This window comes from Kitasatospora sp. NPDC057015 (assembly GCF_042673745.1).
GTDB lineage: Bacteria > Actinomycetota > Actinomycetes > Streptomycetales > Streptomycetaceae > Kitasatospora.
The window spans coordinates 1-47,054 of record NZ_JBHUSG010000044.1; the positions used below are offsets into that span (position 1 = coordinate 1).

42 protein-coding genes are annotated in these 47,054 nt (G+C 73.4%); 26 read left to right on the forward strand and 16 right to left on the reverse strand.

What is annotated here, in order from left to right:
• Positions 1-280: 280 nt before the first annotated feature.
• On the reverse strand, positions 281-745 hold the full coding sequence (locus ACFTWP_RS31450) for an SsgA family sporulation/cell division regulator (RefSeq protein WP_380268354.1): 465 nt from the start codon (positions 743-745) through the stop codon (positions 281-283).
• Between the two features lie 335 nt (positions 746-1,080).
• Here ACFTWP_RS31450 and ACFTWP_RS31455 point away from each other — a divergent pair, with 335 nt between their 5' ends.
• Positions 1,081-1,863, forward strand: coding sequence for an alpha/beta hydrolase (locus tag ACFTWP_RS31455; protein WP_380268355.1), 783 nt, complete (start codon positions 1,081-1,083; stop codon positions 1,861-1,863).
• Positions 1,864-1,909: 46 nt separating this feature from the next.
• On the opposite strand, the gene ACFTWP_RS31460 is transcribed toward ACFTWP_RS31455, so the two are convergent.
• Positions 1,910-2,398 carry a TetR/AcrR family transcriptional regulator gene (locus ACFTWP_RS31460; protein ID WP_380268430.1) on the reverse strand — a complete coding sequence of 163 codons (489 nt, stop codon included), beginning with the start codon at positions 2,396-2,398 and terminating at the stop codon, positions 1,910-1,912.
• A 447-nt stretch (positions 2,399-2,845) separates the two neighbouring features.
• The gene (locus ACFTWP_RS31465; protein WP_380268356.1) at positions 2,846-3,907 is read right to left on the reverse strand and encodes an alpha/beta fold hydrolase; all 1,062 of its coding nucleotides are present in this window, start codon (positions 3,905-3,907) and stop codon (positions 2,846-2,848) included.
• Between the two features lie 445 nt (positions 3,908-4,352).
• On the opposite strand from ACFTWP_RS31465, the gene ACFTWP_RS31470 reads away from it, so the two are divergent.
• Both ACFTWP_RS31470 and ACFTWP_RS31475 read left to right on the forward strand, forming a co-directional pair.
• The gene (locus ACFTWP_RS31470; protein WP_380268357.1) at positions 4,353-4,826 is read left to right on the forward strand and encodes an SsgA family sporulation/cell division regulator; all 474 of its coding nucleotides are present in this window, start codon (positions 4,353-4,355) and stop codon (positions 4,824-4,826) included.
• Between the two features lie 366 nt (positions 4,827-5,192).
• Positions 5,193-5,315 carry a hypothetical protein gene (locus tag ACFTWP_RS31475; RefSeq protein WP_380268358.1) on the forward strand — a complete coding sequence of 41 codons (123 nt, stop codon included), beginning with the start codon at positions 5,193-5,195 and terminating at the stop codon, positions 5,313-5,315.
• Positions 5,316-5,371: 56 nt separating this feature from the next.
• On the opposite strand, the gene ACFTWP_RS31480 is transcribed toward ACFTWP_RS31475, so the two are convergent.
• Both ACFTWP_RS31480 and ACFTWP_RS31485 read right to left on the reverse strand, forming a co-directional pair.
• On the reverse strand, positions 5,372-6,268 hold the full coding sequence (locus tag ACFTWP_RS31480; protein WP_380268359.1) for an alpha/beta fold hydrolase: 897 nt from the start codon (positions 6,266-6,268) through the stop codon (positions 5,372-5,374).
• Positions 6,269-6,382: 114 nt separating this feature from the next.
• Positions 6,383-7,282: an RNA polymerase sigma factor gene (locus tag ACFTWP_RS31485; RefSeq protein ID WP_380268360.1), complete on the reverse strand. Its 900-nt coding sequence runs from the start codon at positions 7,280-7,282 to the stop codon at positions 6,383-6,385.
• Positions 7,283-7,690: 408 nt separating this feature from the next.
• On the opposite strand from ACFTWP_RS31485, the gene ACFTWP_RS31490 reads away from it, so the two are divergent.
• From ACFTWP_RS31490 to ACFTWP_RS31510, 5 genes are all read left to right on the forward strand, one after another.
• A complete protein-coding gene (locus ACFTWP_RS31490) occupies positions 7,691-9,133 on the forward strand; it encodes an aldehyde dehydrogenase (RefSeq protein ID WP_380268361.1) in 1,443 nt (480 codons plus the stop codon).
• Between the two features lie 218 nt (positions 9,134-9,351).
• The gene (locus ACFTWP_RS31495) at positions 9,352-10,890 is read left to right on the forward strand and encodes an MDR family MFS transporter (protein ID WP_380268362.1); all 1,539 of its coding nucleotides are present in this window, start codon (positions 9,352-9,354) and stop codon (positions 10,888-10,890) included.
• Between the two features lie 391 nt (positions 10,891-11,281).
• Positions 11,282-14,071 carry an AAA family ATPase gene (locus ACFTWP_RS31500; protein ID WP_380268363.1) on the forward strand — a complete coding sequence of 930 codons (2,790 nt, stop codon included), beginning with the start codon at positions 11,282-11,284 and terminating at the stop codon, positions 14,069-14,071.
• A 343-nt stretch (positions 14,072-14,414) separates the two neighbouring features.
• Positions 14,415-14,843: a hypothetical protein gene (locus ACFTWP_RS31505; RefSeq protein ID WP_380268364.1), complete on the forward strand. Its 429-nt coding sequence runs from the start codon at positions 14,415-14,417 to the stop codon at positions 14,841-14,843.
• A gap of 260 nt (positions 14,844-15,103) precedes the next feature.
• The gene (locus ACFTWP_RS31510) at positions 15,104-15,655 is read left to right on the forward strand and encodes a CGNR zinc finger domain-containing protein (RefSeq protein WP_380268365.1); all 552 of its coding nucleotides are present in this window, start codon (positions 15,104-15,106) and stop codon (positions 15,653-15,655) included.
• Between the two features lie 84 nt (positions 15,656-15,739).
• On the opposite strand, the gene ACFTWP_RS31515 is transcribed toward ACFTWP_RS31510, so the two are convergent.
• The gene (locus tag ACFTWP_RS31515) at positions 15,740-16,171 is read right to left on the reverse strand and encodes an Ohr family peroxiredoxin (protein WP_380268366.1); all 432 of its coding nucleotides are present in this window, start codon (positions 16,169-16,171) and stop codon (positions 15,740-15,742) included.
• 613 nt (positions 16,172-16,784) lie between these two features.
• On the opposite strand from ACFTWP_RS31515, the gene ACFTWP_RS31520 reads away from it, so the two are divergent.
• Complete coding sequence (locus tag ACFTWP_RS31520; RefSeq protein ID WP_380268367.1) at positions 16,785-17,711, forward strand: alpha/beta hydrolase; 927 nt, start codon at positions 16,785-16,787, stop codon at positions 17,709-17,711.
• A gap of 305 nt (positions 17,712-18,016) precedes the next feature.
• Complete coding sequence (locus tag ACFTWP_RS31525) at positions 18,017-20,251, forward strand: ATP-binding protein (protein ID WP_380268368.1); 2,235 nt, start codon at positions 18,017-18,019, stop codon at positions 20,249-20,251.
• 101 nt (positions 20,252-20,352) lie between these two features.
• Here ACFTWP_RS31525 and ACFTWP_RS31530 read toward each other — a convergent pair whose 3' ends face one another.
• Positions 20,353-20,904, reverse strand: coding sequence for a GNAT family N-acetyltransferase (locus ACFTWP_RS31530; protein WP_380268369.1), 552 nt, complete (start codon positions 20,902-20,904; stop codon positions 20,353-20,355).
• A gap of 162 nt (positions 20,905-21,066) precedes the next feature.
• Positions 21,067-21,429 carry a hypothetical protein gene (locus ACFTWP_RS31535; RefSeq protein WP_380268370.1) on the reverse strand — a complete coding sequence of 121 codons (363 nt, stop codon included), beginning with the start codon at positions 21,427-21,429 and terminating at the stop codon, positions 21,067-21,069.
• A gap of 334 nt (positions 21,430-21,763) precedes the next feature.
• On the opposite strand from ACFTWP_RS31535, the gene ACFTWP_RS31540 reads away from it, so the two are divergent.
• Positions 21,764-21,889, forward strand: coding sequence for a hypothetical protein (locus ACFTWP_RS31540; protein WP_380268371.1), 126 nt, complete (start codon positions 21,764-21,766; stop codon positions 21,887-21,889).
• 69 nt (positions 21,890-21,958) lie between these two features.
• Here ACFTWP_RS31540 and ACFTWP_RS31545 read toward each other — a convergent pair whose 3' ends face one another.
• Positions 21,959-23,338, reverse strand: coding sequence for an NAD(P)-binding domain-containing protein (locus ACFTWP_RS31545; protein WP_380268372.1), 1,380 nt, complete (start codon positions 23,336-23,338; stop codon positions 21,959-21,961).
• 136 nt (positions 23,339-23,474) lie between these two features.
• Here ACFTWP_RS31545 and ACFTWP_RS31550 point away from each other — a divergent pair, with 136 nt between their 5' ends.
• The 3 genes from ACFTWP_RS31550 to ACFTWP_RS31560 all read left to right on the forward strand — a co-directional run bounded on the left by ACFTWP_RS31550 (position 23,475) and on the right by ACFTWP_RS31560 (position 24,598).
• Entirely contained in the window at positions 23,475-23,837 is a 363-nt protein-coding gene (locus tag ACFTWP_RS31550; protein ID WP_380268373.1) for a metalloregulator ArsR/SmtB family transcription factor, read from the forward strand.
• A 61-nt stretch (positions 23,838-23,898) separates the two neighbouring features.
• A complete protein-coding gene (locus ACFTWP_RS31555; protein ID WP_380268374.1) occupies positions 23,899-24,108 on the forward strand; it encodes a hypothetical protein in 210 nt (69 codons plus the stop codon).
• Positions 24,109-24,124: 16 nt separating this feature from the next.
• On the forward strand, positions 24,125-24,598 hold the full coding sequence (locus ACFTWP_RS31560) for a GNAT family N-acetyltransferase (protein ID WP_380268375.1): 474 nt from the start codon (positions 24,125-24,127) through the stop codon (positions 24,596-24,598).
• Between the two features lie 170 nt (positions 24,599-24,768).
• On the opposite strand, the gene ACFTWP_RS31565 is transcribed toward ACFTWP_RS31560, so the two are convergent.
• Together ACFTWP_RS31565 and ACFTWP_RS31570 are read right to left on the reverse strand one after the other, a co-directional pair.
• Entirely contained in the window at positions 24,769-25,566 is a 798-nt protein-coding gene (locus ACFTWP_RS31565) for an aquaporin (RefSeq protein ID WP_380268376.1), read from the reverse strand.
• A gap of 50 nt (positions 25,567-25,616) precedes the next feature.
• The gene (locus ACFTWP_RS31570; RefSeq protein ID WP_380268378.1) at positions 25,617-25,928 is read right to left on the reverse strand and encodes an ArsR/SmtB family transcription factor; all 312 of its coding nucleotides are present in this window, start codon (positions 25,926-25,928) and stop codon (positions 25,617-25,619) included.
• A gap of 102 nt (positions 25,929-26,030) precedes the next feature.
• On the opposite strand from ACFTWP_RS31570, the gene ACFTWP_RS31575 reads away from it, so the two are divergent.
• Positions 26,031-26,453, forward strand: a complete 423-nt coding sequence (locus tag ACFTWP_RS31575) for an arsenate reductase ArsC (RefSeq protein WP_380268379.1) — start codon at positions 26,031-26,033, stop codon at positions 26,451-26,453.
• A 102-nt stretch (positions 26,454-26,555) separates the two neighbouring features.
• Here the strand turns inward: ACFTWP_RS31575 and ACFTWP_RS31580 are convergent, their stop codons facing one another.
• The 4 genes from ACFTWP_RS31580 to ACFTWP_RS31595 all read right to left on the reverse strand — a co-directional run bounded on the left by ACFTWP_RS31580 (position 26,556) and on the right by ACFTWP_RS31595 (position 29,697).
• Positions 26,556-27,074, reverse strand: a complete 519-nt coding sequence (locus ACFTWP_RS31580) for a universal stress protein (RefSeq protein ID WP_380268380.1) — start codon at positions 27,072-27,074, stop codon at positions 26,556-26,558.
• 426 nt (positions 27,075-27,500) lie between these two features.
• Entirely contained in the window at positions 27,501-28,859 is a 1,359-nt protein-coding gene (lysA, locus tag ACFTWP_RS31585) for a diaminopimelate decarboxylase (RefSeq protein WP_380268381.1), read from the reverse strand.
• Positions 28,856-29,341 (reverse strand): hypothetical protein, encoded by a 486-nt coding sequence (locus tag ACFTWP_RS31590; protein WP_380268382.1) that lies wholly within the window; start codon positions 29,339-29,341, stop codon positions 28,856-28,858. Before ACFTWP_RS31590 ends, lysA begins: the two co-directional genes overlap by 4 nt.
• Positions 29,338-29,697: an SAV_915 family protein gene (locus ACFTWP_RS31595; protein WP_380268383.1), complete on the reverse strand. Its 360-nt coding sequence runs from the start codon at positions 29,695-29,697 to the stop codon at positions 29,338-29,340. Before ACFTWP_RS31595 ends, ACFTWP_RS31590 begins: the two co-directional genes overlap by 4 nt.
• A gap of 381 nt (positions 29,698-30,078) precedes the next feature.
• Between ACFTWP_RS31595 and ACFTWP_RS31600 the strand changes: the two genes are divergently transcribed.
• The 10 genes from ACFTWP_RS31600 (at position 30,079) to ACFTWP_RS31645 (ending at position 43,884) form a co-directional block, all read left to right on the forward strand.
• Positions 30,079-30,627, forward strand: coding sequence for a universal stress protein (locus tag ACFTWP_RS31600; protein ID WP_380268384.1), 549 nt, complete (start codon positions 30,079-30,081; stop codon positions 30,625-30,627).
• A 38-nt stretch (positions 30,628-30,665) separates the two neighbouring features.
• Positions 30,666-31,097 (forward strand): hypothetical protein, encoded by a 432-nt coding sequence (locus ACFTWP_RS31605; protein WP_380268385.1) that lies wholly within the window; start codon positions 30,666-30,668, stop codon positions 31,095-31,097.
• 366 nt (positions 31,098-31,463) lie between these two features.
• A complete protein-coding gene (locus ACFTWP_RS31610; RefSeq protein WP_380268386.1) occupies positions 31,464-33,332 on the forward strand; it encodes an APC family permease in 1,869 nt (622 codons plus the stop codon).
• Between the two features lie 275 nt (positions 33,333-33,607).
• On the forward strand, positions 33,608-35,593 hold the full coding sequence (locus tag ACFTWP_RS31615) for an APC family permease (protein ID WP_380268431.1): 1,986 nt from the start codon (positions 33,608-33,610) through the stop codon (positions 35,591-35,593).
• A gap of 335 nt (positions 35,594-35,928) precedes the next feature.
• Positions 35,929-36,018, forward strand: coding sequence for a K(+)-transporting ATPase subunit F (kdpF, locus tag ACFTWP_RS31620; protein ID WP_380268387.1), 90 nt, complete (start codon positions 35,929-35,931; stop codon positions 36,016-36,018).
• A gap of 2 nt (positions 36,019-36,020) precedes the next feature.
• On the forward strand, positions 36,021-37,682 hold the full coding sequence (gene kdpA, locus ACFTWP_RS31625) for a potassium-transporting ATPase subunit KdpA (RefSeq protein WP_380268388.1): 1,662 nt from the start codon (positions 36,021-36,023) through the stop codon (positions 37,680-37,682).
• Entirely contained in the window at positions 37,682-39,793 is a 2,112-nt protein-coding gene (kdpB, locus tag ACFTWP_RS31630) for a potassium-transporting ATPase subunit KdpB (protein ID WP_380268389.1), read from the forward strand. The genes kdpA and kdpB overlap by 1 nt, the downstream gene beginning before the upstream one ends.
• 19 nt (positions 39,794-39,812) lie before the next feature.
• Positions 39,813-40,460 carry a potassium-transporting ATPase subunit KdpC gene (gene kdpC / locus ACFTWP_RS31635; RefSeq protein ID WP_380268390.1) on the forward strand — a complete coding sequence of 216 codons (648 nt, stop codon included), beginning with the start codon at positions 39,813-39,815 and terminating at the stop codon, positions 40,458-40,460.
• A gap of 170 nt (positions 40,461-40,630) precedes the next feature.
• On the forward strand, positions 40,631-43,213 hold the full coding sequence (locus ACFTWP_RS31640; RefSeq protein ID WP_380268391.1) for an ATP-binding protein: 2,583 nt from the start codon (positions 40,631-40,633) through the stop codon (positions 43,211-43,213).
• Complete coding sequence (locus tag ACFTWP_RS31645) at positions 43,210-43,884, forward strand: response regulator (RefSeq protein WP_380268392.1); 675 nt, start codon at positions 43,210-43,212, stop codon at positions 43,882-43,884. The genes ACFTWP_RS31640 and ACFTWP_RS31645 overlap by 4 nt, the downstream gene beginning before the upstream one ends.
• Positions 43,885-44,588: 704 nt before the next feature.
• On the opposite strand, the gene ACFTWP_RS31650 is transcribed toward ACFTWP_RS31645, so the two are convergent.
• Positions 44,589-45,113 carry a MarR family winged helix-turn-helix transcriptional regulator gene (locus ACFTWP_RS31650; RefSeq protein WP_380268393.1) on the reverse strand — a complete coding sequence of 175 codons (525 nt, stop codon included), beginning with the start codon at positions 45,111-45,113 and terminating at the stop codon, positions 44,589-44,591.
• A gap of 126 nt (positions 45,114-45,239) precedes the next feature.
• On the opposite strand from ACFTWP_RS31650, the gene ACFTWP_RS31655 reads away from it, so the two are divergent.
• Positions 45,240-46,739, forward strand: coding sequence for an MFS transporter (locus ACFTWP_RS31655; RefSeq protein ID WP_380268394.1), 1,500 nt, complete (start codon positions 45,240-45,242; stop codon positions 46,737-46,739).
• Positions 46,740-47,054: the final 315 nt, after the last annotated feature.

Below are 47,054 nucleotides of genomic sequence, written 5' to 3' on the forward strand. Positions count from 1 at the left end.
CCGCACCCCTGGAGGGGGTGCGGTCCGCGGCTGCGGCCGTGTCGGTGGGGATCACGCGGGGGTGCCGAGGCCGTACCGGGGCGGGTCGGCGATCGGCGGCCCGGGCGGACGACGGCGAAGCGGCCGCCCGCGCCCCGGGGGAGGGTGCGGGCGGCCGCGGATCGCCGCCGCCGGGCCGTCGGGACAGCGGCGGAGAGGTGGGCGAAGGGCGTCCGGCACACCGACGCGCGGTCCTCCCGACGGCATCCCGAGGCCCGACGGCCGACGTTCCTGCAGATCGTCAGTCGGAGCGGACCTCGGGCGACCTGTGCAGCGCGGCAGCCCAGGCGTCCCAGTCGACGTCCCGCAGTTCGGCGCCGGCCGGCACCCGTCGGTAGGTGGCCGCCAGCCACCGAACCAGCGGGGGCAGCGGGAGTTCGAACAGGGCCGTCCCGTCGCGGTGGTTGAGCTGCAGGCGCACCGTCCGCGCCCCCTCCGGGCGGACCGGCCAGATCTGCACGTCCCCCAGGCCGCCGAGCGCGGACAGGCCCTGGTCGAGCAGGTCCCGCCCGATCACCCACGGGATGCGGCCCTCGGGCGCCACGAAGGTCACCATGACGTCCAGCGCGGCGGCCGGGTCGAACCGGAACTCCGCCCGCAGGGACCGCCGTTGTCCGCCGAAGCCCACGAACTGGTGGATGTCCAGGCGCAGTGGGCCGGGGGAGGCCGCCGGGTACCCGCTCGCTCCGGGCTGGTCGTCGCTCATGCCGCATGGTCCTCTCGAATGACGGTGGCTGGTGACACCCACTCTCGACGCCCCCGCGGCGGCACACATCCGTAAGTTGACGGTCAGGTTCACCCGGGCCGCGCGCCACCCGTGACGCAGGTCGCCGTCCGGCGCAGGGGCCGCCCGACCCGCCGCGCGCACTCCGCCGCACCCGCCCGCCGAGCGGACCGCCGGCCGGGGTGCGTCCGCGCCCGGTCACTTTCAGTCATTCGACTGATCCCTCACGAAGCACCCTCCAGCAAGCTGGGGTGGTGGCCGCATCGGTGCAGGCCGTCATCAGGCTCGGAGGTCCAGCGGTGATCCCTACTCCCGTCGTGTTCATCCATGGCGCGTGGCTGCACGCGCGGTCGTGGGAGTCCTGGGCAGCGCGCTTCGCAGCACACGGCTACGCCACCTGCGCGCCGGGGTGGCCCGGCGAGGCGTCCAGCGCGCGCGAGGCGCGCGAGCGCCCGGAGGCCCTCCCCGACCTCGGTCTGGACGACCTGACCGAGCACTTCGCCGAGGTCGTACGCTCCTTCGACGTCCCGCCGGTGATCGTCGGGCACTCGGTCGGCGGACTGGTCGCCCAGCACCTGATCGGGGCCCGGCTGGGGCGGGCGGCGGTCGCCATCGCCCCCGCGCCGATCAACGACATCGCGCTGCACACCCGCGCCCGGTCCGCCGCCGCCCCGTCCCGGGCCCCGGTCCTGCTCACACCCGGACGCTTCCGCGAGGTGTTCGCCAACGTCGCCGGTGCCGAGGAGTCCGAGCGGCTGTACGACCGGTACGCGGTGCCCGTCCCGCGCCGCCTGCTCGACGACCTCGGGTGCGACGGCCGTCCCCGTCGTCCGAGCGCCCTGGTCGACACCGGCAACACCGGGCGCGGCCCGCTGCTGCTGGTCTCGGGACAGGAGGACCTGCTGGTCCCCGATGTCGTGACCCGCACCGTGTACAAGGAGTACGGCGACTCCACGGCCTTGACGGACCTCAAGCAGTTCGCCGACCGGGGCCACTCGCTGGTCGTCGACAGCGGCTGGCGGTCCGTCGCCGACCACGTGCTCGGCTGGCTCGACCGACGCGGCGTCCGGCCCACCGGCCCCGTCCCCGGCCGCCGTTGAGGTGTGTCGGTGGTACGGACCGCCGGGCCGCGGGCGGCCGCCCCGGTCAGGGCGAGCCGATTCCCCGCAGCAGGGTGGCGACGACCAGGTCGGCCGCCGGGCCGGCCGCGAGAGCCGGTTCCTGCCGGGCCGCCAGGTGCATGAGCTCCGGCAGCAGGGCCGCGGCCCAGCCCGGGGGCAGCGAGGCGCGGAGCAGTCCTTCCTCGGTGGCGCGCCGCAGGAAGGCGTCGACCTCGGCCACGGCGACGTCCCGGCGTTCACGGCTCTCCTGGTCGGCGAGCATGCGGGCGAGGTCCACCGGCCACATCCGGTTGACCTCGATGATGTTCTCCACGTAGCGGTGCAGGGCGACGGCCACGGGGGCCTCACGCAGGCGGGCGTCGGCGATGGCGTGCTCGACGGCCTCCAGACGGGCTGCGTAGACGGCCGCGAGCAGTTCCTCGCGCGAGGCGAACCGCCGGTACACGGTGCGTCGGTCCACTCCCGCCTGTGCGGCGATGGCAGCGATGCTGGCACCCGGGTCGGCGGCCAGCATCCGCGCTCCGGTGGTCAGCACAGCCTGGATGTTCCGCGCTGCATCAGCTCTCACAGCGGGAAGTCTACCGACCGGTGTGCCGTCTGAGGTCGCGACCACCACGGATGAGCGCCACGGGAGCGTTCAAACGCGTCAGACCTGTGGCACTAGGCCGTGTCTGACAATTCGCGTCGGATCAGCGCGCGGCGTTGGGCGCTCGGCTGGGCGTGCGCCCGGATCGTCCTCGTACTGGGCCGTACTCGGGCGATTCGGGCGTGCGTTCAGATGGGATGCCCGGCGTCGCGCGCCCGGCGGGAATTGTCAGACACGGCCTAGGACCGACCGGCACACGGTCGCCGCGGGCGAGGCCGCACACACGGGCCGGCCGGGCGGCCCCGGGAGCCTTGACCGCTGCGGGCACCGAAGGAGGGGGCCCGGCCGTGGCCGGGCCCCCTCGGTGCTCCTCGGTCAGAAGTGGTCGACGTCCACGACGGCCTGGGCGAAGGCCGTCGGCGCCTCCTGGGGCAGGTTGTGGCCGATGCCGGCCAGGGTGCGGTGCTCGTAGGCCCCGGTGAACATGGCGCGGTACGCGGAGCCGTCGCCGGGCGCGGTGAACGGGTCCAGCGCCGGGTCCAGGGTGATGGTCGGTACGCCGATGGTCGGCTTCTGGGCCAGCCGGTCCTCGTAGCGGTCGTAGCGGCGTTCCCCCTCGGCGACGCTGAGCCGCCAGCGGTAGTTGTGGATCACGATCGCGGCGTAGTCGGGGTTCTCGAACGCGGTCGCCGTGCGCTCGAAGGTCGCGTCGTCGAAGTTCCAGCTGGGGGAGACCAGTTGCCAGACCAGCCGGGTCAGGTCGTGCCTGAGGTTCTTGGTCTGCATGGCCTTCTCGCCGCGCTCGGTGGCGAAGTAGTACTGGTACCACCAGGTGTGCTCGCCGGCCGGGGCGATCGGCTCCAGCTGGGTCGCGCGGTTGGTGATGAGGTAGCCGCTCACCGAGACCAGCGCCTTGACCCGGTCGGGCCACAGGGCGGCCAGGATGTCCCCGGTCCGCGAGCCCCAGTCGAAGCCGGCCACGACCGCCCTGTCGATCCGCAGCGCGTCCATCAGGGCGATGATGTCCAGCGCGATGGCGGACTGCTGGCCGTTGCGGAAGGTCCGGGGCGACAGGAAGCCGGTGCTGCCGTGGCCGCGCAGGTAGGGCACGATCACCCGGTACCCGAGGCCGGCGAGCAGCGGGGCCACGTCGACGAAGCTGTGGATGTCGTACGGCCATCCGTGCAGGCAGAGGACCACCGGGCCGCGAGCGGGCCCGAGTTCGGCGTAGCCGACGTTCAGCAGTCCGGCTTCGATCTGCTTCAGGGGCGGGAAGGTCGTGTGGGTGCCGGGAACGACGGTCGGCACCACCGGGGCCTTTCCGGGGCGGCCCGGGAGTGGCGCGGCGTCGGCGACTCCCTGCAGACCGGTCAGCGAGGCGGCGGCCGTGCCGGCGCCCAGTCCCAGGACCTTGTTGAAGCTACGCCTGTCGATCATGTGATGCCTTTCGTGTGATGCGGACGTGCCCTCGGTGGGGGCAGGTTTTCTCGGGACGTGTCCGAGTGCGACGGGCAGCGCCCTCCGTGCCCCGCCTGGCGTACGGAGCCCCGGGCAGCCCCCGCGGCAGGCCGTTTCACCGGCCCGGTGCGCCTCACTCTTCCGCCCGGGCGGGTGCACGGCATCAGTCAGTTGACGGTCAGGCGCGGGCGGCGCACCTGCTCGGGCACGGTGGGCGACCGGTGGACCCCCGGCTTCCCCGGCGGTCGGGTGTCGCCCTGCGGGGCGCCGGACCCTCGACCGGACGACGACGTACGCGACGGCCGGGACCGCCCCGCAGCGGGGATGACCTATTCGGTTTCATGGTCACGTGACCGATGTCGCGCGCCGCCCCCGTGGGCGACAGTCATGGCTGACGACGTCGCTCGGCAGAAGGGGAACCGCCATGGACGGCGAACAGTACGGCCTCCGGGAGCGCCGGACCGGGCCCCGCGACGTGCCGGTGCTGAGCCTGCTCGTCAAGCGGGTGCTGGACGGTCTCGCCTGGCGGCCGGTCCGGGCGGAGTTCCGGTTCGACCCGGGTACTCCCGTGATCGTGTCCGTGACCCTCACGCCGGCCCGCGGGCCGGGAGTCGAGTGGCGGATCGGCCGGGAACTGCTCCACCGGGGGCTTTTCGAGGAGAGCGGCGAAGGCCAGGTGCAGGTGTGGCCCGCTCCGGGCCGGGAGGGCGGGATCGCCTTCCTCCTGCTGGCGTCGCGACAGTCCAGTGCCGTGCTGGAACTGCCCGTGCCGGCCCTGGCGGACTGGCTCGAAGGAACCTACGAGGTCGTGCCGGCGCAGGCCGAGGCCGAGTCCCTGGACTGGGACGGATTCATCTCGGGACTGCTCGACGACCCCCGCGGGCGGACGGCGGGCTGACGGCCGTCCTGGACGGGTCGGTGGGCGGACGCCGACACCCCCGAGCTCCGGCCGCCCGTCCGGCCGCCCGTGTGCCCGCCCGTCCGGCGCCCGTCCGGCGTGAGGCATACGTCATTCGACGGGCGGCGGCGAGAGCCGCGGGAGTGCGGGCCGGTCAGTCATCCGACGGATGTGGGCGCGGTGCCCCGGCTCCATCCTGGAGGAGCGACGGGGAAGTTCGGCGCCCACCGCCGACGCACGCGGCTACGGACGCCGGTCGCGCCGGCCGGCGACGCTGCTCCCGGCCGCACGTCATGCGCAGGCCGACGACCGACCGTGCTGCCTGCCGCCAAGACCTTCCAGCCGGCTGCCGAAGGGAACACCCCCATGCCCGAAGTCCCGTTCGTCGTCGGAGGTTCACCCGGTCCGGGCCGCGCGATCGTCGCGACGGCCGTCCGGGCCGGCTCCGCCTCCCGCCGCCACGAGTGCACCGTCCCGGCCGCCGCATGAGCGCGGCGCGGCGCCCGGCCCTCCCGCCGGGTGCGGGAAGGCCGGGGGTCACCCGCCTAGGCGGCGGGCGGCCGGACGAACGCCCGTACCGCGGCCGTGAACACCTCCGGTTGTTCCAGGTGGCCGAAGTGGCCGCTGTCCTCCAGGACCGTCAACCGGGAGTGCGGGACCAGCGCGTGGAGTTCCTCCGCCCACCGCGGTCCGCAGACGACGTCATGCCGGCCGACCAGGACGAGGGTGGGAACGGCGAGCGAGGCGAGGTGCTCCCGGTCGTCGACGACGTCGGGCTCCCCGTTCTCGTCCAGGGGCGAGATGTAGCTGCACGCCACCCTGGCGCGCAGGGCGCGGAACTCGTCCTCCCGGTCCCAGTAGTGGGCGAAGTAGACCGGCAGCAACGCGCGCAACGCCGAGGTGATCTCCTCGTCGTCGGTGAGGCTCCCGACCGTCCGGAGTCCGGCCAGGGCCGAGGGGAGCCCGGGCCGGCCCTCGTTGCGGGAGGCGAACTCCTCGACCCGGGCACCGGCCTCGGCGATGTGCTCCGCGCCCGTCACCGGCGCGCTCTCGTACAGCACCAGACCGTGCAGCCGGTCGGGGTGGTGCAGCGCGAAGTACTGCGCCACGAAGCCCCCGTGGGAGTGACCCAGCAGGAACACCCGCGGCAGTGCCAGCCGGTCGAGCAGGCCGGTCAGGCTACGTGTGCAGCGCTCGCGGGTGTAGCCGTCCGGGTGCGACGGCAGGCGCTGCGAGCCGCCGGTGCCCAGCGGCTCGACGTACACCATGGTCAGGAACTCCTCCAGGCCGGGCGCCCGAAGGTAGTCCCAGGTCACCCCCGGTCCGCCGGGCACGGCGAGGCAGACCGGCCCCGACCCGTACACGTGGTAGCGCTGCGTCAGCCCGTCCAGCAGGACGTCGTGGGCTCCGGGGGACAGCAGGTCGGACGGTGGGTTCGTCATCGGGATCCTCCAAGGGTGTGCACTGCTCCGAACACCTACAAGACGCCGGGGCTTCGGAGAAGTTCGACGGACCGGCCAGTGATACGTGTCACGCCGCCGGCACACCTGCGGCCGTTACGGGCGGGGCGCGTGGAAGAGCCGCAACCGGTGCATCCGGGCGCCCTTCACGGACATCAGCCACGCGACGGCCGGCGGGCAGTGGCCGGGGTCGTCCGGGGGGTTGACCAGGTCCATCTCCCAGATGACGGTGTCCCGGCCGGCGACGGCGCTCACGAAGCGCTGTCGTACTCCCGCCTCCAGGTCGTCGGCCATGCCCCGGATCAGGAAGTCCCGGCCGCCCACCCGGTGCCGGCCCGCGTAGTAGCCGACGTCCGCCGTCCACCGCTCGGCCGCCAGCTCGGCGAGCCGCCCCTGCTCCGCCGCGGCCAGGGTTTCCGCCGCCGCCCGGGCACTCTCCCGGGACAGGACGCGGACGTCGGCGTGCACCGCCTCCGCGGTGGCCGCCATCGCCGCCGCCAGCCTGCGCCTGGCCTCGTTGAGCCTGCTGCGGACCGTGCCCACGGGCACTCCGAACAGGGTGGCCATCTCGTCGTAGGAGGGGGTGCGCGCACTGAAGTGCCGCAGCATCACCGTCGTGCGCAGAACCGGGGACAGCTCGTCGATCGCACGCCACAGCCAGTCCTGCATCGCGTGCCGGTCGATGACCTGCTCGGGGCCGGCTCCCGACGTCAGCCGGGCCAGGTCGGGCAGCGGCGACGGGGGAGGCGCCGAACGCAGCCGCGTCCTGCAGACGTTGCGGACGATCGCCCGCAACCACAGGCCGACGGACTCGGGTTGCCGGAGGTCGCCGATCCGCCGCAGGGCGATCAGGGTCGCGTCCTGGACGGCGTCGTCCGCGTCGGGAGTGTTGCCCAGGAGGCTCATCGCCACGGCGCGCATCCCGGCCCGGTGCCGTTCGAGCAGCACGCCGAGCGCGGCGACCTCGCCGTTGCGCGTGTCCTGCACGAGTTCCACGTCGGACGGATTCTCAGCTGAAACACTTTCCACCCGCTCAGCGTAGACGTACCGGAGCGCACACGTGTGTCAGTCGGTTCGGACACATGTGGGTGGACAGGAAGCCGTCGTGCCGGCGCGGGCCGGTCCCTGACTCCGAGAGGAGGGCGTCGACGACCGGGCGGCGGTTTCGGCGGCACCGGAACGGACCCAGCTCCGCTCGGCGGCGCGCGGCTGCACGGGAGCGGCGGTGCAGGCTGCTCCGCCGCGACGGCTGCCGGGCAGGCCGAGGTCCGGGCGGGTCGCGCCAAGCCTTCAGATGCACCTCAAAGGTGGTGGAAAGCCAAGCAAAGCAAGCAGTGTTGTCTAACCTATTCGAGTAAGTGCTACATTGATGTGACAGTAATCGAGAGACTGCAGGAGCGAGACGTGATCATCTACGACCGGCTCTACATCGCGGGCGCCTGGACCGAGCCGAGCGACGCCGAACCGCTGGACATCCGGTCCCCGCACGACGGGACCGTGATCGGCAGGGCCGCGCAGGCCCGGCCGGCCGACGTCGACCGTGCCGTGGCCGCCGCCCGCGCCGCCTTCGACGAGGGCACCTGGCGCGAGACGCCGCCGCTGGAACGGGTGGCGGTGCTGCGGCACTTCAACGCGCTGCGGGAGAAGAACGCCGAGCGGATCGCCCAGCTGATCGCCGCCGAGAACGGCTCGGCGGGCTGGTTCACCCGGGCCGGCCAGTCGGGCCTGACCCGGCAGGCCAACGCCTACCTGAAGGCCGCGGAGGAGTTCGGCTGGGAGGAGATCCTCACCCCGTCGGACCCGGCCTCGCCGGTGCGCAGCGTGGTCCGCCGGGAGGCCGTGGGCGTCGTGGCCGCGGTGATCCCGTGGAACTCGCCCTTCTCCGCCGCCACCGCCAAGATCATCCCGGCGTTGCTGGCGGGCAACTCGGTGGTCCTGAAGGCCTCGCCGGAGAACTCGCTGAGCATGGGCCTGCTCGCCGACCTGCTCGACCAGGTCGGACTGCCCGGGGGAGTGGTCAGCATCCTGCCCGCCGACCGCGAGACCAGCGAGTACCTGGTCTCGCACCCCGACGTCGACAAGATCGCCTTCACCGGCTCCACCCAGGCCGGCCGGCGGATCGCCTCGATCGCCGGTGAACAGCTCAAGCGCGTCAGCCTCGAACTGGGGGGCAAGTCCGCCGCCGTCATCCTGCCCGACGCCGACATCCGCCAGGCCGTCCAGGGCCTGAAGTTCTCCTCCCTGCTCAACAACGGCGAGTCCTGCATCGCGCAGACCCGCATCCTGGCCCCGCGCAGCCGCTACGAGGAGGTCGTCGCGGGACTCAAGGAGCTCATCGAGTCCCTCAAGGTCGGTGATCCCACCGACCCCGACACCTTCATCGGGCCGATGATCCGCCGCGACCAGCAGGAGCGCGTCCGCCAGTACATCGCCCTCGGCGTCGAGGAGGGCGCCCGCCTGGTCACCGGCGGCCCGCAGATCCCCGAAGGCCTGGAGGACGGCAACTACGTGACCCCGACCCTGTTCGCCGACGTCGACAACTCCATGCGCATCGCCCAGGAGGAGATCTTCGGGCCCGTCCTGGTGGTCATCGCCTACGACGACGAGGACGACGCCGTCCGCATCGCCAACGACTCCGAGTACGGACTGTCGGGCGGCGTCTGGTCCGCCAGCACGGAGCACGCGCTGGAGGTCGCCCGCCGCATCCGCACCGGAACGGTGACCGTCAACGGCGCCGCCGTCGGCTTCGACGGCCCCTTCGGCGGCTTCAAGGCCAGCGGCACCGGCCGTGAGTTCGGCGCCGTCGGCCTCGGCACCTACACCGAGTACAAGACCATCACCCTCTGACGCACGGTCCGCGGGTCGGCGGCGTCAGCCCGGCCGCCGGCCCGCGCCGCGCCCCCGGTCGCAGCGGCGGTCACCACCTCGGTCGTGCCGCGCCGCCGGGCCCGTCCCCCGTCCGCCCGGGCCCGCCGCATCCTGCCCCCGGCCTCGGCCTACCCTGCCGCCGCCACCGGCCGCGAAACCGCGGCCCGGCGCGCCCTCGACCGACAGGATCACCCGCCATGCCCACCGAACACCCTGCCCAGGCGCCCGGAACCCGCGGCGTCGGCGCCGCGATGAGCGCCCTCGTCCTCGCGGTGCTGCTCGCCGCCCTCGACCAGACCATCGTCTCCACCGCGCTGCCGCGGATAGCCGCGGACCTCGACGGGTTCGACGACATCGCCTGGGTCAGCGCCGGCTACCTGCTGGCCTCCACCGCCGTCACTCCGCTCTGGGGCAAGCTCGGCGACATGTTCGGCCGCAAGCGGCTCTACCTGGCCGCCACCGCCGTGTTCCTCGCGGCGTCCGTGGCCTGCGGCCTCGCACAGGACCTGCCCCAGCTGATCGGCGCCCGGGTCCTGCAGGGCGTGGGCGGCGGAGGCATGATCGTCCTGACCTTCGCCCTGGTCGGCGACATCGTCGCGCCCGAACGGCGCGGCCGCTACCAGAGCCTGTTCGGCTCCGTGTACGGCGTCGCGAGCATCATCGGGCCGCTGCTCGGCGGCGTCTTCACCGACCAGCTCTCCTGGCGCTGGGCCTTCCTGGTCAACCTGCCGATCGGCATCGTCGCGCTCGTCGTCGCCGCGCGGGCACTCCCCGCGGCCGTCCGCGGCACCAGGGCTCCCGTCGACTACGCCGGGGCCCTGGTCCTCGCCGCCGTCGCCACCGGCCTGGTGCTGGTCACCTCGTTCGCGGGCCGCTGGGGCTGGACCTCGCCCGCCGTCGTCGGCCTGACCGCCGCCACCGTCGTGCTCGCCACCCTGGTCGTCCCCCTCGAACGCCGCGCCGCCGCCCCCGTCCTGCCGGTCACCATGCTCACCTCCCGCACGGTGGTGCTCTCCGCGCTGATCGGCTTCGCGGCCAACGCCGCGATGTTCAGCGTCCTGGTGTACCTGCCCACCTACCTGCAGATCGTCGACGGCGTCTCGGCGACCCTGTCCGGCGTGCACATGCTGCCGCTGGTCGTCGGCCTCGTCCTCAGCCAGTCGCTCGCCGGGCGCTGGGCGGCGCACGCCGGTCGCCTGCGCCTGATCCTGGTCTCCGGACTGGTCGTCAACCTGGTCGGACTGGTCCTGCTGTCCACCGTCGGCGCGGCCACCGGCACCCTCGTCCTGAGCGGCTACTTCCTGATCACCGGTGTCGGCATCGGCATGGTCCCGATGGTCGTGCTCACCGCCGTCCAGAACTCCGTCCCCGCGGCGGACATCGGCGCCGCGAGCGCCGTGGTCACCTTCGCCCGGTCCATCGGCGCCGCTTTCGGGGTCGCGGTCTTCGGTGCCCTGCTCACCGCGGACTTCGCGACCCGCACCCGCGACCTCCCGCGCACCGGCGGGTTCGACCCCTCGCGGCCTGAGTCCCTCGCCCTGCTCCCGGCCCATGCCCAGGACCTCGCACGAGCTGCGTTCGCCCACGCCACCGGCGGCGCCTTCCTCTGGATCGCCCCGGCCCTGGCGGTCGGCACCGTGCTCGCCCTGCTGCTCCGGCAGAGCCGGGCGGGCACCGGCCGGGCCGTCGGAGACCGCCCGGCCGAGAAGGCGGACGTCCGGTCGCGGGTCGCCTGAGCCGGGGCCCGGGAGGTCGTTCGGCCGACTCCACCCGTACGCCAGGGCGCGGCGGTCCGCCTCCGCCGCGCCGGGAACGGCTCCGCCGCGCCGGCAACCCCTCCGGCCTGCGCCGACCGGCAGGCCCGTGGCCTGGACCGCAGCCCCGGGCCAGGCCCGCCGGGGCTCGGCCCGCGTCCTAGACTGACCCCTCGCGACGACGGAGGAGACAGATGGGGCGCATCGTGGCAGCACGGGCGGCACGCACGCCCCCGCTCGCCGCCCCCTGCCGGCCCGCACCGATCCGGCCCGCCCCCATCCGGCCCGTCCCCGCTCGGCCCGCCCCGCCCCGCAACCGGTCCCGCCCGGCGCAGCACCTGGGCGGTCCGGCGCAGCACCGGGGCGGTCCCCGGTGAACTCCGCCGGCTCCACCGACCCGCTGGTCGGCCGGGAGCACGACCTGGACCGCATCACCGCCGGCCTCACCCGCGAGCGGGAGAGCGGCGCCCTGCTGCTGTCCGGGGAACCCGGCATCGGCAAGTCCGCCGTCCTGGACGCGGTGGCCGGGGCGGCCGTCGCCGCGGGTGCCCGCGTCCTGCGCGCGGCGGGCGTGGAGTTCGAGGCCGACATCAGCTACGCGGCACTGAACCAGGCGCTCCTCCCGCTGCGGGACGTCCTCGACCACCTCGGCCCCCACCACCGGGAGGCCCTCGACGTCGCCCTCGGGCTGGGAGCCGGCGCCCCTCCGGAGCGCTTCGTCGTCTGCAACGCCGCACTGGCCCTGCTGCGGGCGGCCGCCGTCCGAACCCCCGTGCTGCTGGTCGTCGACGACCTGCCGTGGGTGGACCGCGCCAGCGCCGCCGTCTTCGGATTCGTCGCCCGGCGGACGGCCGGCGAACGCGTCCGGTTCCTCGGAGCCGCCCGCACCGGCGCCGGCGGATTCTTCGAACACACCGGTCTGCCGACCCACGAACTCTCCCCGCTCGCCCCCGAGGCGGCGGCGCACCTGGTCGACAGCCGGTTCCCCGAACTGGCCCGTCCGGTCCGCCGACGCCTGCTCGCCACCGCCCAGGGCAACCCGCTGGCGCTGCTCGAACTGCCCGACGCCCTGCGCCGGGACCAGCCGCGCGCCCGGGACATCCCGCCGGCCATCCTGCCGCTGGGCGAACGCCTGCGGTCCCTCTTCCTCACCCGCGTCCGCGATCTGCCCGCCGCCACCCGCGACCTGCTGCTCCTGGCCGCCCTCGACGGCACCGGCGACCTCGGTGTGCTGTCGGCGGCGGCCCGCCGCACCGACGGCGGCGCCGGGCTGGAGGACCTGGGCCCCGCGGAGGGCGACCGGCTGGTCCAGGTCGACGGCGGCACCCACTGCCTGGTGTTCCGCCACCCCCTGGTCCGGTCGGCGGTCGTCGAGGCCGCCACCAGCAGCCGGCTGCGCGCCGCCCACCGCGCCCTCGCCCACGTCCTGGAACACCGGCCGGTGCAGCGTGCCTGGCACCTGGGGGAAGCCACCCTCCACCCCGACGAGGAGGTCGCCGTCCTGCTGGAGGACGCGGCCGGCCACATCCTGGAGCGCGGCGACGCGGTGGCGGCCATCGCCGCCCTCACCCGCGCCGCGGACCTCAGCCCGCTCGGCACCGACCGCGCCCGCCGCCTCGCCGAGGCGGCCTACGTGGGGGCCGAGGCGGTCGGAGCGCTGAGCAGCGCCTCGGCCCTGCTCGAAGACGCCCGGCGGGCCGATCCCGGCCACGGGGTCTCCCTGCGGGCGGCCGGCGCCGCCGTCCAGCTCCTGCTGAACAGCGACGGCGACGTGGCCACCGCCCACCGCCTGCTGGTCGGCGCCGTCGAGGAGGGCGGACACGGCTACCGGGCCGACGACCCCGCGCTCCTCGACACCCTCCACTTCCTCGTGCTCCTCTGCAGCTACGGCGGCAAGGAGGAGCTGTGGGCCCCGTTCGACGCGGCCCTGTCCCGGCTGCGGCCCGCCGCCCCGCCCCTGCTCGGGATCGCCGCCCGGACCTTCTCCGACCCCCTGAACGCCGACGAAGCGACGCTGCGCGGGCTCGACGAGATCATCGACGGGGTCACCCCCGCGACCGAACTCGCCGAGATCGTCCGCATCGGGGCCGCGGCGATCTACCCGGACCGGCTGTCGGCACTGCGCGAGGCGTCCTGGCGCGTGGTCCGGCAGGGGCGCGAGGGCGGACCGGTCCGCCGCCACATCGGCTCCCTGCTCCACCTCTGCCTCGACGACTACCTGCGCGGGAGGTGGCAGGAGGCCGTGGACCTGTCGGACGAGGGCCTCGCGCTGTGCGCGGACTCCGGCTACAGCGTCTGCACCTGGTTCTTCCAGTTCACCAAGGGCCTCGTGCTCGCCTCCCGGGGCGACGCCGGCCAGGCCCGTACCCTGGCCGTCGCCATGACCGACTGGGCGGCGCCGCGCGGGGTGCGCATGAGCACGGACTGCGCCCGCCAGGTGCACCTGCTGGCCGACATCGCGGAGGGGGACTTCGACCGGGCCTTCGGCCATGCCGACGCCGTCAGCCCCGCCGGCGGCTTCGCGCCCCGCACCCCCCACGCCCTGTGGGTCTTCTTCGACCTGGTCGAATCGGCCGTGCGCACCGACCGGCACGAAGCAGCGGCGGCGCACGTACGGGCACTGCGGCGGACGAACGTCGCCGCGCTCTCGCCCCGCCTCGCGCTCCTCGCCGCCGGCGCGGAGGCGATCGCCGCGCCGGACGACCTGCGGGCGGCGCGCCTCTTCGCGCGGGCGGTCAGCGCGCCGGACGTCGAGAAGTGGCCCTTCGACCTGGCCCGGGTACGGCTGGCCCAGGGCGAGCGGCTGCGCCGGGCCCGGGCCGTCTCGGACGCCAGGGCCCCGCTCGCGGTGGCCCTGCGGACCTTCGAGCGCCTGGGTGCGGCACCGTGGGCCGAGCGCGCCCGCAAGGAGCTCCGGGCCGCGGGCGACCCGGTGGCGCTCCCGGACGGCCGGGGCGTCGGCGCGCTCACACCGCAGGAGCGGGGGATCGCGGAGCTGGCCGCCACGGGCCTGACGAACAAGCAGATCGCCGAACGCCTCTTCATCTCCCACCGGACGGTCGGCGCCCACCTCTACCAGATCTATCCGAAGCTGGGCATCGCCTCCCGCACCGCACTCCGGGACGCGCTGCTCGCCGACGGCGTCGGCGAGCCGTCCGCCTGACGCCTCGTGCGGTCCGCGCCGGTCCCGCGGGGGCGGTGGCCGGCGCAGGGCCACGGACCGGGTCGGCCCGTTCCTCGGTGCCGCCCCGGGGCACCGGCCTGCTCGGTCGGGCGGCCGCACCCGCCGTGCTTCTCCTCCGGAGCCCGGAGTGGGTCGGTGTCCGGGGCACACCGCCGGGGACGCAGTCCCGTGACTCAACCGCCCGCAGGCGGTCAACTGACGGATGCCGCAGCTCCGGCGGGTGGCCAGAGTGGGTGCGGCCGGGCGGAGAGCGCCCGCAGAGCCATGTCACCCGCGCGTCGTTCGACATGACCCGACGTGCGCACACGTATCCGGAGACACCGTGACAGTCGTGAACTTCCATCTCCTCTCCACGCTGAGCCCGACCGCCGTGCTGGCGGTGCTCACCGACTTCGGCCCGGCCAGGGCCGAGGCCTGGCCCACCATCGACGCGGACCACTTCGAGGTGCACGGCCTCGGCGAGGGCTGGGCCGAGGTGACCGAGGGCACCGCCGCCGCCTGGGAACGTGCCCGCTACGACTGGGTGCCCGGGGGCGACGAGGTCACCATCACCACCCTCGACTCCAAGATCTTCGGACCCGGGGGAGGGTGGCTGTTCCGGATGACCCCCGAGGGCGACGGCACTCGCGTCGACGTCCGGCTGACGAGAGAGCCGGGCACCCTGAAGGGGAAGCTCCTGGCGTCGCTGCTCCCCGCGGTCGCGCCGTCGTCCCTGCGCAAGTCGTTCGCCGGCCCCCTGCGGGCCCGCTGACCACCGGCGGCGGCCGATCGGGCCGTCCGCCCGAGGGCACGTAGCAGGGGGGGCACCCGCGCGGGCGACCGGCCACGGGCAGTGGTTCACCTCGCAGCCGGTCGCGGGTGCCCCCTGCCGGCGTCCGTCCTGACCGCGGGCAGGCGGCGGACGGCCCCGGACGAGCCCGACCGCGGCGCAGGCCTCCGACGGTCCCGCACGAGCAGGCCCGCCCGAGGTGTGGATTGCCCGTCGGGGCGGAAACCGGTCAGAATAGTTATGTGATGCATGCCTTTCCCTGCGGGACCCTGCCCCTCGACTTCGTCGGGACCCTACGCGCGCGGCGCAACGAGGAACCTGCGGAGAAGCTGGCCACCCCCCGGCAGCTCGACGCCTGGTTCATCGAGGCCGGGATGTTCGACGCCGCACCGGGCGCCGACGAGACCGACCTCGACATCGCCCTGGACCTGCGCGAGTCGATGTACGCGCTCATCGGCGCCCGGCTCCACGGCGAAGCGCTGCCGCCGCGGGCGATCGCCGAGGTGAACAAGCACGCGGCGGGACTGCCCGTGACGCTGCGCCTGTCCGCCGTCGGCGCCACCAGGACCGGGGGTACGGCCCAGGGGCTCGCCGCGCTCGCCCGCGAGACCGTCGAGATCCTCGGCGGCGATGACGCGGTGCTGCTCCGCGAGTGTTCCCGGCCCGAGTGCACCCAGGTCTATCTGGACCGCTCACGCGGCCACCGGCGGGAATGGTGCGCCATGAAGACCTGCGGCAACCGGGTCAAGGCCGCCACCTACCGCGCGCGGCACAGCGGTGAGACCGGCTTGTGAGCGTACGCCCCTCCACCGGATCCGCCGGGGCCGCCCGGGCCGGTCGCCGTTTGCGGTGACCGGCCCGGGCGGCCCCCACCTGCGTCAGCCCGCCGCCGCCTTGGAGTTGACGGTCACCGGGATGTTGCCGCGCGTCGCCTTCGAGTAGGGGCACAACTGGTGCGCGGCATCGGCCAGCTCGGCGGCCATCTCATCGTCCACGCCACCGAGTTCGAGGTTGAGGACCGCGCTGAGGCCGAACGCGTCGTCGTCGCCGTGGGTCAGGGTCATCTCGACGGTGACGGCGGTGCTCGTCAGTCGGACCTTGCGCTGGGCGGCGGCGCGGCGCACGGCCCCGAGGAAGCACGCCCCCCAGCCGGCGGCGAACAGCTGCTCAGGGTTGGTGGCGCCACCGCCACCACCCAACTCCTGCGGTATCGCGAGTGCGGTGGTGAGGGAACCGTCGCTGGCGGCGACCCGGCCGCCGTTGCGCCCCTCGCCCGTCACGGTCACCACACCGGTGTAGCTGACTGTCATTGCCTGTCTCCTTCTGTGTTCGCGGCAAGCCATGTGTTCGGGGCAGTGGGCCGCCGAAGGTAACCGCTTGAACGGGTTAAGAGTGGAGGGTTTCCGACGGCGTCGGTCTGAGCGGTCGAACCCTTCCCCCGTGCTCACTCTCGCTTCGTGGCCTGCGCCGGGCATCCGTCAGATGACGGTCGACCTCGACGTCCTGGTGATCGGTGGGTGCGTGCGGACACGGGTGCATGCCCAGGCCACCCGGACCTCTGGGCCGCCCGGCCCGCGCCGTGGGGCTCGCTGGCCGTCACGCCGGTCGCGCCGGGCCCTGCGCGCCACGAGTCGCCTCCGTCCGGCCCCGCCCGAGGCCGGAGCGGCCCCGCCGTGCGAGGGGGTCGGTTCGTGTCCGCCCAGCGAGGCCCCGGATGGCCGGCCGCGGCGGCCCGGCCGAGAGCCGGTCAACCAACTGACCGTCAATTGACGGATGGTGTATCCCCTCTGACCGGTCACGGTGGGAGAGAACACTGCGAGGCGGGCCATCCGCAGCAGCGGACGATCCCCTCGGCACCCGACCTGACCGCCGAGACCGGCCCGTCGGCTCGTCAGTGGAATCCGACACGTACCAGGAGCCTTCATGATCCGTAGCAGCGTGACCTTCCGGAGCGCCGGCATCGACATCGCCGCCCACCTCCACCTCCCCGACCGCCAGGGCCCGGGGCCGCTTCCCGCCGTCGTGGTGGGACACCCCGGCACCAGCGTGAAGGAGCAGTCCGCCGGCCTGTACGCACGGCAGCTGGCCGAGCGCGGCTTCCTCACGCTCACCTTCGACGCCGCCCACCAGGGCGAGTCCGGCGGCACTCCCCGTGGCCTGGAGGACCCGGGCCAGCGGGTGGAGGACTTCAAGGCCGCCGTTTCCCACCTCACCACCCGCGCGGACGTCGACGCCGGCCGGATCGGACTGCTCGGCATCTGCGCCTCCGGCGGATACGCGCTGACCGCCGCGGGCGGGGACCGACGTGTCAGAGCCGTCGCCACCGTCAGCGGCGTCGACGTGGCCCGCCAGTTCCGCTTGGGCGCCGACGGTACGCAGGACCCGGCCGTCTTCCGGGGCCTGCTCGACGCCGCCGCTCAGGCCCGCACCGCCGCGGCCCGCGGCGAGGACCCCGGCGCGCTGCCGATCTTCCCCGAGACGGCCGAGCAGGCCCGTGCGCTCGGTGGAGAGCACGCCGTCGAGGGATTCGAGTACTACTGCACCGCCCGGGGCCGGCACGATCGGTCCGCCAAGAGCTTCGCCTGGCCCAGCATCGACAAGCTGGCCTCCTTCGACGCCTTTCACGCCGTTCCGCTCATCGGCCCGCGCCCCCTGCTGCAGGTCGTCGGCACCCGCGCGGTCACGTCCTGGATGGCCGTCGACGTCCACCAGCGGGCGACCGGTCCCAGGGAGCTCCACTGGATCCAGGGCGCCAGCCACGTCGATCTCTACGACAGGAAGGAGTACGTCGAGCCCGCGGTCGACAGGCTCGCCGCCTTCTTCACGGAGCACCTCACCGAGGCCGCGTAGCACCACCGGGCCGGGCCCGCGGTCTGCGCGGCCCGCCCGGAGCAGGGGACGAGACGCTCAGGCTCGACCGAAGTCGCGCCTGCCGCAGCCCCCTCGGCTGACGATGCGTGCGGAACCGCCCCCGGCCGCCGGGTGTCCCGAGTGGGCGTCAGGCGGGCGAGGACGCCGGCTCGCAGCGTCGCCCGCCGCGCCCGGCCGATCCGCTCGGCGATCGACGTCGACCGGGCGGGAGGCCGGTGAGACCGGGACGTCCGGAATGCGGACCGCGACCGTGGCGGGCGTCGACTTGTTCTACCTTCCTCCGGATGGGGACGGACGAAGACACATTCGGTCAGCTGCTGCGCGAGGCGCGCCGGCGCGGTCAGTTCACCCTGGAGGGGCTCGCCCAGGCGTCCGGGGTGAGTGTGCGGGCCATCGGGGACATGGAGCGGGGCAGGAGCCTTCCCCGTCCGTCCACGCTCAACGAACTCTTGGACGTCCTGGAGCTGGAAGGGCCCGCCCGGCGGCTCCTCGTCCAGGCCGCCACCCGGCGCGCCCCTCAGGTGCCCCGGCAACTGCCGCCCGACCTCGCGGCCTTCCGCGGCCGTGAATCGGAGCTGGCCGGCGTCCTCGGACACACCGACGGGGCCCCCGGGCACGGCGGGCACGTCGTCATCTCGGCGATCGGCGGCATGGCCGGTGTGGGCAAGACCGCCCTGGCGGTGCACTGGGCGCACCAGGTGGCCGACCGCTTCCCGGACGGTCAGTTGTACGTCAATCTGCGTGGATTCGAGGACGCGCGCAGCCCCCTGGACCCGGGCGCGGCCCTCGGAGGATTCCTGCGCGCGCTCGGGGTCGCCAGCAACGAGATCCCCTCCGGCACCGAAGAGCGCACCGCGATGTTCCGCAAGCGGACGCGTGACCGGCGGATGATCGTCCTGCTGGACAACGCCCGCACCGCGGAACAGGTCCGGCCGCTCCTGCCCGCGTCCCCGGGATGCCTGACCGTCATCACCTCGCGCAACCAGCTCGCGGGCCTCGCCGCCACCGACGGCGCCGCCCTCGTCGGCCTGGACGTGTGGACGGAGGCCGAAGCCGTGGCGGCACTGTCCGCGCGGATCGGTGACCGGCGCTGCCGGGCCGAACCCGGGGCGGCGGCCGAACTGGTCGGACTCTGCGGCCACCTCCCGCTGGCCGTGGCCGTCGTCGCCGCCCAGCTCAGCGCGAACCCCCTGATGTCCCTGAGCACGGCCGTCCGCGAACTGCGCGACACCGAACCACGCCTCGACGCCCTGGCCGGGGACGACCGGCGCGCCGACGTCCGGGCCGTCCTCGCCCTCTCCTACCACTCGCTCGACCAGGCGACGGCACGCTTCTTCCGCTGCCTGTCGCTCCACCCGGGGCCGGCGGTCTCCGCCGAGGCCGCCGCCTCCCTGGCGGGCGCGGAACTGCCGGCCGCCCGACGGCACCTGCGCGAACTCACCGCGGCGAGCCTGCTCTCCCGCGACGCCGTCGGCCGCTACGTCCTCCACGATCTCCTGCGGGCGTACGGAGCCGAACTCGTCCACCAGGAGGGCGACGACCGTCTCGCCGCCCGGATCCGCCTCCTCGACTACCTGCGTCAGAACGCCCACGCGGCAAACCGGTTCCTGTCCCGGTCCCTGGCCATGCCGATCAGTGCCCCGGAACCGGGCGTCGTCCGGGTCGCCGTCGACAGTCGCGAGGACGCCCTTGACTGGTACGCCCAGGAGGACCCGGCCTTCCTCGCCGTTCAGCGCTCGGCGGCGGACCCGACCCTGCTGCGCCAGCGCCTGAACCTCACGCTCGAATGGGCGACCTACAACGAGGTGGAAGGCCGTTGGAGCGAGGAGATCAGCGCGTCGGGCACCGCGATCGAAGCCGCGCTGGAGATCGACGATCCGGTCACCATCAACCGGGCGGGCCACAACCTGGTCCGAGCCCTGATCGAGACAGGTCGTCTGCACGACGTCGACGGACCGCTCGACCTCATCCTCCGGCACCTGAGCCGGCTGCCCGTCGAGCGCCGGGCGCGTGCCGAACGCGATGTCAGCTGGGTGTACCTCTACCTGGAACGCCCCGCCGAGGGACTGCGGCACGCGCTCAACGCCCTGACGACCGCCCGAAGCCTCGACCAGCACCACGAGGTCGGACGGGCGCTCACGGACGCGGCCTGGCGTCTGGTCCAGCTGGGCGAGCACCAGGAGGCCATCGCCAGGTGCGAGGAGGCGATCCCCATCCTGCGGGAGGTCGGAGACCGGCGCTACGAGGCCGGCGCCTGGGGCACCATCGCCTACGCCCACCAGGACCTGGGCAACCTCCGTGACGCCGTCGCGGGCCACCGCAGGGCCCTGGAGGTCTTCGAGGAGATGCACGATCGCTACAACCAGGCCGAGGCGCTCGACAACCTCGCCTCCGCCCAGGCGGAACTCGGTGCGACGGAGGAGGCCCGCGCGAACTGGAACCGGGCCGCCGACCTGTTCACCCAGCTCCGCGTCGCACGTGCCGCGGACATGCGGGCCAAGGCGGACGCCCTGCCCTGAGCGTCCCTGCGCCGGTCGACGGCGCAGGGGAGCCCGGGTGGTCCGGCGAACGCGTCACCGCCGCCGACGGGATCGTGGCCGCGCCGGGGATCGCGCACTGCTCACGGCGATTCCCGGCCGGTGCCGGTCAGGTCGCCGGGGCGGATGCGGTAGACCTGCAGGCTGAGGCCGTAGTACTTGGTGGTCTCGCCGACCCACTCCATGCCGAGGCGCTTCGCCATGGCGATGGCGCGGACGTTGGTCGGCCGCGCGACCGCGAAGAGCTCCTCGGCGTCCTGCGTGAAGGCCCAGGCGATGAGCGCGCGGCCGCCCTCGGTGGCATAGCCCTGCCCCCACGCCTCGGGGGCCACCTGCCAGCTCATCTCCAGGTCGTCCTCGTACGGCGGCAGCAGCCGGATGCCGAGGCCGCCGACGACCGCGCCGTCGTCCCGGCGCTGCACGGCCCACCGTCCGCGGGGCGGCGGCAGGTTCGGCTGCGCCTCCTGCCACGCCTGCAGCACCGAGCGCATCGCCGCCACGTCACCGACGCGCTCCATCGCCGGGGTCAGCCAACGCGCGACATCCGGCGAACCGTAGATCGCCAGGGCGTCCTCGGCGTCGTCCACGGACCAGTCCCGAATGACGAGCCGCTCGGTGACCAACGAGATGTCCATCGCCCGGACCTCCTCTGTCCTCGTGGTGCCCATGATGCTCCCGCCTCCCTACCGCCGCACGACCGGATCGCGGACGAGGGCAACCCGGCGGGGGCAGGTCACCCGGCACCGCGTGTCCGACAGCCGCTGCCGGGACACCCCGGGGGGCGTTCCGCGTGGCGGTCAGAGGCCGGCGGCGGTGCGGATGGCCCGAACGGTGCCGTCGGGGTCCGGGTCGGTGACGGCCAAGCGGGCGTACGGCGAGGAGCTCCACAGGTCGACGCAGACGACGGGCCGGCGGCCCCGGACCCGCACGGCCGAGAAGTCCTCCCCCAGGTAGTGCGTACGGATGCCGTAGGACAGGACACCGGGAATCCAGGTGCCGCGCCCCCGCACGCCGCGCAGAGCACGCCACCAGTCGGGCTCGACGCTCACCCGGTGGATCGCGGACACGGGCGCGCGCACCTCACCGCGCCGCGCCGCGACCTTCTCCCACCACGACAGGTCGACGACGAGCTCGTCGCCCTTCACCACGAGCAGCGCCATCGCTCCTCCGCACCGCCTTCCGGCACACGCCGGTGGTTGACCCCGGAGTCGTCACCCGGCCGCGGGACGGCGCCGACGCCGCCCTCGCCACCCTCGCGATCCAGCACGGTCCTCACCCGCACCGGCCGTCTCCTTCCCGGCCCGGTCACCACCATGCTCGCCGACTGCGCCCACCTTCGCGCCCCCTCAAGCGACACGACACGGGCTGCCGTCCCGTGGTGACCAAGAGTCCGTCGATCTCGGCCGTCCGCGGGCGGCTTCTTCACTCAGGCCCAGGTGAACGACGACTCCCGGCCGCAGCCGACCGTCACCCGTTACGGTGCCCGGCCCGACCGTGACGGTGGCGGGCCCCACCGTCACCGCGACGCCGGCGGCGGTCGGCGGCGCGGCCACCGGGCCGGCCGGTGGGCTGGAGCGGCATGCGCTCCCCGGCGATCCGCTGACCTGGGCCGACTCCTGACCGGGCGGCCGGTGGAAGCGCACGACGGTCGCGGTGGCCCTGCGGACTGGGTGCTGGTCACCGGACCGGTCAGCAGCCGCCGGCGGTCGAGCAGGAGTCCTGCGACGCGGCGCCGAGGGTGATGAGCTGCGGTGCGGCGGGCGCCGAGCAGCAGCCGCCGCCGTCGGTCTGCTCGGTGTCGGGCTGGTCGAAGAGCCCGGCGCCGCCGCACACGCCGGTCTCCGGGAGGGTCAGCTCGACCCGGGCCGCGGCCTCGTGGTCGCCGGCGAGGTGTGCGGCGACGGAGCGGACCTGCTCGTAGCCGGTCATGGCGAGGAAGGTGGGCGCGCGTCCGTAGGACTTCATGCCGACCAGGTGGACGCCGCTCTCGGGGTGGGAGAGCTCCTTCGCGCCGTGCGGGTAGACGGTGCCGCAGGAGTGCCGGTTCGGGTCGATCAGCGGTGCCAGTTCCACCGGCGCCTGGAGGCGTTCGTCGAGGCCGAGGCGGACCTCGGACAGGAAGGACAGGTCGGGGCGCAGCCCGGTGAGGACGACGACCTCGTCCACGGCCTCACTGCGGCGGCCGTCCTCGGCGACGAGTACCACCCGGTCGCCGTCCTGCTCGACGGCGCCGGTGCGGAAGCCGGTGAGCGCGGTGGCGTGCCCGGCGTCGACGGCGGCCTTGGCCCGCAGGCCGAGCGCACCGCGGGCGGGCAGCTCGTCGGCCTCGCCGCCGCCGTACGTGCCGGAGCCGATGCCACGGCGCAGTACCCACACGGCGTGGGTACCGGGCTCGTCCTTCGCTAGCTCGGCGAGGAGGGCGAGGGCGGTGAAGGCGGAGGCGCCGGTGCCGACCACGGCGGTGCGCCTGCCCGCGTAACGGGCGCGGACGGCGGCGTCCTTCAGGTCGGGGACGCGGTAGGAGATCCGGGCGGCGTGGGTGCGTTCACCGAGCGCGGGCAGGCCGTCGGCGCCGAGCGGGTTGGGGGTGGACCAGGTGCCGGAGGCGTCGATGACGGCGCGGGCGGTGATGCGCTGCTCGCCCCCGTCGGCGGTGGTGACGTGGACGGTGAAGGGCTGCTCGTCGCGGCCGGAGTCGACGATCCGGTCGCGTCCGGCGCGCGCGACGCCGGTGACCCGGGCGTCGTAGCGGACGTGCGCGCCCAGGACGTCGGCGAGCGGCAGCAGGTACTGCTCGGCCCATTCGCCGCCGGAGGGGTAGAGCGCGCCGTCGGGGCGGACCCAGCCGGTCGGGGCGAGGAGCTTCTCGGCCGCCGGGTCGACGACCTCGGCCCAGGGCGAGAACAGCCGGACGTGGGACCACTCGCGCACCGCGGTACCGGCGCCGGGCCCGGCTTCCAGGACCAGGGGTTCGATGTCCCGTTCGATCAGGTGGGCGGCGGCGGCCAGGCCGATCGGGCCGGCGCCGATCACGACGACAGGCAGTTGCTCGGTGGTGTTCTCGCTCATGGCAGGGGCTCCGAAGGGGGAAGTGGCGGGGGCGTACGGGTCGGCGGACGGGGAGGGCCACCCGCTTCACTGATTCGACGTTTGTCGATGTGCCTCCGAGCTTGCCGCTCGCTTCGACGGATGTCAACATAGACATATGTCGAATCTGAAGGCGCTGGAGCTGCCGGTCGTCGAGCCCGAGGCCGTGTCGTGCTGCCCGCCCGTCACCTCGGCAGCCCTGTCCGAGGCGGACTCGGTGCGGATGGCCGCGATGTTCAAGGCGCTCGCGGACCCGGTGCGGCTGCGGCTGTTCTCCCGGGTCGCCTCGCACGAGGGCGGCGAGGCGTGCGTGTGCGACATCCAGGACGTCGGCGTCTCCCAGCCCACCGTCTCCCACCACCTCAAGAAGCTGCGCGAGGCCGGCCTGCTCACCAGCGAGCGCCGCGGCACCTGGGTCTACTACCGGGTCGCCCCCGAGGTGCTCGCCGCCATGGCCGGCCTGCTGTCGGCCGTTCGTTGACGGCCGCCCGGCTTGCCGGGGATGTTGCCGCGGGTGTGTCGTCGACCATCGTCGATCGTCGATGAACGAGACGCGTTCCACCGGCCCCCTGATCGACGCGGAAGCCGCCGAGCGCTACGCGGCGTGGTTCAAGGCACTGGTCGATCCGACCCGTGTCCGGCTGCTCCACCTGCTGGCCGTCGAGGGCCGGCCGATGGCCGTCGGTGAGATCGTCGAGCGGGCGAGCGTCGGCGAGGGTTCCGACGGGCGGGCGGCCGACTGTGGCCGGTGACTTCACCATCGCCGCCATGGCCGGCGCCCATGCCACCCAGGTCCTGACGATCTACCGGGCCGGGATCGACGAGGGCGACGCCACCTTCGAGACCGAGGCTCCGACCTGGGCGGCGTTCGACGCCGGGAAGCTCCCGGCCCACCGCCACGTCGCCCTTGAGCCGGGCGGCCGAGTGCTCGGGTGGGTCGCCGCGAGCCGGGTCTCCGACCGGTGCGCGTACGCCGGCGTGGTCGAGCACTCCGTCTACGTCCACCCCGACGCCCGCGGTCGCGGCGTCGCCTGCGCCCTGCTGGACGTCCTGATCCACTCCACCGAGGCCGCCGGCATCTGGACGATCCAGTCCGGGATCTTCCCCGAGAACACCGCCAGCCTCGCCCTGCACCGGCGGGCGGGCTTCCGGGCCATCGGCACCCGCGAGCGGATCGGCCGACACCACGGCGTCTGGCGGGACGTCGTGCTGGTCGAACGCCGAAGCCCGGCCGTCGGCTGAGCGGGGGTCGATCAGCTGCCGCTGCCGCCATGCCGCTGCCGTCCTGCCGATACCGCGCCCGCCCGGTTGTGCCGGGATCGGGGGTGCTCAGGCCGGCAGGGCGCCGAACCGCCGGCCGGTGGCGAGGCCGGCCGGCCCGGCGCCGACGACCTGGGTGCGTCGGACCGTGCTCACTTCGAACCGGCCGCGGTCGTGCTGCGGCGGCGGTGGTCGAAAATCAGTGCCACCAGGGCCAGGCCCAGGACACCGCCGATCAGCTGCACGCCGACGAAGCCCGGCACGGAGCCCGGGGCGATGCCCGCGAAGGTGTCGGTGAACGCGCGCCCGATGGTGACGGCCGGGTTGGCGAAGGAGGTGGAGGAGGTGAACCAGTAGGCGGCGCCGATGTAGGAGGCGACCGCGACGGGTGCGAACCGCAGGTGGTCGGTCTTCGCGAGCCCGAAGATCAGCAGGACCAGGCCCGCCGTGGCGACGACCTCGCCGAGCAGCAGGTTGCCGGCGGAACGGTCGTGCGTGGACCACTGCACCAGTGTCTGGCCGAACATCGCGTCCGCCAGGATCGCCCCGGCGACGGCGCCGACGATCTGCGCGGGGATGTAGGCGGCGACCTCGCGCGGGCCCAGGCCCTTGGGGTCCCTGCGGCCGGTCCACCACTCGGCCAGCGTGACGACGGGGTTGAAGTGCGCGCCGGAGACGGGGCCGAGCAGCAGGATCAGCACGCCGAGGCCGAAGACGGTGGCCAGCGAGTTGGCGAGCAGCTGCAGGCCGACATCCTCGCTGAGCTCGGTGGCCTGGATGCCGGAGCCGACCACGACGGCCACCAGGGCGGCGGTGCCGACCAGCTCGGCCGCGACGCGGTTCAGCAGCGGGACGGCGTGCGGGCGCCCCCGGCCGGCGGCCGGGGGAGGCTCGGCGGCCAGGGGTTCCGCCCGGGTGATCTCGGGTCTGGCCTCGTCTATGGCGCTCAACGGGTACTCCTAGGAGGGGGCGGGCCGGCCGCCGGGCGGGGGTGGGTGGTTCAGCAGGACCGCTTGCGATTGCTCGCGGCGGCTTCGCGGGCGGTGGCGGCCAGCCCGGCGAACTCCGCCGCCACGGCCTCAAGGGCGTCGGGGCGGAGCGAGTAGTAGGTGAAGCGACCGCACGGCTCGGTGTCGACGAGTCCGGCGTCCCGGAGGATCTTGAGGTGGTTCGACAGGTTCGTCTGGCGGGCGCCGGTCTCCTCGACGAGGTGGGTCGTGCACAGCGCCTCCTGGGCGAGCAGCGTGAGGATCCGGATCCTCAGCGGGTCGGCCAGGGCCTTCATCACGTCACTGTCGACTGACATCACCATGGGCTGATACGTTAGCGGCCGTCGGGGGAAAACCCAAGCCAGACGGCCCACCCGGGCCTGAGACGCACCGCGCCCGCCGCGGGTCTCGATGAAGGAAGAGCCATGCCCACCACCGCTTCCGCGTCCGTGCTGTTCGTCTGCATCCACAACGCGGGCCGCTCCCAGATGGCGGCCGGATTCCTGCGCCACCTCGCGGGCGACCGCATCGAGGTCCGCTCCGCCGGCTCCGTGCCCGGGGACCGGATCAACCCGTCGGCGGTCGCCGCGATGGCCGAGCTCGGCGTCGACATCTCCGACCAGCAGCCCAAGGTGCTGACCACCGACGCGGTCCAGGCCTCCGACTACGTCATCACCATGGGCTGCGGCGACGCCTGCCCGTACTTCCCGGGCAAGAAGTACCTGGACTGGAAGCTCGACGACCCGGCCGGCCAGGGCGTCGAAGCCGTCCGCCCCATCCGCGACGCGATCAAGCACCTCGTCGAGAGCCTGATCGCCGAGATCGACGCCGAGCAGCACGCGAGCTGACGCCCGGCGTCCCGGCGATCGAGCCGCTGCGGCAGGACCGCCCGGCCCCTGATCGACCTCTGACGGGGGCGCCGGCGTTTCGCGCGGGTCGCCGCCCCGCGTTCAGCGTGCCGCGGCGGGGTGCTGCGAGGCCTGGGTGCGGCCGGCGACGAAGGGCATCGGCGCCCCGCTGCGCGCGGTGAGTTCCAGGCTCGCGAGCAGTGCGGACGGCGACACCACGACCACCTCGCAGCGTGCGTGGGCGCGGCAGTGCCCGGCGACCGATCCGTGCAGCGCCCGCTGGACCCTGCCGTGGTGGCCGCTGCCGAGCACCAGCAGGTCGTCGGGGCGACCCGCAGCGGCCACCAGGGCGGAGCCGGGTTCGGAGCGGACCACCAGCGGACGGATGACCAGGTCGGCGGGGTACCCGCCGAAGGCCTGCTCGAACGCCGTGTCCAGCCGCCTGCGGGCGGCGTGCTCCAGCTCCGAGACCGGCCGGAGCTCCCTGTCCGCGGTGGACCACGCGATCACCGGGACGAGCAGCGCGTCGCGTCTGCCGGCCTCCTCCACCGCCCGGTACAGCGCCGCGAGACTGCTCAACGAGCCGTTGATCCCGACGATGACCCGACTGTTCCCGACCATGGCTTCCTGCTTCCCTTCAGCGTCCCGGTCGGCGACTGCCGGTCGGGACGGGCCGCTGCGCCTCGGAGGACTCCGGCCGGCGCTGCCTTCCATTCGACGCCCTCGCCGGCCGGGTGACACCGGCCCTTGACGTACGACGTACGCGTCCCGGCCCTTCCTTGACGCTGCCTTGACGCGCGCAGGCCGTCGGCGCCGCCGAGGGCCTGCAGCACCGAACTGTCGAGGGGGCTGTCGGCCAGCCGTCGGACGAGTCGGGTCAGGAACGCGCGCGCGGATCCCTGTTCTCGGGGGGTGCGGGCGGGCGTGCGGAGGTGGAGGGAGCTGAGAACGGTCATGTGGACACCACCTTGGCGAGGCGTCAGCGGGTAGGGGTCGTCGGCGGGTTCGGGTCGTCGGCGGGCCGCGCCGGGTCGCGGCGAGGACGGCTCAGCGGCCGACCTCGCGGCCGCGGAAGTCCTCGACGCTCTCCCGCCGGATCAGCAGCCGGGCCCGGCCGCCGCGGACGGCGGCGACGGCCGGGCGGCCGACCAGGTTGTAGCCGGAGGCCATCGAGAGCTGGTAGGCGCCGGCGGCCGGGACGGCCAGCAGATCGCCCGGGCGCAGGTCGGCGGGCAGCCGGGCACCGCGGACCAGGACGTCGCCGGCCTCGCAGTGGCGGCCGACCACGTCGACCTCCCGTACGGCGGCGGTGGAGGTGCGGCCGACCAGGCGCACCGCGTACCGGGCGCCGTACAGGGCGGGCCTGGGGTTGTCGCTCATGCCGCCGTCGACCGCGGCGAATACCCGGCCGTCGGCGGTGTGCTTGACCGTCAGCACCCGGTAGACCGCCACCGCGGCCGGCGCGACGACCGCCCGGCCCGGTTCGACGACCAGGCGGGGGACGTCCAGGCGGTGGCGCTTGCAGGCGTCGGCCAGCCGGACGGGGACGAGCGCGGCGAACTCGTCCAGGTCCAGCCCGGCCTCCCCGGGGAGGTAGGGCACCGCGTGTCCGCCGCCGAGGTCGAGCTCCGGGAACTGGACGCCGTGCTCGTCGCGGATCGCCGCGAGGAGTTCGACGAGGCGGTCGACGGCGGTGAGGTACGGCTCGACGGAGGGGATCTGCGAGCCGAGGTGGCAGTGCAGGCCGGTCAGCACCAGTCCGGGCTGGGCCAGGATCCGCCGGACGGCCTCCTCGGCGTCACCCCCTTCGAGGGCGAAGCCGAACTTCTGCCCCGCCACCCCGGTGCGGACGGCCTCGTGGTGGCCGGCGGCCACGCCCGGGACCACCCGGACCAGGACGCGCTGCGGGGTGTGCGCCGCGGTGAGGGCCGCGAGCCGGGTGATCTCGGCGAGGTTGTCGACGACGATCCGCCCGACCCGCAGGCGCCGGGCGAGCCGCAGTTCCTCGGGGCTCTTGGCGTTGCCGTGCAGCAGGATCCGCTCGGGCGGGAAACCGGCTGCCGCGGCCAGGCGCAGCTCGCCCTCGGAGCAGACGTCGAGCCCGAGGCCCTCCTCGGCGATCCAGTCGGCGAGGGCGCTGCACAGGAACGCCTTCGCGGCGTACAGCACCTCCGCGCCGGGCAGGGCGGTGCGGTAGGCCCGGCAGCGGGTGCGGACCTCGTCCTCGTCGAGGACGTAGAGCGGGGTGCCGAAGCGGTCGGCGGCGTCGGCGAGGGCGACCCCGGCGACGGTGAGCCCGGCGGGGCCGTCCTGGGCCGAGGCCGGCCAGGGGGTGCCGACGGGGTTGCCGGGAGCGGTGTCGGGTTCGTCGGCGTACAGGCAGCCGCGGACGGGGGTGAGGGTCATGAGGCGGCGCTCCTTGCGATGGTCACGAGGGGTGTGGTGCCGGCTGCCGGGTCCCGGGTGGGCACGAGGCGGCGCAGGACCAGCTCGACCTGGACCCTGGCGGCGCCGGCCCGGCGCAGGTCCGCGACGACGGCGCGCAGCTCGCGCTCGTCGACGCAGGCCAGGTGCAGTTCCAGGTCGGCCTGCCCGGCGAGGGCGAGCCCCCACTGCAGGGCGGGGATCCGGGCCGCCAGCCGCTGGAAGTCCAGCGGTACCGGCCCGTGGGCGATGCGGGCGACGGCCCGGAGCGGCCGTCCCGCGGTGCGCGGGTCGAACCCGTCGGGGGCGCCGGCGAGGGCGCCGCCGCGGGCCGGGCGCTGCCTTCGGGCACCGACCGTGACCTCGTCGAGGCACAGCCGCAGGGCGGGGGAGTCGGCCCGGGCCGGGCCGGCGGCCTCGAACTCCACCTCGTCGGCCGGGTCGGCCGGGCGGTCGGCGGTCATCGCTGGGGCTGCAGGGCGGGGAAACGGGGCGCGGCGTGCACGGCGGCCCGGGAGGCGCGCGCCGCGGTGTGCGGGGCGACGGGCGGGGCGACCAACTGCGGGTCGACGACCAGCGTGGTGGTGCCGAGCGGGGTCGCCAGGGCGCGCAGGGCGGGTTCGGCGAGCTGGACGGAGCGCTGGGTGGGCCCGAGCAGCATGGTCAGCGCGGTGGCCGAGGTGAACGCGACGGCGCAGCGGCTGCCGTCGCGCTGCTTGAAGAGCCGCAGTACGTACGCGGCTCCCACGGCCCGGACCGGGACGTGCAGCACGGGCCGGGGTTCTTCGGGCTCCGCAGGGGCCGGGGTGGTGTGGGTCATGGCGGGTGCTCCGGAAGGCTGGTGGAGATGGGGCGGGTCCTCGTCGACCCGAGGGGAACATCACCGACGCTAGGTGGGCCCATGCACGAAGCCCGCGTTCCTGACGACTCGTTGACTGCCCGGGGCCCTCCCCTGACGAAGCCTTGACGTGGCTCGTCCGTTCGGCCCAACGGGGGTTGCGCGGGCCCGGGACAGGCACCGGAGAGGGCCACGAGGGGGCGGCCCGGAGCGACCCGGTGGTGCGGTCCGTCCCGGTCCGTGACGTCCCCCGTCAGGGACTCGTTCGGATCACCGCCGCGACCGTCAGGGAAGCGTCAGGGAACGGCCGACCCCCGGTCCCGTGCGCTTGGCTGGAGGCAGTCGAGGATACGAGGAACGGAAATGACGGACCTGGACGGGGTCGGCCGCGACGAGCGGCGTCCCGGGCGGATCGTGGTCGGTGTGAGTGGATCGCTCGGCAGCCTGGCAGCGCTGCACCGGGCCGTCGCCGAGGCCCGGGGCACCGGCGCCGAGCTGCTGGCGGTGCTCGCGTGGACCCCGCCGGGCGGTGAGCACGGATACCGGCTCGCGCCCTGCCCGCCCCTGCTGGCGACCTGGGAGGAGACCGCCGCCGGCCGCCTGCGCGAGGCCCTGGACGAGGCGTTCGGCGGTGCGCCGGCAGGGGTGCGGCTCTGCGCACAGGTCATCCGCGGCGACGGCGGCGCCGCCCTGGTGCACACCGCGGACCGCCCGGGCGACCTGCTGGTGGTCGGGGCCGGCGGCGGCAGCCTGCTGCGCCGGGGGCTTCGGCCCTCCGTGACGGCGCACTGCGTCCGGCACGCGTCCTGCCCGGTGCTCGCCGTGCCGAGGCCCTCGCTCCACCGCGAGCTGGAGGCCTTCCACCGGCGCAACGTCTGGCACCTGCCGACCACCCCGGCCCCGAGCCGCTGAGAAGCCGGCCCCGAGCCGCTGAGAAGGGGAGTTCGCCCATGCTGCTCTACCGTGCCCGCCCCGGCCGGCGCACCTTCCGGCCGGCGCCGGACCGTCTCCCGGTGAGCATGTCGGGCGTGGTCGCGTTCGGCGCCTTCGCCGCCCTCGTCGCGGCCCTGGCCGTGGTCGGTGAGCTGCACGCCACCTGGTTCGCGCTGGGCGCCTTCGCCGTCCTCTGCGCCATTCTCGGCGCGGTCTCCCGCCCGGTGGCGGCGCCGCTGATCGCCGGTGTCGGCTGGCTGTTCTTCAACGGCTTCGTGGTCCACCGCTACGCCATCCTGGAGTGGGGCGGCGCGGGTGTCGAGGGCGCCCGCCTCGGGCTGTTCGCCGCCGCCGCCCTGGTGTCGGCACTGCCCGCCGCGCTGCCCCGGCGGAAGGTCCGCGTGCAGATCCTCCCTTCTCTGCACCGTGTGCGGAGCACCCTGGACTGACAGGGCGTCAAGGATCCGGGGGCGAGTACGACGGCGGCGACATCGCCCCGAGCGCCCCGACCGGCCCACGATCCGCCCGCTGCCGCGTGCCACCGGCAACGGGTGTGCAGGAAGTCGCTGCCCCGGAGCGCTGTCCGTTCACGGCCGTCAGGCCGACGGCGCCCCGGGGTAGCGGCATTGGCCCCCGGGCAGCGGCGTTCGCCCCCGGGCAGCGGCGTTCACCCCCGGGGCAGCGGCTCGACCCCGGGCGTCAAGGCCCCGTCAGGGATACCCGCGGGGCCGTCAGGGTCCCGTATGGACCGCCGGCAGCGGCCTGGGGCACCGGCCAGGATCGGACCACATCCCGATCGACGGAGGTCACAACCCATGTTCGGTACCACCAAGGGGCAGCAACCCGTGCCGGCGCTGGAGGCCGGCGAGCCCGAGCCCCCTGACACCGGTGCCGCGGGCGAGGGCCGTGACAAGCTCACCGCGCTGGGGGGCCTCGCCGCACTGTCGCTGGACGCGATGGCCTCGGTGGCCTACGGGCCCGAGTCGATCGTGCTGGTGCTCGCCGCGGCCGGCGGCTACGGACTCGGCTTCACCCTGCCGGTCACCGTGTCGATCGCCGTGCTGCTGGCCGTGCTGGTGGCCTCCTACCGGCAGGTGATCGCGGCCTTCCCGGACGGCGGTGGCTCCTACGCCGTCGCCAAGGCCCACCTGGGCAGACGGACGGCACTGACGGCCGCCGCCTCCCTGGTGATCGACTACATCCTGAACGTGGCGGTGTCCGTCACGGCCGGGGTCGCCGCCCTGACCTCCGCCTTCCCCGGCCTGTACGAGCAGCGGGTCTGGCTCTGCCTGGCGGTTCTCGCCGTGGTCACCGCCGTGAACCTGCGGGGGATCGCGGAGTCCGCGCGCTGGTTCATGGCACCGACGGCCGTCTTCGTCCTGTCGATCATGGCGATCATCGTCGTCGGCCTGTTCCGGGACGCGCCCGCCTCCACCGAGGCCGCCGCCGGTCATGCCTCGGCGCTGGCCGGCAACGCCACCGCGGTCGGCGCGCTGCTGCTGCTCAAGGCGTTCGCCGCCGGCTGCTCGGCGCTGACCGGCGTGGAGGCCGTCGCGAACGCCGTCCCGTCCTTCCGGACGCCGCGGGTGAAGCGCGCTCAGCACACCGAGGTCGCGCTCGGCGGCCTGCTCGGCGTGATGCTGATCGGTCTCGCCGTCCTGATCGGCCGCTTCCACCTCCAGCCGGTGGAGGGGGTCACCGTCCTCGCGCAATTGGCGGACGCCTCGCTCGGCCACGGCTTCGGCTTCTACCTGGTCCAGTTCGCCACCGTGATCCTGCTCGGGCTGGCGGCCAACACCTCCTTCGGCGGCCTGCCCGTCCTGCTGCGCCTGCTGGCCCGTGACAACCACCTGCCGCACGTCTTCGCGCTGCGCGCCGACCACCAGGTGCACCGCCACGGCGTGCTCTTCCTCTCGATCGTGTCGGCCGCGCTGCTGGTCGCCTCCGGCGGGGACGTCAACAGCCTCGTCCCGCTGTTCGCGATCGGTGTCTTCGTGGGCTTCACGATCTGCCAGATCGGCATGGTGCGGCACTGGCACCGGGAGCGCGGCCCGCGCTGGCGGGGCAAGGCCATGCTCAACGGCTTCGGCGCGCTGCTCACCGGGGTCGCGACGATCGTCGTCACCGGCACCAAGTTCACCGAGGGCGCCTGGGGCATCTGCCTGGCGCTGCCCCTCCTCGTCCTGCTCTTCGAACTGATCCACCGCACCTATGCCCGGATCGGTGCCCGGCTGGAACTGGGCCGGGTACCGGGCGCGGTCGAACGGCAGCGCTCCCTGGTCGTCGTACCCGTCACCGCGATCACCCGCCTGACCCGGGACGCCCTGAGCGCCGCGGTCTCGCTCGGCGACGAGGTGCTCGCGGTCACGGTCGTGCACACCGCGCCCGACGCCGAGGACCGGCAGGTCGCCGAGGCGCTGCGCCGCGACTGGGAGCTGTGGCGGCCGGGCGTCGCCCTGGTGGAGGTGGCCGACGCCCACCGCCGGCTCGGGCCGCCGATCGCCGCCTTCGTCAACGAGCTCGCCGCCGAGCACGCCTACGACCGGGTCACCGTGCTGATCCCCGAGGTCGAGCCCGTCCGGCTCTGGCAGCGCGCGCTGCAGAACCGGCGCGGCGCCGTGATCGACCGGGCGCTGCGGCGGCACACCGACGCGGTGGTGTGCCGACTGCGGATGAGGATGTAGGCGGACTGATCCGGCAGATAGGCCGAATTGGCTCGTATGTCCGATTCGGTGGGCATATCTTGACGATCTCTTAACGGCACCCTTAACGCCCCCCGGGTGGGATGCCCCTTGGTCATGGTTGGCCTCTCTGACCTGCGGAAACAGACAGGTCGGAGAGGTCGTCGAAGGTTCGGGGGGCCGATTTCGGGCCCATTGTCTTAACGTCGCAGCCGCATACGCTCGCCCGTGTGTTCAATCTGCCCCAGGCGCTGAAGCGCCTTGTCATCGGCAGGGCCATGCGCAGCGAGGAACTGGGCGAGACCCTGCTCCCGAAGCGACTGGCGCTGCCGATCTTCGCGTCCGACCCGCTCTCCTCGGTGGCCTACGCCACCCAGGAGATCCTGCTGGTGCTCACCGTCGGCGGCACCGCCTTCCTGTACCTGACCCCGTGGGTCGCCGCCGGTGTGGTGGCGCTGATGGTGGTCGTGGTGGCCTCGTACCGCCAGGTCGTCCACGCCTACCCGAGCGGGGGCGGCTCGTACGAGGTGGTCTCGCGCAACCTCGGGGCCAACTCGGGACTCGTGGTGGCGGCCTCGCTGCTGGTCGACTACGTGATGACCGTCGCGGTGTCGGTGGCCTCGGGGGTGGACAACATCATCTCGGCGCTGCCGAGCCTCGCGGACTACCGCGTCCTGCTGGCGGTCGGCTTCGTGGCGCTGCTGATGGCGATGAACCTGCGGGGTGTCCGGGAGTCCGGCAACGCGTTCGCCGCGCCGACGTACCTGTTCATCGGGGCCATGCTGCTGATGATCGCCACCGGTCTGGTCCGGATGGTGTTCGGGCACGCGCCGGTCGCCGAGAGCGCGGCGTTCGGGGTCGAGCCGGAGCACGGCAAGGACGCCCTGGCCGGGCTCGGCCTGCTGCTGCTCGGCCTGCGGGCCTTCGCCTCCGGCTGTACCGCGCTGACCGGTGTGGAGGCGATATCCAACGGCGTGCCCGCCTTCCGGGCGCCCAAGTCGCGCAACGCCGCCACCACCATGGCCGTCATGGGGATCACCGCGGTGGTGATGTTCGTCGGTGTCACCGCGCTCGCCCTGGTCGCGAAGGTGCACTACGTCGACGACGCCTGCCAGCTCACCGGCATCGCGGGGGACTGCTCGACCTACACCCAGCAGACCGTGATCGCCCAGCTGGCGGCCTCCGTGTTCGGCGGCAGCGACAGCCTCCTCTTCTACCTGATCCAGGCGGCGACGGCGCTGGTGCTGATCCTGGCCGCCAACACCGCCTTCAACGGGTTCCCGCTGCTGGCCTCGATCCTGGCCGAGCACCGCTACCTGCCCCGGCAGATGCACACCCGCGGTGACCGGCTGGCGTTCTCCAACGGCATCATCGCCCTCGCGGTGGTGGCCGGCGGCCTGCTCTGGCTCTACAAGGCGGACGTCACCAGCCTGATCCACCTGTACATCCTGGGCGTCTTCACCTCCTTCACGCTGTCCCAGATCGGCATGGTCCGGCACTGGAACCGGGCGCTGGCCACCGAGGGCGATGCCGCGGTGCGGGGCGCGGCGCAGCGCTCGCGGATCATCAACGGCCTGGGCGCGGTCACCACGGCGCTGGTCCTGGTGATCGTGCTGCTGACCAAGTTCACCCAGGGCGCCTGGCTGGCGGTGGTCGCCGCGATCGTGCTCTGGCTGATGATGCGCGGCATCCGCCGGCACTACGACACCGTCGCCGAGGAACTGGCCGTGGAGGACCCGCAGGCCGAGTCGGCCCGGCCGTCCCGGGTGCACGGCATCGTGCTGGTCTCCAAGCTGCACAAGCCCACCCTGCGGGCGATCGGCTACGCCGAGGCGTTCCGCCCGGACACCCTGGAGGCCGTCACGGTCGCGGTCGAGCAGGACTCCACCGACGAGCTGAGCGCCCAGTGGGACGAGTCCGGCATCCAGGTGCCCCTGAAGGTGCTGGACTCGCCGTACCGCGAGATCACCAAGCCGGTCGTCGGGTACGTCCGGGGCGTCCGGCAGGGCAACCCGCGCGACGCCGTCGCCGTGTTCATCCCGGAGTACGTGGTCGGCCACTGGTGGGAGCACCTGCTGCACAACCAGTCCGCGCTCTGGCTGAAGAGCAGACTGCTGTTCACCACCGGCGTGATGGTCATCAGCGTGCCCTGGCAGCTCTCCTCGGCCCCCAGGGCCGACCGCCCGGCCCGCCGCGCCCCCGGCGCCGTCCGGCGTGGCGAGCCGGTCCGGACGAAGCGCGTCCCGGAGTCCGAGAAGGTCTGACACTCCCCGTGCACGGGCCCCGGGCAGCTCCACGGCTGCCCGGGGCCCGATGCGTTCCGGACGACCTCAGGTCCCGGGTGTGTGGCGCCGGCATCAAGGACGCGTCAATGTCGCGGGGGTGCCCGTATGGAGCTCGTCAGGACGGCTCATAGCGGCGTGACCGGCTGGTTTGCTGCTCTTGCCGGTCTGCCACCGGCGCCGTCGCCGGTCTTCGGACCGGAACGGCCAGGCCCTTGAACCACCTGGGTGGAGCCCATGTCCGATCTCATCTTCGTCGGTGTCACGGTCGCCGTGTTCGCCGTCATCGCCCTGATCGCGCGAGGGGTGGAGAAGCTGTGAGCGCCGAGAACATCGCAGGTCTCCTCGTCGCCGCCGCGCTCGTCGGCTACCTCGTTCTGGCGCTGGTCTACCCGGAGAAGTTCTGATCATGAGCTCCACTCTCGCGGGCTGGCTGCAGGCCCTCGCCCTCGTCGGCGCGCTGGCCCTCTGCTACCGCCCCCTCGGCGACCACATCGCCGGACTCCTCACCACCGCCAAGCACCTCAAGGTCGAGCGCGGCATCTACCGCCTCATAGGCGTCGACGGTGACGCCGACCAGCGCTGGCCGGTCTACCTCCGCTCGGTACTGGCCTTCTCGGCCGTCTCGATCCTCTTCCTCTACGGCCTGATCCGCCTCCAGACCTTCCTTCTGCTGAACCTGGGCGTCCCGCAGATGCCCGGCCACCAGGCCTGGAACACCGCGATCTCCTTCGTCACCAACACCAACTGGCAGTCCTACAGCGGCGAGTCCGCGATGGGCCACCTGGTGCAGATGGCCGGGCTTGCGGTGCAGAACTTCGTCTCCGCCGCCGTCGGCATCGCCGTCGTGGCGGCGCTCATCCGGGGCTTCACCCGCAACCGCACCGACCGGGTCGGCAACTTCTGGGTCGACCTGACCCGGATCGTGCTGCGCCTGCTGCTGCCGCTGGCGATCGTCTTCGCGCTGGTGCTGGTGGCGGGCGGCGTGGTGCAGAACTTCCACGGCTTCCACGAGGTGGCGACGCTCGCCGGCGACCCGCAGTCGATCCCGGGCGGCCCGGTGGCCTCGCAGGAGGTCATCAAGGAGCTGGGCACCAACGGCGGCGGCTTCTACAACGCCAACTCCGCGCACCCCTTCGAGAACCCGACCGGCTTCACCAACGTGCTGGAGATCTTCCTGCTGCTGGTGATCCCGTTCGCGCTGCCCCGGGCCTTCGGCCGGATGGTCGGCGACAACCGCCAGGGCTACGCGATCGTCGCCGTGATGGGCCTGTTCTGGGTCGCCTCCGCGGCGCTGATCACCTTCGCCGAGGCGCAGCACAGCGGCACGGCCCTGAACGCGGCCGGCGCGGCGATGGAGGGCAAGGAGCAGCGGTTCGGCATCGCGGCCTCCGGCCTCTTCGCGGCCTCGACCACGCTGACGTCCACCGGCGCGGTGAACTCCTTCCACGACTCGTTCACCCCGTTCGGCGGCGGCCTGACGATCTTCAACATGATGCTCGGCGAGATCGCGCCCGGCGGTACCGGCTCCGGCCTGTACGGCATGCTGATCCTGGCGATCGTCGCGGTCTTCGTGGCCGGTCTGATGGTCGGCCGCACCCCCGAGTACCTGGGCAAGAAGCTCGGCGGCCGGGAGATGAAGTTCGCCTCCCTCTACATCCTCACCACCCCGAGCATCGTGCTGATCGGCACGGGCGTCGCGATGGCGCTGCCCGGCGAGCGGGCCGGCATGCTCAACTCCGGTCCGCACGGCTTCTCCGAGGTGCTGTACGCCTTCACCTCGGCCGCCAACAACAACGGGTCGGCGTTCGCCGGCATCACCGTCAACACGGACTGGTACGACACCGCGCTGGGTCTCGCGATGGTGTTCGGCCGGTTCCTGCCGATGGTGTTCGTGCTCGCGCTGGCCGGCTCGCTCGCCCGGCAGCAGCCGGTTCCTGCCACCCCGGGCACCCTGCCCACCCACAAGCCGCTGTTCGTGGGCCTGCTGTCGGGCGTCGTCCTGATCGTCGTCGGCCTCACCTACTTCCCGGCCCTGGCTCTCGGGCCGATCGCGGAAGGTCTGCACTGATGTCGTCCACTCTCACTCCGGCACCGGCTGACACGACCGGGGCCCAGGCGCCCCACCGAGTCGCCAGCGGTCTCCTCGACCCGAAACTCCTCGTCGCCGCGCTGCCCGACGCGGTGAAGAAGCTCGACCCCCGCGTCATGTACAAGAACCCGGTCATGTTCGTGGTCGAGGTCGGTTCGGTGGTCACCACCGTCTCCGCCGTCGCGAACCCGAGCGTGTTCGCCTGGGCGATCACCGTGTGGCTCTGGCTGACCACGATCTTCGCCAACCTGGCCGAGGCCGTAGCCGAGGGCCGCGGCAAGGCGCAGGCGGAGACCCTGCGCCGGGCGAAGACCGAGGCGATGGCCCGCCGGCTCACCGACTGGCCCGCCTCGCAGGCCGAGGAGGAGGTGCCGGGAACGGCCCTGCGGCTCGGTGACCACGTGGTGGTCGAGGCCGGGCAGACCATCCCCGGCGACGGTGACGTCGTCGAGGGCGTCGCCTCGGTGGACGAGTCGGCGATCACCGGTGAGTCCGCGCCGGTGATCCGCGAGTCCGGCGGCGACCGCTCGGCCGTGACCGGCGGCACCAGGGTGCTGTCCGACCGGATCGTGGTGAAGATCGCCTCCGAGCCCGGCAAGTCCTTCATCGACCGGATGATCGCCCTGGTCGAGGGCGCCGCCCGGCAGAAGACGCCGAACGAGATCGCCCTCAACATCCTGCTGGCCTCCCTCACGATCGTGTTCCTGATCGCGGTCGTGACCCTGCAACCGATGGCGACCTACGCCGGCGCCCCGCAGCCGATGGTCGTCCTGGTCGCACTGATCGTCGCGCTCATCCCCACCACCATCGGCGCGCTGCTCTCCGCGATCGGCATCGCCGGCATGGACCGCCTGGTGCAGCGCAACGTCCTCGCGATGTCCGGTCGCGCCGTCGAGGCCGCCGGGGACGTCAACACCCTGCTGCTCGACAAGACCGGCACCATCACCCTCGGCAACCGGCAGGCCGCCGAGTTCCGGCCGGCCGCCGGCGTCACCGTCGAGGAGCTGGCGGACGCGGCCCAGCTGTCCAGCCTCGCGGACGAGACGCCCGAAGGACGCTCGATCGTGGTCCTCGCCAAGACCGGGTACGGCCTGCGGGCCCGCGCCCAGGGCGAGTTGGAGCACGCCACCTGGGTGCCGTTCACCGCGCAGACCCGGATGTCGGGCGTCGACCTGGACGAGGGCGGGGCGGTGCAGTCGGTGCGCAAGGGCGCGGCCGGCTCGGTCACCCACTGGGTCACCGAGCAGGGCGGCACCGTCGGGAGCGACGTCGCGGAGCTGGTCGACGGGATCTCCGCGGCCGGCGGCACCCCGCTGCTGGTGGCATCGCGGATAGGGAACGGCACGCCGCGTGCCCTGGGCGTCATCCACCTCAAGGACGTCGTCAAGGAGGGCATGAAGGAGCGGTTCGACGAACTGCGACGGATGGGCATCCGCACCGTCATGATCACGGGTGACAACCCGCTGACGGCCAGGGCGATCGCGGCGGAGGCCGGCGTCGACGACTTCCTCGCCGAGGCCACCCCCGAGGACAAGATGGCCCTGATCAAGAAGGAGCAGGAGGGCGGCAAGCTGGTCGCGATGACCGGCGACGGCACCAACGACGCACCGGCCCTCGCCCAAGCGGACGTGGGTGTGGCGATGAACACCGGCACCATGGCGGCCAAGGAGGCCGGCAACATGGTGGACCTGGACTCCAACCCCACCAAGCTGATCGAGATCGTCGAGATCGGCAAGCAACTCCTCATCACCCGGGGCGCGCTGACGACCTTCTCGATCGCCAACGACGTCGCCAAGTACTTCGCGATCATCCCGGCGATGTTCGCCGGCGTCTACCCGGGCCTGCGGCACCTCAACGTCATGGGCCTGCACAGCCCCACGTCCGCCATCACCTCGGCGATCGTCTTCAACGCCCTGGTCATCATCGGCCTGATCCCGCTCGCCCTGCGCGGCGTCAAGTACCGCCCGTCCGACGCCGGATCCCTCCTGCGCCGCAACCTCGGGATCTACGGCCTCGGTGGACTCGTGGTGCCGTTCGTCGGCATCAAGGCCATCGACCTCATAGTCCAGTTCATCCCCGGCCTGAGCTGAAACGGAGGAAACAGCAATCATGCCCAAGCCACTGCCCACCTCCGTCCGCACCCACGTCACCGCGCTGCGGATGCTGCTGGTGATGACCGTCATCCTCGGTCTCGCCTACCCGCTGCTGATCACCGGCATCAGCCAGGTCGCCTTCAGTGACAAGGCCAACGGCTCGATCGTCAGCTCCCAGGGCAAGGAGGTCGGCTCCAGCCTGCTCGGCCAGAACTACGACCTGCCCAAGACGACCCCTTCTGGTTCAACAACGGGCGCCGACCCGGACGAGGCGCCGGCTCCGGACCCCAAGTGGTTCCAGCCCCGGCCCTCCGCCTACGCCTACGACCCGACGAGCTCCGGTGCCTCCAACCTCGGCCCCAACAGCGAGGACCTGCTGAAGGCCGTCGAGGAGCGCCGGGCCGCCGTCGCGGCCTTCGACGGCGTGGACCCGGCCACCGTCCCGGTGGATGCGCTCACCGCCTCCGGATCGGGCCTCGACCCGCACATCTCCGTCGCCTACGCCAAGGAGCAGGTGGCCCGGGTCGCCAAGGCCCGCAACCTGCCGGCGGACAAGCTGAACGCCCTCGTCGAGAAGTACACCGAGGGCCGCTCGCTCGGCTTCCTCGGCCAGGACGGCGTCAACGTCGTCCTGCTCAACAGGGCAGTCGACGAGCAGAACTGATGCCACGACCGCCCACGGCGTAGGCAGGCCGGCCCAGGTACGGGGAGCACACCCCGTACCCGGGCCGGTCACCCGCATATGTGTTCCGCTCAGCGGAACAGTCCGCACCGCACCGGTGCTTGCCCGTACAGATCGTCTCAAGGCCGCCCTCGTAGGAAAGAGCAGCGCGCATGCCCCGCGACCTCACGCCAGGCACCCTCACCCGCCACGGCAGACTGAGGGTCTACCTCGGCTCGGCACCCGGCGTCGGCAAGACGTACCGGATGCTGGACGAGGCCCGCCGCAGACAGGAACGCGGGGCCGACGTGGTGGTCGGCTTCATCGAGTGCCACGGCCGCCGGCACACCGAGGACATGCTCCAGGGCCTCGACGTCGTCACGCGGCTGACCCGCACCTACCGGGACGCCGAGTTCACCGAGATGGACACCGACGCGATCCTCGCCCGCAGGCCCACGGTGGCCCTGGTGGACGAACTCGCCCACACCAACATCCCCGGCGGGCGCAACGCCAAGCGCTGGCAGGACGTCGAGGAGTTGCTGGCCGCCGGCATCGACGTCATCACCACCGTCAACATCCAACACCTCGAATCCCTCAACGACGTCGTGCAGAAGATCACCGGAATCCCGCAGCGCGAGACCGTCCCCGACGAGGTGGTCCGCCGCGCCGACCAGATCGAACTCGTCGACATGGCACCGCAGGCCCTGCGCCGCCGGATGGCCCACGGCAACGTCTACAAGGCGGAGAAGGTGGACGCCGCGCTCTCCAACTACTTCCGGGTCGGCAACCTCACGGCCCTGCGCGAACTCGCCCTGCTCTGGGTCGCCGGCCGGGTCGACGAGGGCCTGCGCGACTACCGCGCCAACCACAACATCGACCGGGTCTGGGAGACCAGGGAGCGGGTCGTGGTCGCCCTCACCGGCGGCCCCGAGGGCGGGACGCTGATCCGCCGCGCCGCCCGCATCGCCGACCGCACCGCGGGCGGAGACCTGCTCGCCGTGCACATCACCCGCAGCGACGGCCTGGCCGGCGCCTCCCCCGGAAACCTCGCCGAGCAGCGGCAGCTCGTCGAGTCGCTGGGCGGCAGCTACCACGTGGTGGTGGGCGACGACATCCCGGACTCGCTGCTCGCCTTCGCCCGCGCCCACGACGCCACCCAGCTGGTGCTCGGCACCAGTCGACGCGGCCGGATCAACCGCTTCCTCACCGGCCCCGGCATCGGCGAGACCACCGTCGACGCCTCCGAGGACATCGACGTCCACATGGTCACCCACGAGCTCACCGGCCGCGGGCGGCTGCCGTCCCTGGGGCGCCGCCACTCCAGGCGGCGCACCGTCGCCGGCTACACCGCCGGCCTGGTCCTGCCCGCCCTGCTGACCGCCGTCCTCTCCCAGCTGAACGGCCTGAACCTCACGACCGTCGCGCTGATCTTCCAACTCGGCGTGGTCGCGGTCGCGTTGCTCGGCGGCGCCACCTCCGCGCTGATGGCCTCACTGGTCGCCTCGCTGCTGCTCAACTACTACTTCATCCCTCCGGTCCACACCTTCACCATCTCCGAGACCAACAACGTCATCGCCCTGGCCGTCTTCGCCGCCGTCGCCCTGACCGTCTCCACCGTCGTCGACCACGCCTCCAAACTCACCACCCGCGCCGCCCGCGCGACCGCCGAGGCCGAGACCCTCTCCACCCTCGCCGGCAGCGTCCTGCGCGGCGCCGACGCCCTGCCCGCCCTGCTGGAGAAGTCCCGCACCGCCTTCGGCATGGACTCCGTCGCCCTCCTGGACCGCACCAGCGGCGACGTGCTGGCGCGATGGGGGACCCCCCGGACGGAGACCGGGGGAGACGCCGGGGGAGATCCGGTGCCCGACCGTGAGATCACCGAAGTCCCCGTCGGAGACGACGCGTTGCTCATCCTGGCCGGGCGCAGGCTGCCCGCGGCCGACCAACGCGTGCTGACCGCGTTCGCCGCCCACGTGGCCGCCGCGCTCGAACGCGACCGGCTCGCCACCGCCGCCGCCGAGGTCGAACCCATCAAGGCGGCCGACCGGATGCGCACCGCGCTACTCGCCGCCGTCAGCCACGACCTGCGCACGCCACTCGCCGCCGCCCTCGCCTCGATCGGCTCGCTGCGCAGCCCCGACGTCGAGTTCTCCCCGGAGGACCAGGCCGAACTCCTCGACCTCGCCGACGAGTCCCTGGTGAAGCTCACCCGACTGGTCGACAACCTGCTGGACATGAGCCGCCTCCAGGCCGGCGCCCTCACCCTGCACCTGACGCCCACGCACCTGGACGAGGTGCTGCCCCGTGCCATGGACTCGCTCGCCGACCCCGACGCGCCGGTCCAACCGCTCGACCTCGACAGCGCCCCGGCCGTCCTCGCCGACCCGCCGCTGCTGGAACGAGTCCTGGCCAACGTCATCACCAACGCCCTGCGCCACAACGCCCCGGGCGCGCCCGTCCTGGTCGCCGCGAGCCACCACGCGGGCCGCGTCGAGATCCGGGTGATCGACCGCGGCCCCGGCATCGCCCCCGAGGACCGCGACCGCGTCTTCCTGCCCTTCCAACGCCTGGGCGACACCGACAACACCACCGGCGTCGGCCTCGGACTCGCCCTCTCCCGCGGCCTCACCGAAGCCATGGGCGGCACCCTCGACGTCGAGGACACCCCCGGCGGCGGCACCACCATGCTCCTCACCCTGCCCGCCGCCGAACCCGAGCCGGCACCCGATCCGGATCCCGGCGAGGTGACGGTGTGAGTTACATCCTCGTCGTCGACGACGAACCGCAGATCCTGCGTGCCCTGAGGATCAACCTCCACGCCCGGCACTACTCCGTCCTCACCGCCGCCACCGGCGCCGTGGCGCTCGACCTGGCGGGCCGCGACATGCCCGGTGCGGTCCTGCTCGACCTCGGCCTGCCCGACCTCGACGGCATGGACGTCATCCGCGGCCTGCGTGCGGGGAGTGCGGTGCCGATCATCGTCGTCTCCGGGCGCGACAGCCCCGCCGAGAAGATCAGGGCCCTCGACGCCGGCGCCGACGACTACCTGACCAAACCCTTCGTCATGGAGGAACTGATGGCGCGCCTCCGGGCGGTGCTGCGCCGCCCGCCGGGCGAGGTGGCGCCCACCCGGGCCGTCATCGGCGGGCACGAGGTCGACGTCGCGGCGGCCACCGTGACCGGCCCCGACGGGCCCGTACGCCTCACCCCGACGGAGTGGAGGATCCTCGCCATACTGCTGGCCAGCCCGGGCAGGCTGGTGCCCGGCCGACAGATCCTGCGCGAGATCTGGGGCCCCGAGCAGGAGGAGCACGGCAACTACCTGCGGGTCTACCTCGCCGGCCTGCGCCGCAAACTCGAACCCGACCCGGCCCGCCCCCGGTACCTGATCACCGAGCCCGGGATCGGCTACCGGTACCAACCGTGATCGCTCTGGCGCCAAGGAGGCGTCAAGACCCGTGCCCGCGGCGCCAGGAAAGCGTCAGGGAAACCGGAAGACGATCTCCGGCGGCATGGCGTCGCGGACGAGGGAACGGCCCGCTCCGTGGGGGACGCGGGCCGTGACCACGCCGGTGGAGCCTCCACGGGTAACCAATCCGGCGGCCAGGTGAAAAAGGGGAGGGGACGCGCGGCCGTGCCATCGGGTGCATCGGGCAGAACGGTCGTACCGGGGAGGACGAGCCCGCCGGGGGCGGAGGGCCCCGGTACGACCGGCCGGATACCCGCGCCGCGCGATCCCCGCACCACCACCGCGGGGGGACGGGAGGCTCCGGGGCCGGGCGCGCACCGCTCGGCCCCGCGCCCGGCCCCGGGACGGCTCCGCCGCCGGCCCCCGCTCACCGGCGGCTGGTGGAACACCCCCCGCCTCGTCCGCGCACTCACCGCGCTCTGCCTCGCCGCGCTGTTCTCCTTCGCCGCCGCCACCGCCTCGGTGCTGACCGGCGCCCGCGGCGGCATCGACGCCATCGGCCACCGGACGGCCCCGCAGGCCGTCCGCGCGGCCGACCTCTACTTCGCGCTCAGCGACCGGGCTCCTGCCGCGTCCGGCGACGGGTGGTTCCGCTGCCGCGTCCTGCTCGCCGCAGAAGCCCTCGCCGGTGGTCCGCACATCCCGGGCGGCAGGATCACCGGTCAGGGAGCCCGGTGCCCCGGGGTGGGGGAGGAGAGCGGAGGCTGCGTGCCCTGCTGGCCGAGATGGGTGTCCATGGTGGCGTTCAGATCGGCCATGAAGGCCTCGAACTGCTCCAGGAGCCGGGGCGGATAGTGCGCCATCGCGGTGTCGAGGCGGTGGGCGAGCGGACCGAAGAACTCGTCCGCGCGATCCTGGATGTGCCCGCCGCTGCGCAGGGTGACGATGCGGCGGTCGGTGTGCTCCCGGGCGCGGGTGATGTGCCCTGCCGCTTCGAGACGGTTCAGCAGCGCGGTGGTGGCTCCCGTGGACAGGGAGATCCGCTCGCTCAGGCGGGCGGGCGACAAGGGGGCGCCGCGTTCCTCGGCGGCGGCGATCTCCAGTACCGCGGTCGCGTCGGTGGAGTGCAGGCCCAGCCAGGCGGCGAAGCGGCGGCCGAGTTCGGCGTAGTGGCCGCCGTAGACCCTCAGCGACTCCATCAACCGTTCCCGCTGCTGCGCGACACCGTCGTCCGCGGCTTCGTCCATGCCGGCTCTCCGCCCTTCTCTCCCGTGCGGTCCGCGTGGCCGCGCTTTGACAACCTACCGTCCCCACTTTACCTTCATCATGGAACTATTTCACCATGGAACTACTTCGCGATGGAGGTATCTGGCGTGGGCAACCCTTCCACCACCCCCGACGGAACGACCGAGCCCTACCGATGGCGGTGGCTGATCCTGGTGGCGACGCTCGTCGCGGAGATCATGGACCTCCTCGACGCCTCGATCGTCAACGTCGCCGGCCCGGACCTGGAGAGGTCGCTGGGATCCGGCCCGGTCGGCCTGCAGTGGGTGATCGGCGGCTACACCCTCACCCTGGGCGCCGGTCTGGTCCTCGGAGGCCGGCTCGGTGACCGCCACGGCCGACGCCGGATGTTCCTGATCGGCCTGACCGCCTTCACCGCCGGCTCGCTGCTGTGCGCCGTCGCGCCGAACATCGAATCGCTGATCGCCTTCCGCCTGCTGCAGGGCGCCGCCGGGGCGATGCTCCTGCCCCAGGGGCTGGGCCTGCTGCGGGAGAACTTCTCCGGCCCCGAGCTCACCAAGGTCTTCGCGATCTTCGGCCCCGTCCTGGGCCTGGGCGGGATCGTCGGCCCCGTCCTCGGCGGCTTCCTCATCGAAGGCGACTTCTTCGGCCTCGGCTGGAGGTCGGTGTTCCTGGTCAACCTGCCCATCGGCATCACCGCACTGGTCGTCGCCGCGAGGTTCGTCCCCAGGAAGGCGGGCGACCGCACCGTGCGCGTCGACACGACCGGCGCGGCCCTGGTCGTGGCGCCCTGCGCCCTGCTCGTACTGCCGCTGAACCAGGGCCAGGAGGACGGCTGGCCGCTCTGGACCTGGCTGTCGATGGCCGCCTCGGCGATCGGATTCGCCCTGTTCGCCGCCCAGCAGCGCCGGACGGCAGCCGCGGGACGCGAGCCGCTGGTGACCCCGGGCCTGCTGCGCAAGCCCGCCTTCACCGTCGGACTCGGCGGCATCGCCCTGTTCTTCGGCGGGCTGATCGGCACCCAGCTCGTGCTGACCCTCTACCTCCAGATCGGCCGGCACTTCACCGCCGGCGAGGCCGGGCTCGGCAACCTGCCGCTCGCGGTGGGAACCGCGATCGGCGGCGCCGTCAGCGGCGCGTTCCTCGCGGACAGGATCGGCCGCAAGGTGCTGCAGATCGGACCCGTCGTCCAACTGATCGGCGCCCTGGTGCTGTGGTTCGAACTCGACGGCCTCGACGCGGCCTCGTTCTCGATCTGGGACATCGCCCCCGGCGTGGCGGTGGCGGGTGTCGGCGCGGGGATGGTGATCGCCGCCCTGTTCAGCTTCATCCTCGCCGCGGTCGACGACGACGAGATCGGGTCCGCCTCCGGCGTGCTCTCGGCAGTCCAGGCGGTCGGTGGCTCCGTCGGCGTCGCCGTCTTCGGGTCGGCGTTCTTCGCCCGGGCCGAGACCGGCGACTTCACCGGCGGTTTCCACCGTGCCCTGATCGTCCAGGCGTGCCTGCTGGCGGCCTTCCTCGCGATCACCTTCCTGCTGCCCAGGAAGGGCCGCCCCGAGGAGGAGCAGCACGGCATCGCCACCGCGGCCCCCGCCGAGGACACGGCCACCCAGCACCTCACCGTCTGAAGGGCCGGGATCCCTGTTCGGCCGACACCGGGAGGGCCGGCCGCCCGGGCACGCCGGGCCCTTGGGGGCCGGAGTTGGAGCGGCACTTCCGGCGTGGCAGCCGAGCTCTCCGCACGAGACCCCCGACGCGGTGGACGACGCGGTGGGCGACGACTCCGGCCGTCTGCGCATTCGTCCACCGGGTCCACCGCCGCAACGAGCTGCTGCCGCAACACGGTCGGGGGCGGGCCCCCCCGGGGGGGGGGGGGGCCGGCCGGGGGAGACGGGGGGGGGATGCGGGGGATACGAACCACGACCCACCGCGGAGAACACAGC

Bases quoted from the DNA above. Each gene is read 5' to 3' on its own strand.
- ACFTWP_RS31450 (WP_380268354.1), bottom strand. From the start codon at position 745: ATGAGCGACGACCAGCCCGGAGCGAGCGGGTACCCGGCGGCCTCCCCC.
- ACFTWP_RS31460 (WP_380268430.1), bottom strand. From the start codon at position 2,398: ATGCTGGCCGCCGACCCGGGTGCCAGCATCGCTGCCATCGCCGCACAG.
- ACFTWP_RS31465 (WP_380268356.1), bottom strand. From the start codon at position 3,907: ATGATCGACAGGCGTAGCTTCAACAAGGTCCTGGGACTGGGCGCCGGC.
- ACFTWP_RS31470 (WP_380268357.1), top strand. From the start codon at position 4,353: ATGGACGGCGAACAGTACGGCCTCCGGGAGCGCCGGACCGGGCCCCGC.
- ACFTWP_RS31475 (WP_380268358.1), top strand. From the start codon at position 5,193: ATGCCCGAAGTCCCGTTCGTCGTCGGAGGTTCACCCGGTCCGGGCCGC.
- ACFTWP_RS31480 (WP_380268359.1), bottom strand. From the start codon at position 6,268: ATGACGAACCCACCGTCCGACCTGCTGTCCCCCGGAGCCCACGACGTC.
- ACFTWP_RS31495 (WP_380268362.1), top strand. From the start codon at position 9,352: ATGCCCACCGAACACCCTGCCCAGGCGCCCGGAACCCGCGGCGTCGGC.
- ACFTWP_RS31515 (WP_380268366.1), bottom strand. From the start codon at position 16,171: ATGACAGTCAGCTACACCGGTGTGGTGACCGTGACGGGCGAGGGGCGC.
- ACFTWP_RS31520 (WP_380268367.1), top strand. From the start codon at position 16,785: ATGATCCGTAGCAGCGTGACCTTCCGGAGCGCCGGCATCGACATCGCC.
- ACFTWP_RS31525 (WP_380268368.1), top strand. From the start codon at position 18,017: ATGGGGACGGACGAAGACACATTCGGTCAGCTGCTGCGCGAGGCGCGC.
- ACFTWP_RS31530 (WP_380268369.1), bottom strand. From the start codon at position 20,904: ATGGACATCTCGTTGGTCACCGAGCGGCTCGTCATTCGGGACTGGTCC.
- ACFTWP_RS31535 (WP_380268370.1), bottom strand. From the start codon at position 21,429: ATGGCGCTGCTCGTGGTGAAGGGCGACGAGCTCGTCGTCGACCTGTCG.
- ACFTWP_RS31545 (WP_380268372.1), bottom strand. From the start codon at position 23,338: ATGAGCGAGAACACCACCGAGCAACTGCCTGTCGTCGTGATCGGCGCC.
- ACFTWP_RS31550 (WP_380268373.1), top strand. From the start codon at position 23,475: ATGTCGAATCTGAAGGCGCTGGAGCTGCCGGTCGTCGAGCCCGAGGCC.
- ACFTWP_RS31555 (WP_380268374.1), top strand. From the start codon at position 23,899: ATGAACGAGACGCGTTCCACCGGCCCCCTGATCGACGCGGAAGCCGCC.
- ACFTWP_RS31560 (WP_380268375.1), top strand. From the start codon at position 24,125: ATGGCCGGCGCCCATGCCACCCAGGTCCTGACGATCTACCGGGCCGGG.
- ACFTWP_RS31570 (WP_380268378.1), bottom strand. From the start codon at position 25,928: ATGGTGATGTCAGTCGACAGTGACGTGATGAAGGCCCTGGCCGACCCG.
- ACFTWP_RS31575 (WP_380268379.1), top strand. From the start codon at position 26,031: ATGCCCACCACCGCTTCCGCGTCCGTGCTGTTCGTCTGCATCCACAAC.
- ACFTWP_RS31580 (WP_380268380.1), bottom strand. From the start codon at position 27,074: ATGGTCGGGAACAGTCGGGTCATCGTCGGGATCAACGGCTCGTTGAGC.
- lysA (WP_380268381.1), bottom strand. From the start codon at position 28,859: ATGACCCTCACCCCCGTCCGCGGCTGCCTGTACGCCGACGAACCCGAC.
- ACFTWP_RS31590 (WP_380268382.1), bottom strand. From the start codon at position 29,341: ATGACCGCCGACCGCCCGGCCGACCCGGCCGACGAGGTGGAGTTCGAG.
- ACFTWP_RS31595 (WP_380268383.1), bottom strand. From the start codon at position 29,697: ATGACCCACACCACCCCGGCCCCTGCGGAGCCCGAAGAACCCCGGCCC.
- ACFTWP_RS31600 (WP_380268384.1), top strand. From the start codon at position 30,079: ATGACGGACCTGGACGGGGTCGGCCGCGACGAGCGGCGTCCCGGGCGG.
- ACFTWP_RS31605 (WP_380268385.1), top strand. From the start codon at position 30,666: ATGCTGCTCTACCGTGCCCGCCCCGGCCGGCGCACCTTCCGGCCGGCG.
- ACFTWP_RS31610 (WP_380268386.1), top strand. From the start codon at position 31,464: ATGTTCGGTACCACCAAGGGGCAGCAACCCGTGCCGGCGCTGGAGGCC.
- ACFTWP_RS31615 (WP_380268431.1), top strand. From the start codon at position 33,608: ATGCGCAGCGAGGAACTGGGCGAGACCCTGCTCCCGAAGCGACTGGCG.
- kdpA (WP_380268388.1), top strand. From the start codon at position 36,021: ATGAGCTCCACTCTCGCGGGCTGGCTGCAGGCCCTCGCCCTCGTCGGC.
- kdpB (WP_380268389.1), top strand. From the start codon at position 37,682: ATGTCGTCCACTCTCACTCCGGCACCGGCTGACACGACCGGGGCCCAG.
- kdpC (WP_380268390.1), top strand. From the start codon at position 39,813: ATGCCCAAGCCACTGCCCACCTCCGTCCGCACCCACGTCACCGCGCTG.
- ACFTWP_RS31640 (WP_380268391.1), top strand. From the start codon at position 40,631: ATGCCCCGCGACCTCACGCCAGGCACCCTCACCCGCCACGGCAGACTG.
- ACFTWP_RS31650 (WP_380268393.1), bottom strand. From the start codon at position 45,113: ATGGACGAAGCCGCGGACGACGGTGTCGCGCAGCAGCGGGAACGGTTG.